Origin of the sequence: Streptomyces sp. NPDC007205, from assembly GCF_040634095.1 — a bacterium.
Taxonomy (GTDB): Bacteria; Actinomycetota; Actinomycetes; order Streptomycetales; family Streptomycetaceae; genus Streptomyces.
Window position 1 is genome coordinate 55,892 of record NZ_JBEYEW010000011.1, and the last position, 55,447, is coordinate 111,338.

A 55,447-nucleotide genomic window follows, 5' to 3' on the forward strand; every position below is an offset into this window, starting at 1 on the left:
CTTCGAGGTAGTCGGGGACCTTGGAGGCGAACATGGTCTGGCGGGCGTCCTTGTCGCCGCCGGAGCCGGTGAAGCCCTGCTCATCGCCGTAGTACACGACCGGGTTGCCGCGGCTGAGGAACATCAGCTCGTTGGCCAGCTCGTCCTTCTTGAGGATCTCGGCGTCGGTGGCCTTCGGGTTGTCCTGCTTCAGGAAGTACCCGATGCGGCCCATGTCGTGGTTGCCGAGGAAGGTGACCTGCTCGTACGCGTTGGCCTGGTCGGTCGTGTACTTGTAGTCGTCACCGAAGACGCCCGCGAGCTTGTGCGCGCTGCCGCCCTGGGAGGCGTAGGCGCGGGCGGCGTCCTGGAAGGGGAAGTCGAGGGTGGCGTCGAGGCGGCCCTGGGTGACGTAGGGGGACGTGATGTCCGTGTCGGCGGAGTAGACCTCGCCGAACATGAAGAAGTTCCTGTGCCCGTGGGCCGCCGCGTATGTGTCCAGCGCGGTGGCCCACTGGGTCCAGAACGGCAGGTCGACGTGCTTGACGGTGTCGATCCGGAAGCCGTCGACGGCGAAGTCCTTCACCCACCGCTCGTAGATCCTCTCCATGCCGTGCACGACCTCGGGACGCTCGGTCCACAGGTCGTCCAGGCCCGAGAAGTCACCGTAGGTCGTGGACTCGCCGGCGTACGTCGAGTCGCCCCGGTTGTGGTACATCGTCGGGTCGTTGAGCCAGGCCGGGACCTTGGTCCGGCTCGTGACCCTCGGGGTGTACGGGAAGGAGGCGCGGGAGACGGCCGGGAACTTCCGGGTGCCGTCCGCGTAGTCGGCGTCGTCGAAGGGCCGGCCGTCCCTGGTCAGGTAGGGGAAGGCGCCCTTGGAGAGGTAGTCGGAGGACTTCTCCTCGTAGTCCACGACGTCGGCGGTGTGGTTGGCGATGACGTCGAAGAAGACCTTCATGCCCTTGGCGTGCGCCTTGGAGATGAGGGTCTTGAGGTCCTTGTCGGTGCCGAAGTGCGGGTCTACCTGCGTGAAGTCGGTGATCCAGTAACCGTGGTAGCCGGCGGAGGCATTGCTGCCCGTGCCCTGCACCGGACGGTTCTTGAAGATGGGGGCCATCCAGATGGCGGTGGTGCCGAGGCCCTTGATGTAGTCCAGCCGCCTGGTCAGACCCTTGAGGTCGCCGCCCTGGTAGAAGCCCTTGTCGGTGGGGTCGTACCCGGTGGTGAGGCGCGAGCCGGTGAGTCCGCCCTCGTCGTTGGACCTGTCCCCGTTGGCGAAACGGTCCGGCATGACGAAGTAGAACTGCTCGTGAGTGTCGCCGTGCCGCGCGGGCTGGGCGGCGAGGGCCGCGTCCGAGGGGGGCGCGGGCGGGGTGGCCGCGCGGGCGGCCAGTGGCTGGATCAGTGCGGCGGCGAGGGCTACGGCGGCGACCGCCGCGGCCCGTCTCGCTCTCGGTATCACAGGCGGTAACTCCTAGCGAATGCGGCTCTCTTGGGTCCGACCCGGCGCGACCGTATCGCTGCCGAAAGCTTTACAGCAAGAGTCTTGAAACTCATAGCAAGAAGTTTCAACGTCAACCTTGACGTGCACCTCCGGGAACGTGACCTGGGAGTCCGGGACGAACCGCTCGTACACGACGGGCGGTTCGTCCGGCTATACGACGAGCGACACGTGGACGTAACCAACAGACGGACCGGGCTCAGCGGGTGGCGCCATCCAGCCACAGCACCCGTACTGGGACCCCGGTCCGTTCCGCACAGGCTACGACGTCCGCTGCGCCGCCGTATCCGCGCTCTCCCGGTACTGGGCGGCGGGCACGACGACCTCAAGCTGTCCGCCGTGTCGGAGAACGGCCTCTGCGAACCAGGAGTCAGGGCCGTCGGCCGCGACGCTGCGACCAGTCCGGCGGCGTCGTACGCACTCACCGTTTCCTCCAGCATGGCCCGCACACGTTCTTCTACCTGCGGGCTCAGCCCTCGGTGACCGGTGATGCCCAGCCTCATGCGCCGTTGTCCTCTCTCCTGTTACAGGTGCACGTCGTACAGCTGATCTGGATCTGTGTCGCATGCGGCTCGGCCTCGGGGTCAGTCATGACGGCGTTGAAGTACTGGGACGCTGACAGCTCGTAGCCGCTGTGGTGCGTCAGGCCCGCGTGCTTCAGGCACCACTCCTGCGCGTCGTCCGGGTCGGCTGTGTCTGCGGAACGTTCGCCGCACGTGAGGCACTTGCCGAAGTGGCGCACGGCCATGGTCGGCATGGCTGTCAGCGTCCATTCGGCGAACCGGTACCGACGCCGCGTGTTCCCGTTGCCCGCGCTCATCCGAACACCTCGGCCGGAACGTGTGGCCCGTCGTCATCAGCGCCGTCGTCCTGGTCTCGGTCGTCGGCGTCGACCAGTCGTGGCAGGCGGGCACCTCTGCTGTCGGCGATCCGCAAGACATCGCCAAGGCACTGCGTGGCGGCCCGCAGCGCGAGGCGCACCGCGTATTCCCCGGCCTTGTGGTCGTCCAAGACGGCTTGGGCGCCCTTGAGGACGTCGGCGCCGTCGCGCAACTGGTCTGCCTCGATCTCGTCCGCGATCCGGGCCAGCACGCCGGTAGTGCCGTTGGTGGACAGGAAGCACGGCTTGCCGGTCTCGGTCTCCCACGGCAGCAGTCGCAAGCCGGGGGACAGCGGAGAAACGCTGTTCCGGTCGTAGCTCATCAGGCCGTCACCTCCACACCGTGAATCCAGCGTGGGCCGATGTCGATTCCGTACGTTGCGAGCACCAGCGTCCGCCGCCGTGCTCGCTGCCGCCGAACCTCTTTGCACCGTCCGGGCAGAGCCTGGCGCCCCGGAGCGCGAAACAGTAACCGCAGCAGCGGTTCGAAGAAGCGGGCGATACCGTGGGCCATGTCATCAACCCTTCTCGGGGTCTGTGCGTCGTTCGTCCACCACACTTCCGCTCCTGGTGGTGCGTTCCTACTTCGTTCCATGACCGTTAGGCACGGAGTAGGTCTAGCGTGAAAAGCGTCCCGAACGTCCCAGGGGGTACTGGTGAACGAAGCACTACGTCGTGCCATGCTTCAAGCCCAGATGACAGATCGCCGGTTGGCCGAGAGATGCGGGGTCGACATCAAGACGGTCGGCCGATGGATCACCGAGGCCGGACGCATTCCCCGTGCCCGGCATCGGTGGGACGTCTGTGAGGCACTCGGAGAGGATGAGGCGGTGTTATGGCCAGCAGCCGCGAAGAAGGCAATCAAGGTGGGGCCGGACCGTGAGGTCGTTTCCGTATATCCGTACAGGTCCGGCTGCCCGGCCTCTCTGTGGCGGTCGTTGATCACCAAAGCCGAGCGAGAGCTGACGTTCGCCGGCTACACGAATTACTTCCTATGGCTCGAACAGGCCCGACTCGGTCCAGCGTTGCGGCGCAAGGCTGCTCAGGGATGCCGAGTGCGCTTCTTACTCGGCGACCCTGACAGCGATCTCACGCTGTCTCGAGAGCAGGACGAGGCCGTTGCGCTCACGCTGTCGACGCGTATCCGCGTGACACTCGCCGAGTTGGAGAAGATCAGGAGCCAGCCGGGTATCGCCGCAAGGTACAGCAACGGGCACGCGCACCTGTCCGTCTTCCGCTTCGATGACGACATGATCGTCACGCCCTTGCTGACACATAGCGTCGGCCACGATGCCCCTACGCTGCATTTACGTCGCCACCAGGACGACGGCATGTTCGATCGCTTCGCTTCGCACGTTGAGGAACTGTGGAAGCGAGGCACCCCGGTCTGGGAAGAGGAGGGTAATGGGTAGGCGCGACTACGAGGACGCCCCGGACGCCCCAGCCGCGAACAGCCTGGTTCCGGCTGCTTCCGCCGTCGTTGTCGACGACTCCGGACGCATCCTGCTTCAGCGTCGGCGTGACAACGGCATGTGGGCGCTCCCCGGTGGCGCCATGCATATCGGCGAGTCATTGCCGGACTGCGCGGTACGGGAGACCCGTGAAGAGACCGGGTTTGATGTCGAGATCATCGGCATCGTCGGGACCTACACCGACCCCCATCACGTCTTCGCCTACGACGATGGCGAGGTGCGGCAAGAGTTCTCCGTCTGCTTCCTGGCCCGCCCTGTGGCCGGGCAGTTGGCGGTGTCCGAGGAATCCACCGATGTCCGATGGTTCGAGCCCGCAGAGGTTGACGGGCTTCCCATGGTCGCGAGCATCCGGAAGCGCGTGAACGACTGGCGCGACGGCAACATGCCCGCCGCCCGGTGATCGGCATGCGCAGACACGTCGGCCCCCGCCGCTCCTGGGCGAGGGCCGTCGCTGTCTCCCACCGTTCGCGGGCCGCGGCGAGCGCCGATGACGCCACGGAATTCCCCGGCCACGGATCAGGACGCCACCGCAATCCCTGACTCATTCACGAGCAGGCGTCCGGGTCGGACCGCGAGCCAAGTGGTCTGGCTCAGCAGCTCGGCTTCCCCGAGTAGACGGCCAGCGCCGTGTTGGCGCCCAAGGTGGCGGTGAACTGGCCGCTGGAGTTCACCGTCACCGGCTTGCTGCTCTGTATGTCGCAGTACGTGCCGGCCGGCAGGGAGGTCTGGTAGGTGCGGGTCTGGGACGAGGACTCGTGGTTGATCGCCACATAGCCCTTGGCGCCACGGCCGAACGCGATCCAGTTGTTGCCGTTGTCCCACCAGTTGGTGACCGACTCGCCACGTGTCGCGTTGCGGAAGGCGACCATGGACTTGATCTCCGGCCAGGCGTGCTGGCACTTCCAGCCGTCCTGCCAGCAGGCGTTCACCTGGCCGTTGTTCGGCGGGCCCGCGTCCGCGTCGGACCACTCGTAGCCGGAGTTGATGTCGGGCGCTCCGTAGGGCCAGGCCAGCATGAAGACGTTGGCCAGGGTGTAGTCGGCGCCGGCCTTGTAGTTGAGGGTGCTGCCGTTGCGTTCCGTGTCGTGGTTGTCGACGAAGACGCCGGCGACCGAGCTCTTCAGGTAGCCCCAGCCCTCGCCGAAGTTGGTCAGGTAGGCCAGCTTCTCGTTGTTGAAGACCCGCTTGAGGTCGTAGGCGTAGCGGAACTCCTGGACGTCGCCGTTGCCGGTGTACTCGGAGGGCTGGACGGCCTCGTTCGCGCCGTAGATGACCTCCTGCTTCCAGTAGGCGGAAGGGTTGGTCAGGCGGGACTTGATGTTCGCCAGGTCCTCGGCGGGGATGTGTTTCGCCGCGTCTATGCGGAAGCCGTCGGCGCCCAGGGAGAGCAGGTCGTTCATGTACCCGGCGATGGTCTTGCGGACGTACTCCTCGCCGGTGTCCAGGTCGGCCAGGCCGACTAGTTCGCAGTGCTGGACGTTCCAGCGGTCCTGGTAGTTGGTGACCTGGGACATGCAGTCGTCGAAGTCGTAGACCGAGTACAGGCCGGGATAGTCGTACTTCGTGTACGTCGAGCCGCCCGTGCCGGTGCCGCTGCCCGCCGACATGTGGTTGACGACGGTGTCGACGACGACCTTCAGGCCGGCCGCGTGGCAGGTGTCGATCATGTTCTTGAAGGCCGTGCGGTCACCGAGGCGGCCCGCGATCCTGTACGACACCGGCTGGTACGAGGTCCACCACTGCGGGCCCTGTATGTGCTCGGCGGGCGGGGAGACCTGGACATAGCCGTAGCCGGCGGGGCCGAGGGTGGTGGTGCACTCGCGGGCCACCGAGGCGTAGTTCCACTCGAAGAGGACGGCGGTGACGTCCTTGGTTCCGGGCGGGGAGGCCTCGACGGTGGTCGGGTTCATGCCAACCGCAACGCCGGCCGCGAGGGCGAGCGTGGCGGCCAGGGACTTTCTGGCCATGCGTGCTCCTGCACTTCGTTGTGCGTGTGGGGGGAGTTTGAGTGATCAACGACCAACGGGTGGCGTGAACCTAACCGTTGCCTCAATGTTTCAGCAAGGTGCAGTAAGAATTCGCGAGCGGGTACGTACGGTGATCACGTTCTTACTGGCTGTCGTCGGCGTCGGCGCGGGTGCCGGCATCGGTACGGCCGGATCTCGACCAGGACCTGCAAGAAAGCGCGGGCCCCCGGGTGATCCGTTACTTCCCGGTGGAATGAGTGGCCGGGGTGGCGGTGTGCGCGTATCGCCGCAGCCCGCAGGACATGCCGGGGTAACGGGGGCGTCACGCTTCCAGGAACTTGCGGAAATTTCCTTGCAACATCTTTCGCAAGGACTTGCAGCCTTGCTACGTTCCTCCCGCGCCCGGCGGCCGTCGATTGGGACAGACGGCACCCGCGGTCTTCCCAAGGGATGATCCGGGCAACCCTCTTCTAGGAGTTCATATGCGACGTGGCATATCGATCGCCGCCGCGGTCACCGTGGTCGCCCTGTCCGCCACCGCCTGCGGCGGCTCGGACAACAAGGCCGACGGCAAGCCGAAGGACCCCAAGGACGTCTCGGGCACGATCACCTACTGGGACACCTCCGACGCGGCGACCGAAGCCCCGACGTACAAGGCCCTGATCAAGCAGTTCGAGGCCAAGTACCCGAAGATCAAGGTGAACTACCAGAGCATCCCGTTCACCGACGTCGAGCAGAAGTTCAAGTCGGCCGCGAAGAGCGGCAAGGGCGCCCCGGACGTGGTGCGCACCGACGTGGGTCTGATGGCCGAGTACGCCTCGCTGGGCTACATCGCCCCGCTCGACGGCACCCCCGCGCTGCAGAACACCTCGGACTTCAGCACGGGCGCACTGAACACGGCCAAGATCAACGGCAAGACCTACGGCGTCCCGTCGGTCACCGACACCCTCGCCCTGCTGTACAACAAGGACCTGTTCAAGAAGGCCGGTATCGCCAAGCCGCCGGCCACCTGGGACGAGTTCATCGCCGACTCCAAGACCCTCAAGAAGAAGACCGGCGCGTACGGCACCTACGTCAACCCGGACTCGTACTTCCTGCTCCCGCTGCTGTACGGCAACGGCGCCGACCTGGCCGACACCTCGGCGAAGAAGATCACCATCAGCGACGGCAAGGCCGTCGCCGCGCTGAACACCGCGAAGAAGGTCTACGACGAGGCCTCGATGAAGGTCGACTTCGCGAACGCCTACCAGAACATGCAGACCGCCTTCAAGAACGGCAAGGTGGCCATGCTGATCCAGGGCCCGTGGTCCGTCAGTGACGACCTGACCGGCTCGGCGTTCAAGGGCAAGGAGGCCAACCTCGGCTACGCGCCCGTCCCGGCCGGCGCCGGCGGCAAGGCCCAGGCCCCGACCGGCGGTCACGACCTCGCCGTGTACCAGGGCTCGGGCAACCTGGACGCCAGCTACCTGTTCACGCAGTTCATGACGTCCACCGAGAGCCAGATCACCATCGCGGAGAAGACCGGCACCCTGCCGACCCGCAAGTCGGCCTACACCTCCGCGGTCACCTCGGACGCCAAGATCGCCGGCTTCAAGCCGATCCTGGAGCAGACCGCCCGTCCGCGCGTCGCGCTCCCCCAGGTCGGCTCGCTGTTCACGCCGCTGCAGCAGAACTACGTGAAGATCCTGCAGGGCGACGCGTCGGTCAAGTCCGGTCTGGACGCCACCGCCAAGCAGTTCCAGCAGCTCCTGCCCGGCTACTCCATCGGCTGACCTGAACGGTCGGTAGCCGCACCGTAACCGAAGGACACGCAGCCCCGGGGAACGTTCTTTCCCCGCTGCCGCCCCGACCGGGGCTCCCCGGGGCTGCGGAACCACCCACCCTCCGCCGCGAACGAGCCGATAAAGAGTCGATGAGGATGAGCACCGCAGCGAGCACGGCACAGACCGACAAGACAGCGCGGGACGACAGGTCCCCGCGCCCCGCACGCGTTTCGCGCCTCAGGCGGTCCTGGGACAGGTACTGGTACGCCTGGGCGATGGTGACCCCGGTCGCCGTGGTGATCGCCGTGCTGGTCCTGTATCCGCTGGGATACGGCTTCTACCAGTCGCTGACCAACGCCAACGAGGCGAACGTCGCCACCACCATCGGCGCCTTCCACCGGCCCGCGACCTACGGCTTCGTCGGCCTCGACAACTACTGGCACGTCCTGTCGGGCGCGGACGGCGACTTCTACCCGCGTCTGGTGTGGACGGTCGTGTGGACGGTCTCCTGCGTCACGCTGCAGGTCGGCATCGGCATGGGCCTCGCCGTGCTGCTCAACCGCAAGATGCGGCTGCGCGGCTTCTACCGGGCGATGCTGATCCTGCCCTGGGCGGTCCCGTCGTTCATCGGCGTCTTCGCCTGGCGGCTGATGCTGAACTCCCAGTTCGGCGTGTTCAACGACATCATCACCGCGGTCGGCCTGCCCGCACAGAACTGGCTGGGCACCCCGCTCGCCCAGAAGGTCGCCGTGATCATGGTGAACGTCTGGATCGGTATCCCCTTCAACATGGTCGCCGTGCTCGGCGGCCTGCAGTCGATCCCCAGGGAGCTGTACGAGGCCGCCGAGATGGACGGCGCCTCGCCCTGGCAGCGGTTCGTCAACGTCACGCTGCCCGGTCTGCGCCCGGTGTCCAACACGGTGGTCCTGCTGGGCTGCATCTGGACGTTCAACATGTTCAACGTCATCTACCTGCTGCTGGGCAACAACACCACCGGCGACACCGACATCCTCGTCACCTTCGCCTTCCGCAAGGCCTTCACCGGCATCTCGGACTACTCGGGAGCGGCGACCTACGGGATCGTCATCCTCGCCCTCCTGCTGGCCTTCTCGACCTTCTACCGCCGCAGCACCCTGAAGTCCGAGCAGGCGTAAGGAGCAACCGCCATGACCGCAGCGACCCACGAGACCCCCGCGAGCGCTCCCGCCGCCACCCGTTCCCCGGCCGCCCCCTCCCGCAAGGTGCGCGGGCGTGAGGAGCGCGGCCTCGCAGCGTCGATCGCCCTGCACGCCACCCTGATCCTGGCCACGGTCATCGCGGCCTTCCCGGTGGTGTGGATCCTGTTCATCTCACTCGGCCCGAAGAACGCCTGGCAGCAGCCGAGCGAGGTGCTCAAGAACCTCAGCCTCCACAACTACAGTGACGTGACGGCCCACTCGGACCTGCCGAAGTGGTTCCTGAACACCGTCATCGTGGCCGGCGGCACCACCGCCCTCGGTGTCTTCCTCGCGGCGACCGCCGGTTACGCGGTGTCCCGGATGAGGTTCCCGGGCAGCCGACAGCTGATGTGGACCTTCCTGGTCACCCAGATGTTCCCCAGTATCGTGCTGATCGTGCCGCTGTATCTGCTTCTGTCCGAGTTGGACCTGCTCGACAACTACCTCGGTCTGATCCTGGCGTACGCGACCACGGCGGTGCCCTTCTGCGCGTGGATGATGAAGGGCTACTTCGACACCATCCCCAAGGAGATCGACGAGGCGGGCCGGGTGGACGGCCTCACCCCGTTCGGCACCTTCTGGCGGCTGATCGTGCCGCTGGCCAAGCCGGGCCTCGCGGTGACCGCGTTCTACAGCTTCCTCACCGCCTGGGGCGAGGTCGCGTACGCCACGCAGTTCATGCAGTCCGACCACTACACGCTCGCCGTCGGCATCCGCACCTTCGCACAGGACCAGCGGCCCGACTGGGCGTGGACCTCGGCCACCGCGATCATCATCACCATCCCGGCGGCCCTCGTGTTCATGCTCGTGCAGCGCAGCCTGGTCTCCGGGCTCACCGCCGGCGGCACCAAGTCCTGACCGCCCGGCCCGGCACCCCGCAAGCTTCTCTGTCGTTCCCCCCGCATCACGTAAGGGAATCCATGACCCAGCACGTCACCGACGCAGTCCCCACCGACGCCTCCTCCGCCGCCTCCGGGCGCCGGGAGTGGTGGCGCGACGCGGTCATCTACCAGGTCTACCCGCGCAGCTTCGCCGACGGCAACGGCGACGGGATGGGCGACCTGCCCGGCATCCGCTCCCGGCTGCCGTACCTGAAGCGGCTGGGCGTGGACGCCGTGTGGCTGTCGCCGTTCTACGCCTCCCCGCAGGCCGACGCGGGCTACGACGTCGCCGACTACCGGGCGGTCGACCCGATGTTCGGCACCCTGACCGACGCCGACGACCTGGTGCGCGACGCTCATGCGCTGGGTCTGAAGGTGATCGTCGATGTGGTGCCCAACCACTGCTCCGACCAGCACGAGTGGTTCAAGCAGGCGCTGCGCGAGGGTCCCGGCTCGCCGCTGAGGGAGCGGTTCCACTTCCGGCCGGGCAAGGGCGTCAACGGCGAACTGCCGCCGAACGACTGGGAGTCGATCTTCGGCGGTCCGGCCTGGACCCGGGTCACCGAGCCGGACGGTGCCCCCGGCGAGTGGTACCTGCACCTGTTCGCCCCGGAGCAGCCCGACTTCAACTGGGACCACCCGGCCGTGCACGACGAGTTCCGCTCCATCCTGCGGTTCTGGCTGGACCTCGGCATCGACGGCTTCCGCATCGACGTGGCGCACGGCCTGGTCAAGGCGGCCGGCCTGCCGGACATCGGCCATGACGAGCAGGTCAAGCTGCTCGGCACCGAGGCCGTGCCGTACTTCGACCAGGACGGCGTGCACGAGATCTACCGGGGCTGGCGGCGGATCCTCGACGAGTACGACGACGAGCGTGTCGCGGTCGCCGAGGCATGGACGCCGACCGTCGAGCGCAGCGCCCTGTACATCCGGCCCGACGAACTCCACCAGGCCTTCAACTTCTCCTATCTGACGACCGGCTGGAACGCGGCGGACCTGCGCGAGGTCGTCGACCGCTCGCTCAGCGCCATGAACGCGGTGCACGCGCCCGCGACCTGGGTGCTGTCCAACCACGACGTGGTACGGCACTCCACGCGCCTCGCGGAAGGGGACGAGGCGCGTGGTCTGCGCCGGGCCCGGGCAGCGACCCTGCTGATGCTGGCGCTGCCCGGCTCGGCGTACCTCTACCAGGGCGAGGAGCTGGGCCTGCCCGAGGTCGTCGACCTGCCCGACGAGGTCCGCCAGGACCCGGCGTTCTTCCGCAGCTCCGGGCAGGACGGCACGCGCGACGGCTGCCGGGTGCCGCTGCCGTGGTCGGGCGAGGCGCCGCCGTTCGGCTTCGGTCCCGTCGAGGGCGGCCCGAGCTGGCTGCCGCAGCCCGAGAACTGGAAGGACCTGACCGTCGCGGCGCAGGACGGCGACCCCACCTCGACCCTGGAGTTCTACCGCAGCGCGCTGGCCGTGCGCCGCGAGCACCCGGCCCTGGGCGCCGGCCGCCAGGTGACCTGGCTGGACGCCCCGGAGGGCGTGCTGGCCTTCCGCCGCGACACCGCCGACGGCTCGTTCGTCTGCATGGTCAACCTCACCGCCACTCCGGTTTCCGTGACCACTCCCGGCACGCTGCTGCTCGCCAGCGCCGATGTCGAGCCGGGCCCGGCCCGCACCGAGATCCCAGCGGATTGCGCCATCTGGTGGGCAGTCTGAGATGCGACCGGTACAGTCCAATCCTGTGACCACACGGCTTGCCGACATCGCTGCGCAGGCGGGGGTGAGCGAAGCGACCGTCAGCCGGGTCCTCAACGGGAAGCCGGGCGTCGCCGCCACCACCCGCCAGTCCGTGCTGGCCGCGCTGGACGTGCTGGGCTACGAACGCCCGGTGCGGCTGCGGCAGCGCAGCGAGGGGCTGGTCGGACTGATCACGCCGGAGCTGGAGAACCCGATATTCCCGGCCCTCGCCCAGGTCATCGGCCAGGCACTGACCCGCCAGGGCTACACCCCGGTGCTCGCCACCCAGACCCCGGGCGGGTCGACGGAGGACGAGCTGACCGAGATGCTCGTGGACCGCGGGGTCGCCGGGATCATCTATGTCTCCGGGCTGCACGCGGACACCACCGCCGACATGCAGCGCTATGACCGGCTGCGGGCGCAGGGCGTGCCGTTCGTGCTGGTGGACGGTTTCTCGCCGAAGGTGCAGGCACCGTTCATCTCCCCCGACGACCGGGCCGCGATGACGCTCGCGGTGACGCATCTGGTGTCGCTCGGGCACACCAGGATCGGGCTCGCCCTCGGACCGAAGCGGTTCGTGCCGGTGCAGCGCAAGATCGAGGGCTTCGTGCGGGCCGTGCAGGAGCAGTTGGGGCTCGCCGCCGGGACGGTCGAGACCGAGCTGATCCAGCACTCGCTGTACACCCTGGAGGGCGGTCAGGCCGCGGCCACGGCGCTGATCGAGCGGGACTGCACGGCCGTGGTGTGCGCCAGCGACATGATGGCACTCGGTGCCATACGGGCGGCCCGGCAGCGCGGTCTGGAGGTGCCCCGGGACGTGTCCGTGGTGGGCTTCGACGACTCCCCGCTGATCGCCTTCACCGATCCGCCGCTGACCACGGTCCGCAAGCCGGTTCCGGCGATGGGGCAGGCCGCGGTGCGCACGCTGCTGGAGGAGATCGGCGGCACACCGGCGCCGCACAGCGAGTTCGTGTTCATGCCGGAGTTGGTGGTGCGCGGTTCGACCGCATCGGCACCGCATGCCGTCCGCACGCCGTAGAAGGTGCGCCGCGGACCCGGCCTTGGGATGATCGGTCGAGGAAGCCCTTTCTGGCAGACTTGATGGCTATGAGTGACTCGACCGTGACGCAGCCGGAAGGTCGCGAGGAGGTGGCCGTTCCGCAGGCCGTCACGGGCGAGGGCGGACGGGTCGCCCGGGGTTTCGTGGACCGGCTGCGGCGTCCGCGGCGGCCCCGGCTCTGGTTCGAGATCCTTCTGATCGCGGTGAGTTACTGGACGTACTCACTGATCCGCAACGCCGTCCCGGAACAGAAGGGCAAGGCGCTGCGGAACGCCGACTGGATCTGGCGCGTCGAGCACGTACTGGGCATCGCCGTCGAGCAGTCCGTCAACCACGTCGTGAACTCGGCGACTTGGCTGATCATCGGCATGAACTACTACTACGCCACCCTGCACTTCATCGTCACGATCGGTGTGCTGGTGTGGCTGTACCGGTGGCATCCGGGGCGTTACGCGGCGGCGCGGCTGGCGCTGTTCGCGACCACCGGTGTGGCCCTCGTCGGTTACTATCTGTTTCCGCTTGCGCCGCCCCGGTTGATGCGCGGCGGGTACTTCGTGGACACGGTCATGGTCCACCACACCTGGGGCTCGATGGCCTCCGGCGACCTCAAGCACATGTCGAACCAGTACGCGGCGATGCCGTCGATGCACATCGGCTGGTCGCTGTGGTGCGGGCTGACGATCTGCGCGCTGGCGTCCGTGCCGTGGATGCGGGTGCTGGGCCTGCTGTATCCGGCGACGACCCTCCTGGTGATCGTTGCCACGGCCAACCATTTCTGGCTGGATGCGGTCGGCGGCGTCCTCTGCCTGGCCTTCGGCTTCACGGTGGCGCGGGCGTGGTACGGCGCCGTGCCGTACGCACTGCCGAGGGTGGCGCCGGCCCACGTGGCGGAACCGGCTCCGTCCGCTCAGTCCGCGTAGAACAGCTCCTCCACCACCGTGCGCGCCCGGCGGGTGGTACGGCGGTACGCGTCCAGCATGTCCCCGGCGTGCCCGGCGCCGTAGCCCAGGTAGCGGCCCACGGCGGCCAGCTCGCGGGGCTCGGTCGGAAAGGTGTCCCCGGCCCGGCCGCGCACCAGCATGACCGCGTTGCGCACCCGGGTGGCCAGCACCCAGGCCTCGTCCAGGGTCTCCGCGTCCTCGGCGGACAGCAGCCCCGCCGCGCGGGCGGCGGCCAGGGCCTCGCGGGTGCGGGTGGTGCGCAGACCCGGTTCGTGCCAGCCGCGGCGCAGCTGGAGCAGCTGGACGGTCCACTCGACGTCGGACAGGCCGCCGGGGCCGAGCTTGGTGTGCAGCTTCGGGTCGGCGCCGCGCGGGAGCCGCTCGGACTCCATACGGGCCTTCAGCCGGCGGATCTCGCGGACCGCCTCCTCGCCGAGTCCCTGCCGCGGGTAGCGCAAGGGGTCGATCAGCTCGGTGAAGCGGCGGCCCAGCTCCTCGTCGCCGGCGACCGGCTCGGCCCGCAGCAGCGCCTGGGACTCCCAGACCAGGGACCAGCGGCGGTAGTACGCCTCGTACGACTTCAGGGTGCGCACCAGCGGGCCCGACTTGCCCTCCGGGCGCAGGCCGGCGTCGATGAGCAGCGGCGGGTCGGCGCTGGGCAGCTGGAGCAGCCGGCGCATCTCGGCGACGACCTTGTTCGCCGCCGCGGCCGCCTCGTGCTCGTCGACGCCGTCCTGCGGCTCGTGCACGAAGACGACGTCCGCGTCGGAGCCGTAGCCCAGCTCGTGACCGCCGAAGCGGCCCATCCCTATGATCGCGAAGCGGGTGGGGAGCGTGTCGCCCCAGCCGTCGCGGACCACCGCGCGCAGGGTGCCGGCGAGGGTGGCGGCGGTGATGTCGGAGACCGCCGCGCCGACCCGGTCCACCAGGGCACCCTGGTCGGCCTCGGCGGGGCTGGTCTCGGTGCCGTAGGAGCCGACGATGTCGGCGGCGGCCGTACGGAACAGCTCGCGGCGGCGCACGCCGCGGGCCGCCGTGACGCCCTGCTCGGCGTTCTCCGCGCGGCCCACGGCGGCCAGGATCTCCTGCTCCAGGTGGGCGCGCCCGCGGGGTTCCAGGCCACCGCCGCCGTCGCCGTCGCCCAGCAGGGCCACCGCCTCGGGAGCGCGCATCAACAGGTCGGGGGCGAGGCGGCCCGCCGACAGGACCCGGGCCAGGTTCTCGGCCGCGGCGCCCTCGTCGCGCAGCAGGCGCAGGTACCAGGGGGTCTTGCCGAGCGCGTCGGAGACCTTGCGGAAGTTCAGCAGGCCCGCGTCCGGGTCCGCGGAGTCGGCGAACCAGCCGAGGAGGACGGGGAGCAGGGTGCGCTGGATGGCCGCCTTGCGGGTCACCCCGGAGGCGAGGGCCTCCAGGTGGCGCAGGGCGGCGGCGGGGTCGGCGTAGCCGAGGGCGACGAGGCGCTCGCGGGCCGCCTCCGGGCTCAGGCGGGCCTCGCCGGGGGCGAGTTGGGCGACCGCGTCGAGCAGCGGGCGGTAGAAGAGCTTCTCGTGCAGCCGTCGTACGACGCCGGTGTGCCGCTTCCACTCGCGGTTCAGGTCGGCCACCGGGTCGGTGCGCAGGCCGAGGGAGCGGCCCAGGCGGCGCTGGTCCGGTTCCGCCGTGGGCACGAGGTGGGTGCGGCGCAGGCGGTAGAGCTGGATGCGGTGCTCCATCGAGCGCAGGAAGCGGTACGCCTCGTCCAGGCGGGCGGCGTCCTCGCGGCCGACGTAGCCTCCGGCGGCCAGGGCCTGGAGGGCGTCCAGGGTGGTGCCGCTGCGGAGGGTCTGGTCGGTGCGGCCGTGCACCAACTGCAGGAGCTGGACGGCGAATTCGACGTCGCGCAGACCTCCCGGGCCGAGTTTCAGTTCCCTTTCGATCTCGGCCGCGGGGATGTTCGCGATGACGCGGCGGCGCATCTGCTGGACGTCCGGCACGAAGTTCTCGCGCTCGGCGGCCTTCCAGACCATGGGTTCGAGTGCGTCGACGTACGCCCGGCCCAGTTCCGCGTCGCCCGCCACCGGGCGGGCCTTGAGCAGGGCCTGGAACTCCCAGGTCTTCGCCCAGCGTTGGTAGTAGGCGAGATGGGAGGAGAGGGTGCGGACGAGGGGGCCGTTGCGGCCCTCGGGGCGGAGGTTGGCGTCCACCGGCCAGATGGAGCCCTCGACCGTGGTCTCGGAGCAGATCCGCATGAGGTGCGAGGCGAGACGGGTGGCGGATTTGAGGGCGTGGGCCTCCGTGACGCCGTCGGCTGCCTCCGCCACGAAGATCACGTCCACGTCCGAGACGTAGTTCAGTTCGTGGCCGCCGCACTTGCCCATCGCGATCACCGCGAGGCGGCAGGCGGCGGCGTCCTCGGGGGCGTTCGCCCCCGCCAGCGCCAGGGCCGCGCGGAGGGTGGCGGTGGCGAGGTCGGCGAGTTCGGCGGCCGTCTCGGCGACGTCCGTGGTGCCGCAGACGTCGCGGGCGGCGATGGACAGCAGACAGCGGCGGTAGGCGACGCGGAGGGAGACGGGGTCGCCGGCCTCGGCCAGGCCGCGCTCGAACTCCTCGACGCCGGGGTGCAGGTCCCGGGGCTCGTAGGTGACCAGGGCGTGCCAGTCGCCCGGGTGGCGGGCCAGGTGGTCGGCGAGGGCGGCGGAGGCGCCGAGGACGCCGAGGAGGCGGTCGCGCAGCGGCTTGGCCGCGATGAGGGTGTCCAGCAGTTCGCGGCGGGCGGTGGGGCCGTCCTGGGCCTCCAGGAGGCGGACCAGGCCGTGCAGGGCGAGGTCGGGGTCGGCGGTGGCCGCGAGGGCCTCCAGGAGGACGGGGTCGTTGCGGACGGGAGCGAGTTCCGTGCCGTCGAGGAGGCGTTCCGCGGCGGAGGGATCGGTGAAGCCGTGTCGGAGCAGGCGGGTGAAGGTGCTGCTTCTGCGGCCCGGCGTCATCTCCGTGGCCTCCCCTCGGATGCGGTTCTCCTGGCCAGAGCCTAGCCGGAGGGGCGGGGCGGGGCGGGGTGGCTTCGGTGGTGGCGCGCGGCCGACGGGTGCGGGGCGGGTGCCGGTGCGGTATGGGTGCGGGCGCGATGCCGGGCGAGGTGGCGGGTGCCGGTGCGGAGGTCGGCGCGGGGCGCAGGTCGGCGCGGGGCGCAGGTCGGCGCGGGGCCGGGTGCGGGGCGGTGCCGGGTGCGGGGCGGTGCCGGGTGCGGCGCGATGCCGGATGCGGCGCGATGCCGGATGCTGGGCGATGCCGGATGCTGGGCGGGTGCCGGATGCTGGGCGGGTGCCGGATGCTGGGCGGGTGCCGGGTGCGGTGATGCGTGCCGGTGCGGTGATGCGTGCCGGTGCGGTGATGGGCGCGGGGCGGGTGCCAGCGCGTCCTCGGTCCGGCGGGCTGTTTCTTCAGAGGTTCGACGAGTTCTCGCCGGCCGCTGCGGGCGGACAGCACCCGCCATGTCCACCTCCCGCCGTACGCGGCTGCGGCACCGGCACCGTCGCGGACAGGAGGTCCCGCATCGTCTGCGCCGCCTTCGCGGCCGCGTCGCCGCAGCAGTTGTTGAAGAGGATGTGGATCTCCTCGGTGGCGGGGGTCAGGGCTCGGATGCGTGGGAGCCATTCGGCCAGTTCCGCGGTGGTGTAGCCGTGGCGGAAACGGTCCTCCTTGGTGCCCGTGCCCCAGTGGCGGCTGCGGCCGTGGAAGCGGATCACCGAGAGGCGGGCCGTGGTGACGGGAGTGGTGGGCGGCATCGAGGCCGGTAAGCCCTGAGCCATGTCGACCGCTACGGCGGTGGCGTCGAGGTCGGTGAGGAAGGCGCCGGTGCGGCGGGCCTGGCCGGGGTGCCACCAGGCGGGGTTGCGGAACTCCACGGCGAACGGCCAGTCGCGGGCACGGTCCCGGGCGGTGCGGACGAAGGCCTCGGCGGCGGGGCCGGGGGTCAGAGAGGGCGGGTACTGGAAGAGGAGCGTGCCGAGGCGGCCGGAGGTGCGCAGGGGGGTGAGTGCCTGGGCGTAGCGGGTCCAGACCTCCTTGCGGAGCGTTTCGTCGCGGGGGTGTGCGCGCAGGTCCGCAGGGAGGGCGGAGGGACGGGTCGGGTGGCCGGTGAGCAGAGAGAAGGCCTTGACGTCGAACCGGAAGCCGGCCGGGGTGCGGTCCGTCCACAGACGGGTGGTGCGGGGGGTGGGGAGGGCGTAGTAGGGGGAGTCGGCCTCCACCACGGGGAAGCGGCTCGCGTAGTGCCGTAGGCGGCCTTCGGCGTCCCGGTGGCCGGGTGGGTACCAGCCGCTCGTCAGCAGTGCTCGGTCCGTCCAGCCGCAAGTGCCCACGAGAATCCGCGCCATGGGGGCGGGAGTACCCCTCGTTCACCCGGTCTTCACCCGCGAGGTTGGCTGACGTGGGGCGCGGGAATATTGGCGTGTGCATGCTCTGTCCGCACCGCCAGCCCCGTCCCCCAACCCGGAGGTTGATGTGTCCGGCAGTTCCGTGTACCGCCGTGCCCGTACCGTCGTGGCGTCCGCGGCGGCGTTCGCCGCGGCCGCGGTCGGGCTGTGGACCGGGCTCGGCGAGGAGTCCGCGCACGCCGCGGGCGCCGTGCCGAGTCCGGACCACGTGGTAGTCGTGGTCTTCGAGAACCACGCCTACAGCCAGGTCATCGGCTCCTCCAGCGCCCCGTACATCAACTCGCTGAAGTCGGCAGGTGCCAACCTGACGCAGTCGTACGCCGAGACCCACCCGAGCCAGCCCAACTACTTCGCGCTGTTCTCCGGTTCGACCCAGGGCGTCACGGACGACAGCTGCTACACGCCCGGCTTCTCGTCGGCGCCCAATCTCGCCTCCGAGATGATCGCCGCCGGCCGCAGCTGGGCCAGCTACAACGAGAGCCTGCCGAGCGCGGGTTCGACCACGTGCAGCAGCGGGGACTACGCGCGCAAGCACAACCCGTGGTTCGGGTTCAGCAATGTGCCGACGTCGAGCGCGAAGACGTTCACCCAGTTCCCGACGGACTACTCGACGCTGCCCCAGCTGTCCTTCGTGACCCCGAACCTGTGCAGCGACATGCACGACTGCTCGGTGTCCACCGGTGACTCCTGGCTGAAGAACAACCTGGGCGGCTACGCGAGTTGGGCCAAGAGCCACAACAGCCTGCTCGTCATCACCTTCGACGAGGACAACCGGCTGAGCGGCAACCGGATCCCGACCGTGCTGTACGGGCAGCCGGTGACGGCCGGGTCGTCCAGCTCCACGACCTACAACCACTACGACCTGTTGCGCACCCTGGAGGACACCCAGGGGCTGACCTCGCACGCGGGCAACGCCGCCGCCGCGCAGGACATCTCCGGCATCTGGGCGTCCTGACGTGTACGTAGCGGACAGCCGCGCGAGTGCGCCGGCGTCCGCGGACGGTGCCGTCCGGCCGCCGGCCGGGCGGCGCCGTGCCGCGATCGCCCCGACCGTGCTCGCGCTCGGCACGGTCAGCCTGGTGACCGATGTGTCGTCCGAGATGGTCACCGCTGTTCTGCCGTTGTATCTGGTCACCGGGCTCGGTCTGTCCCCGCTCGGCTTCGGGCTGCTGGATGGTGTGTACAACGGGTTCTCGGCGGTCGTACGGCTTGTGGGCGGCCATCTCGCGGACCGGGGCGGCGGGCGGCACAAGTGGGTCGCCGGGTTCGGGTACGGCCTCTCCGCCGTGTGCAAACCGTTGCTGCTGGTGGCACACTCGCTCACGCCGATCGGGCTCGTGCTGGCCGCCGACCGCACCGGGAAGGGGCTGCGGACCGCGCCTCGCGACGCCCTGATCTCGCTGTCCGCCACGGCCGAGTCGCGGGGGCGTGCCTTCGGGGTGCACCGGGCGATGGACACGGCCGGGGCACTGCTCGGGCCGCTGGTGGCGTTCCTGATCCTGCGGGCCACGGTCGACGGGTACGACGCGGTGTTCACCGTCAGCTTCTGTGTGGCGGTGGCCGGTGTCCTGGTGCTGGTGCTCTTCGTGCCGGGCGGCCGCGGCGGTGCCGTCGCGGACGGGCGGCCCACCCTGCGGGGTGCCGTGGGGCTGCTGCGGCGGCGCGGGCTGCGGCGGGTCGCCCTGTGCGCGCTGCTGCTGGGTCTGGCCACGGTGAGCGACTCGTTCGTGTATCTGCTGCTCCAGCGGCGGCTCGGCGTACCGGACCGGTGGTTCGCGCTGCTGCCGCTCGGTACGGCCGCCTCGTTCCTGCTGCTGGCGGTGCCGCTCGGGCGGCTCGCGGACCGGGTGGGCCGGTGGGCGGTCTTCGTCGCCGGGCACGGCGCTCTGCTGGTCGGGTACGCGTTGCTGCTCACGGCGTGGCACGGCCCGGCCCTGCCGTACGTCGTCCTGGCCCTGCACGGCGCCTTCTACGCGGCCACCGACGGGGTGCTGATGGCGGCGGCCTCGGACGGGGTGCCTCAGGCGCTGCGCTCGTCCGGGCTGGCACTCGTACAGACCGGGCAGGCGCTGGCCCGGTTCGCCTGCAGTCTGTTGTTCGGCGCGGCCTGGACGGTGTGGGGCGACCGGGCGGCGCTGGCGGGCGCGGCGGTGGCGCTCGCCGCGTGTGCCGTGTCCTCCCTGCTCCTGCGCCCGAAGGGGACGGTGCCCGCATGACCGTACGCAGCCGCGTCCTGATCCTGGTCGCCGCCGTCGCCGTGCTCGCGGCGGTGGGGCTGGCGTCCGTGCTGCACGCCTCGGCCCGGGCCGACCGCCGTGACCAGGAACAGGCGGGCGGTCCGCGGGTCACGGCGGGGGCGGTGACGCTGAGCGGGCACGGGCGGATGGTGTTCCGGAACCTGGCGTGGGGCCCGCACCGGGACGAGATCGTCAGTGTCCCGGCCGGCGATCCGTCGGGGGCGCGGACCGCGTCCGGGGTCAAGTGCCTGCGTTTCCACGCCGCTTCGGGCACGGGTGTGTGTCTGCAGGCGGTGCACGGGCCGGTCTCGGACACGTATCGCGCGCTCGTTCTGGACGCCCGGTTGCGGACGGTGCACCGGTACGACGTTCCGGGTATTCCGTCCCGGGCCCGGGTCTCGCCCACGGGTCACTTCGCGGCCTGGACGGCCTTCGTGGGCGGTGACTCGTACGCCGGGACGGACTTCTCCACGCGTGCGGCGATCGTGGACACGCGGAGCGGGGAACTGATCCCGTCCCTGGAGGACTTCCGGATCGTCAGGGACGGGCATCCGTACCGGGCGCCGGACGTCAACTTCTGGGGGGTGACCTTCGCGGCGGACGACCGCACGTTCTACGCGACGCTGGCGACGAAGGGGCACACGTATCTGGTCCGTGGCGATCTGCGGACCCGTACCGTAACCACCCTGCACGCGAACGTCGAGTGTCCGTCCCTTTCGCCCGACGGCACCCGGATCGCCTACAAGAAGCGGGTCAACGGCCTGCCCAAGGACGCCCCTTGGCATCTCTACGTGCTCGACCTGCGCACGATGCGCGAGACTCCGCTGGCCGAGCGGAGGAGCGTGGACGACCAGGCGGTCTGGCGGGACGCCCGCACCCTCGTGTACGCCCTGCCGGGTGACTACGGCGCCGATCTGTACCAGGTTCCGGCGGACGGGTCGGGCCAGGCGCGGCGGATCGGTACGGCCGCGGTGTCGCCGGCGTATGTGCCCTGAGAGCGAGGACCACGGGATCGAGTGCCCGAAGACGCCGTAGACCCTCGCATGCGGGCCTGCAAGTTCGGGAGATCATGAAATCGGCGTGTCGATGTCCATCTTGGGTGATTTTAACCCTAATCTCCGTTGCTGTAGGTGGAAGATCCGTGACAGATCGCATCCACAACTCACTCTATGGAGATCACATGAACAAGCTTCACAAGGCTGCCGTCATGGTCGCGGCTCTCGGGAGCGTCGGGCTCCTGACCGCCGGCACCGCTCACGCCGGAGGCGAAGGCGGCAACAGCGTCATGCAGAGCTCGAACTGCCGGTCGCACGACCTGAACCTCGACGTCCTCGGCGAGGTCGGGATCCTCAACGGCGCACTGGGCAACGCGCTCAACGGCGAAGGCGACCCGGGCGCGCAGGCGACGCACATCGGCTCGACCATGGGCTGCGACAACAAGGCCTGGTAAGAGGCCGGTTCAGCACCCTGAACGGTGGGAAGTGGCTGGGCGGTGGCACCGAGAGCGCTGTGGCGCACTCCGGTACCACCGCCCGCAACCGTTGAGGGCCGACTGCCGGCCCGCGCCTACAGCACCGGCAGGTTCTTCCGCAGCTCGAAGGCCGTGACCTCGCTGCGGTACTCCTCCCACTCCGACTTCTTGTTGCGCAGGAAGAAGTCGAAGACGTGCTCGCCGAGGGTCTCGGCGACCAGGTCGCTGCCCTCCATGAGAGCCAGGGCCTCGCCGAGGTTCTGCGGAAGCGGCTCGATGCCCATCGCGCGGCGCTCGGCGTTGGACAGGGCCCAGACGTCGTCCTCGGCGCCCGGCGGCAGCTCGTAGCCCTCCTCGATGCCCTTCAGGCCGGCGGCCAGCAGGACGGCGTAGGCCAGGTAGGGATTGGCGCCGGAGTCCAGGGAACGGACCTCCACGCGCGCGGAGCCGGTCTTGCCCGGCTTGTACATCGGGACGCGGACCAGGGCGCTGCGGTTGTTGTGGCCCCAGCAGATGTAGGAGGGGGCCTCGCCGCCGGCGCCCGCCGTGCGCTCGGAACCGCCCCAGATGCGCTTGTAGGAGTTCACCCACTGGTTGGTGACCGCGGAGATCTCCGCCGCGTGCCGCAGCAGGCCCGCGATGAAGGAGCGGCCGACCTTGGAGAGCTGGTACTCGGCGCCGGACTCGTAGAACGCGTTGCGGTCGCCCTCGAAGAGGGACAGGTGCGTGTGCATACCGGAGCCGGGGTGCTCGGAGAAAGGCTTCGGCATGAAGGTCGCCTGCACCCCCTGCTCCAGCGCCACCTGCTTCATGACCAGGCGGAACGTCATGATGTTGTCGGCCGTGGAGAGCGCGTCGGCGTAGCGCAGGTCGATCTCCTGCTGGCCCGGGGCGCCCTCGTGGTGGGAGAACTCCACCGAGATGCCCATCGACTCCAGCATGGTGATCGCCTGGCGGCGGAAGTCCATGCCGACGTTGGTGGGCGTGTGGTCGAAGTAGCCCGAGTTGTCGGCCGGGGTGGGCCGGGAGCCGTCGAGCGGGCGGTCCTTCAGCAGGAAGAACTCGATCTCGGGGTGGGTGTAGAAGGTGAAGCCCAGGTCGGAGGTACGGGCCAGGGCGCGCTTCAGCACGTAGCGCGGGTCCGCGAAGGACGGGGAGCCGTCCGGCATGAGGATGTCGCAGAACATGCGGGCGGTGCCGGGGGTCTCCGCGCGCCACGGCAGGACCTGGAAGGTGGACGGGTCCGGCTTGGCGATCATGTCGGACTCGTAGACCCGCGCGAAGCCCTCGATGGCGGAGCCGTCGAAGCCGATGCCCTCGTCGAAGGCCTGCTCCAGCTCGGCGGGGGCCACGGCGACGGACTTGAGGAAGCCCAGCACGTCCGTGAACCACAGGCGTACGAACCGGATGTCGCGCTCCTCCAGTGTCCGGAGCACGAACTCCTGCTGCTTGTCCATCTTCCGCTACCCCATCCTTGCTGGTCAGGCCGCCTGTCCCCCATCCCGCGGGAGGCGGTCGGGCACCTGAGCATCCCACCACAACACCATTTCGTGCGCGTTGCGGACCTTGGTCGCCCGAGCGTCCTCGGTCCGAACGCCTCTCGTACGGCAGGTGTACTGCTCTCTCTCGCCCATCTTGCCTGCTCGGACCGACATCCGTAATGGCCGGTCCGCTTCGCGACGTGAGGGACACCACGCGCGCTTAATTTGCATCTCAGATGCAAGTTTTCATAGCGTTTCGATCAGTCGAGTCGTGAGGAGTCCCGATGCTGTCCGAGCAGTCCGCAGCCACCGTCCGCGCCACCCTCCCCGCCGTAGGCGCGGCCATCGGCGAGATCACCGAGCGCTTCTACGCCCGCCTCTTCGCCGCCCACCCCGGACTGCTGCGGGACCTGTTCAACCGCGGAAACCAGGCCTCCGGCGCCCAGAAGCAGGCCCTCGCCGGCTCCATCGCCACCTTCGCCACGCACCTGCTGCAGCACCCGGACACCCGGCCCGACGCGATGCTCGGCCGCATCGCCCACAAGCACGCCTCGCTGGGTGTCACGCCCGAGCAGTACGACGTCGTGCACGAGCACCTCTTCGCCGCCATCGCCGAGGTGCTCGGCGAGGCCGTGACGCCCGAGGTCGCCGCCGCCTGGACCGAGGTCTACTGGCTGATGGCGAACGCGCTCACCGCCATCGAGAAGCGGCTGTACGAGGAGAGCGGCAGCCAGGTCCGGCGGCCGTGGGAGGTCGTGGAGCGCGTCGAGGAGACGGCGGACGTCGTCACCTTCCGGCTGCGCCCGGCCGACGGCGGCCCGGTGCGCGACTTCCGCGCCGGTCAGTACGTCTCCGTCCAGGCCGAGCTGCCCGACGGCGCCCGCCAGATACGGCAGTACAGCCTGTCCGGGGCGCCGGGCGAGAGCGTGCGCCAGTTCAGCGTCAAGCGCGTGAGCGGCGACGGCGCCACCCCCGACGGCGAGGTGTCGAACCACCTCCACGCACACGTGCGGGCCGGCGACGTCCTGGACCTGTCCGAGCCGTACGGCGACCTCGTCCTGGACAGCGACGCCGAAACCCCCCTGCTGCTCGCCTCCGCCGGCATCGGTGTGACCCCCATGGTCGCCATGCTGGCCGACCTCGCGGCCACCGGCCACCAGGGACCGGTCACCGTCGTCCACGGCGACCGCTCCCCCGCCGACCACGCCCTGCGCGCCGACCACGAGACCTACGCCGGGAAACTCCCGGAGGCGTCCGTGCACTTCTTCTACGAGCGCGACGCGGAGCCGGGCACCCGCACCGGCCTGGCCGACCTCACCGGCATCGCCGTACGGCCCGGCACGCGCGCGTACCTGTGCGGGCCGCTGCCCTTCATGCGCGCGGTCCGCGCGCAGCTGATCGAGCAGGGCGTGGCCCCGGCCGACATCCACTACGAGGTGTTCGGCCCGGACCTGTGGCTGGCCCGGGGCTGAGCCCCTCGGTCGTCAGGCTCGTCCGGCGCCGAAGCCGCGGGCGCCCTCCCGGCCGGTCTCCTGGTTCTCCGCCATGTACGGGCACAGTTCCTGCTCGTAGGCGGCGAAGGCCTCGGTGTGGTCGCCGCCGGACTCGGCGAGGTGCCGGGTCAGGGGGCGGGCGCCGGCCAGGGCCTGGGAGGTGCCGATGGGCGACGCCGGCTACTGCGCCGCCCACGTCGGGGCCGAGCCTTCACCAGCCCCCGGTGATCAACGCCGGTTTCCGGCCAGGGGATGTCAACCGCGCTGCAGCGCGACCAGCCACGACGAACCCGCGGACGACCGACGTCCGACGACCGACGTCCGACGCCTCAGTCGCGTTCCGGCCCCCGGGAGATCCCGAGCAGCAAAGGCCCGGTCGGCCCGGAGACGATGTCCGCCACCGTGACGGAGTCCAGTGCGGCGAAGAAGGCCTCCTGCGCCCGGCGCAGCGCGCCGCGCAGGCGGCAGCCGGAGTTCAGGGGGCAGGGAGCCGTACCCGTCGCGCCCTCGCAGTCGACCACGTCGCCGTCGCCCTCGAAGGTGCGCACCAGCGCGCCGACCGAGGCCGTACGGCCCTTCCCGGTGAGCGTGAGACCGCCGCCCCGGCCGCGCCGGGCGTCGACGAGGCCCAGGTGCTGGAGTTCGGCGACGACCTTCGCGGTGTGCGTGTAGGGCACGTCCATGTCCGCCGCGACCTGGCGGGTGGTGGGCGTGGCGTCGGCGGCGACGGCCAGTCGCATCAGGACGCGCAGGGCCAGGTCGGTGGAGCGCAGGAGCCGCATACCACGAGCGTAGGTAATACGCATCCACGGTTCAAATTATCCCTCGGCCCCCTCTTCTTTGCCTCGCCCGGCCTACGGCAGCCCGCCCCCTCCCCATTACGATCAGCGGGCCCCACCCTTCCCGTTGCCGGCCCTTACCCCCAGAAGGACACTCATGGGTTCCGCCAAGAACAGCAGCGCGGCGCGCAAGGCGCGCATAGAAGAGATACGCCGTGCCGAGCGTGCGCGCGAGCGCCGCAACCGCGTGCTCACCGTCGCCGCGAGCGTGGTGGTCGTCGGCGGGCTGGTGGTCGGCGGTGTGGTCCTCGTGAACTCCCAGTCGGACAACAGGAAGAACAGCGCGAGCGACTCCAAGAGCTCCACGAGCTCCGGGGACTCCGGGCACTGGACCACCGGCAAGAACGGCGTGCAGGCCTGGTCCGGCAAGCTGGCGCGGACGCACGTCCAGACCAAGGTGTCGTACCCGATGCACCCCCCGGTCGGCGGCAACCACAACCCGGTCTGGGCGACCTGTGACGGCACCGTCTACACCAAGCCGCTGCAGGACGAGAACGCCGTGCACTCGCTGGAGCACGGCGCGGTCTGGGTGACATACACCAGCAAGGCGAAGAAGGCCGACGTCGACGCGCTGGCGGCGAAGGTGAAGAAGACGTCGTACTCGCTGATGAGCCCGTACGAGAACCAGGCCGCCCCGCTGATCCTGTCCGCCTGGGGCCACCAGGTGAGCGTCAAGAGCGCGGACGACCCCGAGGTGAGCAAGTTCTTCGCCGCCTACGTCCAGGGCCCGCAGACCCCCGAGCCCGGCGCCCCCTGCACCAGCGGGGCGATGTAGTGAAGCGGCGGCACGTCGGACGGCTCGCCGGGGCCGCGGCGGCGGTGCTCGTCGCGGCGGGCGCGATCACCTACGCGGTCACCGAGGACACCGGCGACTCGGACCCGAAGACGCCGGGCCCGGAGTCGGCGGACGCCGGGTTCGCGCGGGACATGGCGGTCCACCACCAGCAGGCCGTCGAGATGTCGTACATCGTCCGGGACCGCACGGAGAACAAGGAAGTGCGCAGGCTCGCCTACGACATCGCGCAGACGCAGGCCAACCAGCGCGGCATGCTGCTCGGCTGGCTGGACCTGTGGGAGCTGCCGAAGGTGTCGGCCGAGCCGCCGATGACCTGGATGGGCATGGGCGACATGGCCTCCGGCAAGGACGGCGCGCTGATGCCGGGCATGGCGACGAACACGGAGCTGAGGAAGCTCCAGTCACTGAGCGGCAAGCAGGCCGAGATCCTCTATCTGCAGCTGATGACGGACCACCACAAGGGCGGGATCCACATGGCCGAGGGGTGCGTGGCCAAGTGCACCGTCGGCGTGGAGAAGCGGCTCGCGCAGGGCATGGTCGACGCGCAGCAGTCGGAGCTCCAGGTGATGGCCGGGATGCTGAAGGAGCGGGGAGCGGCGCCGCGTTCGTGAAGAGCGGTGTGTGAAGAGCGGTATGTGAACAGTCGCCGGGCCGTTCCGTTACCCAACCGTGAGGAACGAAAGGCGCAATTCGCCCCAGCTGACGGGCACTTGAGCTTCTCTTGACCTTTACGTTCCCCTGGCATGAACGGTTCATCGACAGAGTGACCCGCATCATGTGATCCATTGACCGGCCGAACCGCCGCGGGCCGGCGCGCGGACGCGTGACGTACCGACCACTACATGCATGCGAACCGCATCGCAGGGGGTTCTATGAGATCCAACCGCGCCAAGCTGCGCGCCGTGAGCATGGCAGCGACACTGCCCATGATCGCCGGCGCTCTGGCGCTGGGCATACCCGCGGCACACGCCGCGGGCAGCCCCGCTCGTGACGCTCTGAAGGGCACCAAGCCGCTGTGGGCCACGCCCAAGGCGGACAAGGGCGCGACTCCGGACAGCGCCCCGGTGAACGCCCGGGTCTACTTCGCCGGCAAGGACGCGGCGGGCCTCGCCGCCTACGCCAAGGCCGTGTCCGACCCCAGCTCGCCGCTGTACGGCAAGTACCTGAACGCCAAGAAGGCGCAGGCCCGCTTCGGGGCCACCAAGGCCCAGGTGGCCGCCGTCAAGTCCTGGCTGACGTCGGCCGGTCTGAAGGTCACCGAGGTCACCCAGCACTATGTCGCCGTCTCCGGTGACGTGGCCGCCGCCGAGAAGGCGTTCGGCACCCAGCTGCACAACTACGCCAAGGGCTCGGCGACCTACCGCGCCCCCGCGCAGACGGCCTCCGTGCCGGACAGCCTGAAGGGCGCCGTCCTGACCGTCACCGGTCTGGACAACGCCCCGCACAAGTCCAACCACGACGACCAGCTGCCGCCGCCGGACGCCGTGTTCAAGAACTCGGGCCCGTTCTCCTCGTACTACGGCTCGAACACCGCGACCACGCTGCCCGACGCGTACGGCCAGAAGATCCCGTACGCCATCAAGGGCTACACCGGCAAGCAGCTGCGCTCCGCCTACGGCGCGGGCAGCTACACCGGCAAGAACGTCCGCATCGCCATCACGGACGCCTACGCCTCGCCGACCATCGCCTACGACGCCGGCAAGTACGCGCTGAAGAACGGTGACGCGGCCTGGAAGACCGGCCAGCTGCACCAGGTGCTGCCGAAGAACTACACCAAGACCAAGGAGTGCGGCGCCGCCGGCTGGTACGGCGAGGAGACCCTCGACGTCGAGGCCGTGCACGCGGTCGCCCCGTCCGCCGACGTCACCTACGTCGGCGCGGCCTCCTGCTACGACGCCGACCTGCTCGACTCGCTCAGCAAGGTCGTCGACAACCACCTGGCCGACATCGTCTCCAACTCCTGGGGCGACATCGAGGCCAACCAGACCCCGGACCTCGCCGCCGCCTACGACCAGGTCTTCCAGCTGGGCGCGGTGCAGGGCATCGGCTTCTACTTCTCCTCCGGTGACGACGGCGACCAGGTCGCCAAGTCCGGTACGAAGCAGGTCGACACCCCGGCCAACTCGGCGTGGGTGACCGCGGTCGGCGGTACCTCCCTGGCCGTCGGCAAGGGTGACACGTACGAGTGGGAGACCGGCTGGGGCACCGAGAAGTCGACCCTGTCGACCGACGGCAAGAGCTGGACCAGCTTCCCCGGCACCTTCACCTCGGGCGCGGGCGGCGGCACCAGCAAGACGGTCGCCCAGCCGTACTACCAGAAGGGCGTCGTCCCGGACTCGCTCGCCAAGGCCAACAGCGCCGACGGCAACCGCGTCGTCCCGGACATCGCGGCCATCGCCGACCCGAACACCGGCTTCCTGGTCGGCCAGACCCAGACCTTCCCGGACGGCTCGCAGCAGTACAGCGAGTACCGCATCGGCGGCACCTCGCTCGCCGCTCCGGTGATCGCGGCGGTCCAGGCCCTGGCCCAGGAGGCGCGCGGCGGCAAGGCGATCGGGTTCGCCAACCCGACGATCTACGCCAAGTACGGCAAGAATGGCGTCTACCACGACGTCACGGACAACCCGACGGGCTCCGGCCTGGCGGTCGCCCGCGTGGACTTCGTCAACGGCCTGGACGCCAAGGGCGGCCTGCTCTACTCGGCCCGCAGCCTCGGCAAGGACAGCTCCCTGTCCGCGGTGAAGGGCTACGACGACGTGACGGGCGTCGGCTCGCCGGCGGACGGGTACGTCGCGTCGTACGCGAAGAGCGCGAAGCAGCACTGACGCTCCGCTGAACGGAAGGGGGCCCGGGGTCGTGGAGACCCCGGGCCCTCTGCGCTCCGGGAAGGCAGCCGGAGGACACATGTGCCTCACCAGAGCCACGGCCGGCGGGTCAGTGGTGCAGGGCGCCCGACTCCTCCGGCAGGTGCGAGGTGATCACTCGGCCACCCGACGGAGTCGGGTGACAACCTCGCTGTTCCACCGGGTTACGAGGACGTGTCCAGCTTCACACGGGCGGCCACCGGAAGGTGATCGCTGCCGGTGCGCGGCAGCGTCCAGGAGCTCTCCGGCTCCACGCCCCTGACCATGATCTGGTCGATCCGCGCCATCGGGAACGACGCCGGCCAGCTGAACCCGAAGCCGCTGCCGGCCGCGCCCTGCGTGGAGCGCATCTGGGAGGTGACGGCGTTGAGCGAGCGGTCGTTCATCGTGCCGTTCAGGTCGCCGAGCAGGACGACCCGCTTCAGGGGCTCGTCGGCGATGGCCTCGCCGAGCGCGTCGGCGCTCTTGTCGCGCTGGCGGGCGGTGAACCCGGCCTCCACCTTCACCCGCACCGAGGGCATGTGGGCGACGTACACCGCGACGGGGCCGTGCGGGGTGGTGACCGTGGCCCGCATCGCACGCTTCCAGCCGAGCTTGATGTCCACCGCCTGCACATCGCTCATCGGGTACTTGCTCCACAGGCCGACCGTGCCGACCACCGCGTGGTACCGGTACGTCGGTGCGAGCGCCTGCTCGTAGACGGCCACGGCCGTACCGGGGACCTCCTCCAGGGCCAGCACGTCGGCGCCGGAGGAGGCGACGTCACGGGCGGTCAGGGCGGGGTCGGGGTTGTCGGCGTTGACGTTGTGGGTCGCCACCATCAGGTCACCGCCCGAGCCCGACTTGTCCGTGAGCAGCCCGCCGAAGAGGTTCAGCCACACGATCGCCGGGAGCAGTACGGCGATGAGCGCGGTCGCCGACTTCCGGATCAGGCCGAGCAGCAGCAGGACCGGGATGGCGAGGCCCAGCCAGGGCAGAAACGTCTCGGTCAGACTGCCGAGGTTGCCCAGCCGGTTGGGGATGCGCGAGTGCACCAGCATCACCAGGGCGAGGAGCAGGGCGAGAACCGCGAGGATGATGCCGCGGCGCCAGATCCGTGGATCCCCTCGCCACCCGCCGAGCAGGCGCTGCGTCAGGCGCCGAAGCCGGGATCCCGGTCGCTCGGGCCCCGAGCCGCCGTCCGCCGTCTCCGTCATGTACGCCTGCTGCGCCATACCATCTGCCTCACTGCCTGCTGTGCACACCGTCGTCCCCCGTGTTCTTCCGACCCTAGGGGATGATCGGCTCCGATCCCGCCGTCCCATGACGGCCGTACGGAAGACGAGGACGAAAGAGGCGGGGCGGGGAGTTCCGTTCCGCCCGAGACAGCCAGGGTCTGTGACGAAACGCGCACATGAGTGCTACGAGGCTGTCGAGCTGACGGGCCGTAGGCCTTCCAGGACGGTGTCGACGATCTGCTCCGCCAGGCCGTCGGGCAGGTCGGCGTCCGGGCGCAGCACGGCCCGGGTGAGCATGGGGCCGACGAGCATGTCGTTGGCCAGTTCCACGTCCACATCGGTGCGGAGTTCGCCGTTGCGCTGTCCGCGGCGCAGCACTTCCAGGCCGAGGGCGCGCCGTGGCGCCACGGCGTTGGCGTGGTACGCGGCCCAGATCCTGGGGCTGCTCTTCATCTGGGCGTGGGCGTTGTGCAGGAGCGCCGACGTCCGGCTGGCGAGGCCGCGCTGACGCAGGTTCTCCAGCAGGACGACGAGGTCGTCGCGCATGGAGACGCCGGGGAGTTCGGGGTCGGCGGGCTCAGCGGCACGCACGACGTCGATGAACAGTTCCTCCTTGCCGTTCCAGCGGCGGTAGATGGTGGCCTTGCCGACCCCGGCGGTGCGGGCGATGCGCTCGATGGAGAGTTCGGCGAGGGGTACGCCGTCCTCCAGGAGCTTCATCACGCCCTCGATGATGGCGCGTTCCACGGCCTCACTACGGGGCCTGCCCCGTACGGGGCCGTGCGGTCGCGGCCGGCTTTCGGCAAGGCTCACGTCGATCCGTCCTCTCGGTGTGCTGCGGGAATTGTCCCGCAGCCGCCTCCTTCCCCCGTTGAGCTGCGGGTCCGCGTCAGTCGGCGGCCGTGACCAACTCCGTTTCCTTCTCGCCCTCCTCGGCGGCGGGCGGCCTGCCCGGCAGGAACAGGGCGGTGACGACGGCGCCGATCAGTGCGACGCCCACCCCGCACAGCGCGGTGACGTGCATGGCGTGCAGGAACGCGTCGTCGGCGGGCGTGACCAGGGCCTTGCCCCGTGGGCCGAGCTTGCCGGCGATGCCGAGGGTGGCCTCGACGGACTCGGCGGCCTTGTCGCGCAGGGCGGGCGGCAGCGTGCCGAGCTTGTCCTCGATGCCGTTGCGGTACGAGGTGGCGAGCACCGAGCCGAGGACGGCGATGCCGAGCGCGCCGCCGACCTGGCGGAAGGTGTTGCTGAGCGCGGAGGCGGAGCCGGCCTTCTCGCGCGGCAGCGCCTGCATGATGACGACCGAGGTGGGCGTCATGATGTGCGCCATGCCGGTGCCCATGAGGAAGAAGACGACCTCCAGCAGCCAGATCGGTGTGTCGGCCTCGAACGTGGCGAACATCGCCAGCGTCGCCGCGATCAGCACCAGGCCGGCGGTGGTGGTGGCCTTGTTGCCGAACCGGTCGACCAGCAGCCGGGCACGCGGTGCGAAGATCAGCTGGGCGGCGGCGAGCGGCAGCATCAGCGCACCGGACTCCAGCGGGGAGTAGCCGCGCACGCTCTGGGTGTAGAAGACGCCGAAGAACGTGACGCCCATCAGCGCGAAGAAGACCAGCGCGATGGCGCCCATGGCGGCCGAGAAGACCTTGTTCTGGAAGTAGGTGACATCGAGCGACGGGTGGTCGCTACGCTTCTCGAAGATGACGAACGCGGCCAGCACGACAAGACCGGCACCGATCGTCGCCAGCACCTTGGTGTCGGTGAAGTCGGCCAGCTCGCCGCCCTTGATGATGCCGTAGACCAGCAGGACGAGGCCGACGACGGACAGGACGACGCCGACGGGGTCGAGGCGGCCGGGCTTGGGGTCACGGGAGTCGGGCACCAGCCAGACCATCAGGACCAGCGCGAGGACCACGATCGGCACGTTGACGAAGAAGACCGAGCCCCACCAGAAGTGGTCGAGGAGCGCGCCGCCGGTGATCGGCCCGATGGCGATGGCGAGGCCGACGCCGCCGGCCCAGATACCGATGGCCTTGGGCTGCTCCGCACGCTCGAAGACGTTCATCAGGACGGCGAGGGTGGCGGGCATGACGAAGGCGGCACCGAGGGCCATCAGGGCGCGGTAGGCGATCAGCTGGCCGGGCGAGCCGGACTCGGCGGCCAGCATCGAGCCGATGCCGAACACGGCGATGCCGCCGAGCAGCACCTTCTTGCGGCCGAGGCGGTCGCCGATGAGACCGGCGGTGAACAGCAGACCGGCGAAGACGAGGGTGTAGGCGTTGATCGCCCACTCGATCTCGCTCTGGGTGGCGCCGAGGCCGGTCGGCGCGGGGCTGGAGATGGTCTTGATGGCGACGTTGAGGATCGAGTTGTCGAGCACCACGATCAGCAGGCTCAGCATGAGCACGCCGAGAATCGCCCAGCGGCGCCGGTGCACCGCTTCCGGTATCCGAGAGGCAGGGACGGAACTTGTCATATGTTCAACACTACGGCCATTTCGATACGGAACCGTCTCGTATCTTAACTATTTACCAGGGCCTTACACGCGGGCCCCTGCGGGCCCCTGCCGGGCCCGGGCGGGGATCAGGGGCCCCCTCTGGTCCTGGCTGGCACGAGGTGCCACCATGGAGTCGATCCGGGGACGCCGTCAGGGCGCCTCGAGATGACTGAAGGAGCCGTTGCCATGACGCAGCTTTCGGCTGCCCAGAACAAGCCCTCCGACGGCAGCAAGGCGCTGTACGGGGGGAAGGGCACCCGCCGCATCACCGTCCGCGACATCACGCTCGCCAAGGAGCGGGGCGAGAAGTGGCCCATGCTCACCGCCTACGACGCGATGACCGCGTCCGTCTTCGACGAGGCCGGGATCCCGGTGATCCTGGTCGGCGACTCGGCGGGCAACTGTCACCTCGGGTACGAGACGACCGTGCCCGTCACCCTCGACGAGATGACGATGCTGTCGGCGGCCGTGGTCCGCGGCACGCAGCGCGCCCTGATCGTCGGCGACCTCCCCTTCGGCACCTACCAGGAGGGCCCGGTGCAGGCGCTGCGCTCGGCGACCCGGCTGGTGAAGGAGGCCGGGGTCGGCGCGGTCAAGCTGGAGGGCGGCGAGCGCTCACACGAACAGATCCGGCTGCTGGTGGAGTCCGGCATCCCGGTCATGGCCCACATCGGGCTGACCCCGCAGTCCGTCAACGCGATGGGCTACCGCGTGCAGGGGCGCGGCGAGGAGGCGGCGCAGCAGCTGCTGCGGGACGCGAAGGCCGTGCAGGACGCGGGCGCCTTCGCGGTCGTCCTGGAGCTGGTGCCGGCGGAGCTGGCGGCCGAGGTGACGCGGGTACTGCACATTCCGACGGTGGGCATCGGCGCCGGGCCGGAGACGGACGCGCAGGTGCTGGTCTGGACGGACATGCTCGGGCTGACCTCCGGCCGGGTCCCGAAGTTCGTCAAGAAGTACGCGAACCTCCGTGAGGTCATGGGCAACGCGGCGAAGTCGTTCGCGGACGACGTCGTCGGCGGGACCTTCCCGCTGGAGGAGCACTCCGTCCACTGAGCCATTGCGGCAACACGGGCAGCCCGCCGATCTTCCCCCGTCGGCGGGCTGACCCCTTTCTGCGCCTGAGCCGGCGCCGCTCTCGCGGAGGTGGTTGCTCGCCGTCGTGGTTCCTCAACGGATGGTTGCGGTGGTCGTCGGGAACTCGTCGGTGGCTGTCGGTGGCTTGTCGGTGGTTTGTCGGTGGGCCCTGGCACTGTCTGACGCATGACGCGAATCGATGACAACCCCGCCGGCGGGGGCCACGCGGTGACGGTACGGGGACTGGTCAAGCACTACGGCGAGACCAGGGCGCTGGACGGTGTGGACCTGGACGTACGCGAGGGCACCGTGATGGGTGTGCTCGGCCCGAACGGCGCCGGCAAGACCACCCTCGTACGGATCCTGTCCACCCTGATCACCCCGGACGCCGGCCAGGCCACCGTGGCCGGCTACGACGTCGTACGGCAGCCCCGCCAGCTGCGCCGGGTGATAGGCCTCACCGGACAGTACGCATCCGTCGACGAGAAGCTGCCCGGCTGGGAGAACCTGTACATGATCGGCCGGCTGCTGGACCTGCCCCGCAAGGCAGCCCGCGCCCGCGCCGACGAGCTGCTGGAGCGCTTCTCCCTGACGGAGGCGGCCAGGCGGCCGGCGCGCACCTACTCCGGTGGTATGCGGCGGCGGCTGGATCTCGCCGCCTCGATGATCGGCCGGCCGGCCGTGCTGTACCTCGACGAGCCGACCACCGGGCTCGACCCCCGTACCCGCAACGAGGTGTGGGACGAGGTCAAGGCGATGGTCGGCGACGGTGTCACCGTGCTGCTGACCACCCAGTACATGGAGGAGGCCGAGCAGCTCGCCTCCGAGCTGACCGTGGTCGACCGCGGGAAGGTCATCGCGCAGGGCGGCATCGAGGAGCTGAAGGCCAGGGTCGGCGGGCGCACGCTGCGCGTGCGCCCGGTGGATCCGCTGCAGCTGCGGCCGCTCGCCGCCATGCTGGACGAGCTGGGCATCACCGGGCTCGCCTCCACCACCGTGGACACCGAGACCGGCTCCCTGCTGGTGCCGGTCCTCAGCGACGAGCAGCTGACCGCCGTGGTCGGCGCGGTCACCGCGCGCGGCGTCACGATCTCCTCCATCACCACCGAACTCCCCAGCCTGGACGAGGTGTTCCTGTCCCTCACCGGCCACCGCGCCAGTGCCCCGCAGGACACCACGCCCGCCGACTCCCGCGAAGAGGTCGCCGTATGAGCGCCACCACGACCATGTCGTCCGCCGATGCCCGGATCCCGTTGCGCGGCCATCTGCGGCACACCGGCGCCCTGCTGCGCCGCAACCTGCTCTGGATCCGCCAGGACCCGGAGTCGATGTTCGACGCACTGCTGATGCCGATCGTCTTCACCCTGCTGTTCGTGTACGTCTTCGGCGGCTCGATCGGGCAGGCACTGGGCGGCGGTCAGCACCGGTACGTCCAGTACGTCGTCCCCGGCCTCATGGCCATGACCAGCCTGTCCATGGCCCAGGGCGTCGGCACCGGCTTCAACCAGGACTTCAACAGCGGTGTGATGGACCGGTTCCGGTCCCTGCCGATCGGCCGCGGTTCCGTGCTCTTCGCGAAGATCGCGGTGGAGCTGGCCCGGATGCTGATCGCGACGGCCGTCCTGCTGGTGGTCGGTGTCCTGGTGGGCTTCGACATCACCAACTGGCCGGGGCTCTTCGCCGCCGTGGGCCTGGCCACGCTCTTCGCCTCGTCGATCATGTGGGTGTTCATCACCCTCGGTGTGATCATGAAGAACGCGCAGTCCGTGCAGGCGATGGGCTTCCTGGCACTGTTCCCGCTGCAGTTCGGCTCGTCCATCTTCGCGCCGACCAAGTCGATGCCGGGCTGGCTGCAGCACTTCACCGACTACAACCCGATGTCCGGCCTCGCCGACGCGGCGCGCGGTCTGATGGTGGGCGGCCCGGTCGCGCACGGCCTGTGGGTGACGCTGGCCTGGTCGGTGGGCATCACCGCGGTGATGGCACCGGTCGCGATCCACAAGTTCCGCACCAAGAGCTGAGCCGTGGCTCAGAGCAGGGCGGTGGCCTCCGCGAGGGAGAGGCCACCGCCCTCGGCGTACGCGGCCCGGTAGGGCGGTTCGTCCAGAACCTGACGGATCCGGGCCTCGGTCAGGTCGTGGCACCGCAGCTCGACGCCGGAGAGGACGTGGCCGGCCGGCAGCAGGGCGTCGGCGGCGCCCAGGCAGCGGGCGGCGTCGGCGGCGCGGCTGCCGCCGTCCTGACCGGCGAGGGCCATCGCGGCGGTGGTGAGGCACACCGAGTGCAGGTGCGGGGCGATGGTCTGGGCGAGCGGGTCACCGGCGAGGACCGCCGCCCGCCGGCACCGGTCCAGGGCGGCCTCGGCCTGCCCGTCGAGGGCGTCCAGCCAGGCCTCCTGGCAGAGGATCATGGAGTTGAAGACGACGAAGTGCGCGATCTTGAACTCCTCGCGCAGCAGCCGCAGTTGCTCCCTGGCCTCGGGGATGCGACCGGTCAGGCCCAGCCAGCAGGCGAGGAAGAGCCGGGCGGCGGGCATCGCCTCGTTGAGGGAGCCTTCCTGGCTGGCGATGACGTCCCGGAGCAGTTGCTCGCCACCCTCCAGGTCGCCCGTCTCCATGAGCGCGCTGCCGAGGCGGGCGCGGAGGACGGTCACCTGGCCGCGGGCGCCCAGACGTTCGGCGTGTTCGATGGCCGCCCGGTAGTCGGCGGCGGCCTCGCGGTAGGCACCCTGGCGTTCATGGGCCTCGCCGCGGGCGGACAACGCCTCGGCGGTGCCCCAGGTGTCCCCGAGGCGGCGGAAGATCTCCAGCGACTCCTCGGCGTCGCGGGTGGCGTTGCCGGCCCATTCGGCACGGTTGGCGAGGAGGTTGGCGCGCAACTGCAGGTTCATGGCCAGTTCCCACTCGAAACCGGGAGTGTCGCGGCAGGTCTGGACGCTGGCGTCGATAACGGTCCACATCCGCTCGGCGCCGCCGGTCAGCATGACGGCGAAGAACCAGAGCAGGCCGGGCGCCCGGCAGGTCTGCGGCAGCCCGGGCTCGTAGGTCTCCACGATGGCGCGCAGCTTGGCCTGCGCCTCGGGCGTCTGCCACGACTCCAGGTCGTGGTCCATGCAGGAGAGATGGGCGAGGTGGACGCCGCGCCGGGCCTCGGCGAGGAGCTCGCCGGTGTACGGCGGCGGGGCGTCGGTGCAACGCTGCCACAGCGGCGCAGCGGGCCGTACGGGCGCGGTGAAGGGGTCGGGGCCCAGCGCCATGGCCTCCTCGCACCAGGTGCGGGTCTCGATGCGCTGATCCCGCATCTGCCAGAAGGCCACCAGGGACAGCACCAGGCACAGCGCCTCCTGCTCGTCCCGGGCGGCGACGGCGTGCCGCAGCGCGGTGCGCAGGTTCTCGTACTCCAGCTGGAACCGGTCGACGGCGGTGCGCTGCTCCCGGCCGCGCAGCAACACGTCGGTGGTGCGGGCGAGTTCGCGGTAGTACGTCAGGTGGGCGCGCTCGGCGTCGGCGCGGCGGCCGGTCTCGTCCAGCCGTTCGCCGGCGTACTCGGCGACGGTCTCCAGCAGCCGGTAGCGCATCCCGCCGCCGGCTCCCCCGCCCGGCAAGGGCGCGGCCACCACCAGGGACTTGTCGACCAGGGAGCCGAGCGCCTCCAGGGCGACGGGGCCGCACACGGCCTCGGCAGCGGCCAGGTCGCAGCCGCCCGCGAAGACGGACAGCCGGGCGAGGACGTCCCGTTCGTCGGTGTCGAGCAGTTCCCAGGACCAGTCCACGACCGCCCGCAGGGTCTGCTGGCGGGGCAGCACGGTGCGGCTGCCGGAGGTGAGCAGCCGGAAGCGGTCGTCCAGCCGCCCGGCTATCTGACGTGGCGTCAGCATCCGCAGCCGGGCCGCCGCGAGCTCGATCGCGAGCGGCAGTCCGTCCAGCCGCCGGCAGATCTCGGCGCACGCCTCGGGGTCGTCCTCGACACGGAATCCGGGCCGGGCCGCCGCGCCCCGGTCGGTGAGCAGCCGCAGCGCGACCGGCTCCGGCAGCGGCTCCACCGGACGCACCAGCTCCCCCGGCACACCGAGGGGTTCCCGGCTGGTGGCGAGGACGGTCAGCCCGGGGCAGCGGGCCAGCAGCCGCTCGGAGAGACGGGCGGCGGCCTCGACGACGTGCTCGCAGTTGTCGAGCACGATGAGCATCCGGCGCCGCGCGCAGTGCTCCACGAGCCGTTCGAGGGGGTCGTCGTACCGGTCGGCGACCGCGCGCATGCTCTCGGCGCCGGCGCCGTGCAGCACGGTCTCGCGGGCGCCGATCGCGGTGAGCACGGCCTGGGGTACGGCGTCGGGGTCGTCCACGGGTGCGAGCTCGGCCAGCCACACTCCGTCCCGGACGGTGTGCCGTACCGCATCGGCGGCCTCCTGGGACAGCCGGGTCTTTCCGGCGCCGCCGGGCCCGAGCAGGGTGACCAGGCGGGCGGCGGCGAGATCGGCGCCGATGGCCTCGATGTCGGCTTCCCGGCCGACGAAGGAGGTGAGCCGGGCGGGCAGGTTGCCGAGGACCCGGCGCTCGGGCGCCGGCGGAGCCTCCGCGACCAGCAACTCCGCGTGCAGGGCGCGCAGTTCGGGGCCGGGGTCGGAGCCGAGCCGGTCCGCGAGCAGCCGTCGTACGTCCTCGTAGCCGGCGAGGGCCTGGGCCGGGCGGCCGGTGTCGCGCAGGGCGCGCAGCCTGAGCGCCTGCAGCGGCTCGTCCAGCGGGTGGTCGCCGCACAGGGCGGTCAGCTCGGGCAGGGACTGCTCGGCGTGCCCGAGGGCGAGGGCGGCGGTGTGCCGGGCGCGGAGGGCGTCGAGGCGGCGGGTCTCCCAGCGGGCCGCCTCGGCGGTGTGGTCGGGCAGGTCGGCGAGGGCGGGACCGCGCCACAGGGCGAGCGCGTCGTCGAGGACGGCGGCGGCCTTGGCCGGGTCGCCGTCGGCGAGTGCGGCGAGGCCGTCGCCGGTCAGCCGCTCGAAGCGGGTGAGATCGACGTCGTCGGGGGCGGCGGTGAGCCGGTAGCCGCCCTCGGCCGAGGCGACGGCGTCCGCGCCGAGGGCGCGGCGCAGCCGGCCGACGAGCGCCTGCAGCGCACCGGCGGCGTCGGCGGGCGGCTCGGCGCCCCACACCTCGTCGACGAGCACGCCCACGGGCACGGTCCGCCCGGCCCGGAGCGCGAGCACGCCCAGCAGGGCACGCAGTCGCGCCCCGCCGACCGGGACGGCCGTACCGTCGGGGCGGGATACCTGGGTGGTGCCGAGCAGGCGATAGCGCACGGGGTCCATTCTCTCCGGAACGGTCAGCGTCGGTCACGGCGTTGCGTCGGTGCGCCCTCGGGGACCTCCAGGGTGACGAGGACACCGACCGCGCGGCGGACCCGGTACGGGACCCGCCGCGGTGGCTGCTCCTCCTCCTCGAAGCCGTGGAACCACCTGGGGCAGTTGCCGACGGGCTCCAGGGTGTGTGCGCCGGGCACCGCTCGCAGCGCGCGCCCGGTCCCCCGGAGGACCACCGTGCCGGGCGCCGGGTCGGCGGGTTCGGCGGCGCGCGGGTCGTGGTGGGCCGTACCGGCGGCCGTCCCGGGCCTCCTCCTCGTCGACGGCGACCAGCCGCCGGCCGGCTTCCTGGCCCCTGCCGAACGGCCTGCCGCAGCACTCCCTCTGCCAGTCCTCGTAGAACACCGTCATGTGTGGCATCCCCCAGGTTCCAGGAACCGGACGGCGGGCGCGAGACGTTTCCCCCTCGGGTGCGCGGCCGGTACGGTCGCACTCCCGACCGTCCCCGTCCGCACAGGAGTCTGCCGATGACCACCGCCACCACCCGCCGCGGCGAACGCCGAGTCAGTCCGGTGTTCGTCGGGATCCTGGCCGTGACGGCGGTGACGGGCTGGGCCACCTGGAGCGGGTACGCCGCGCAGCCGGGCGTCGCGGTGTTCCTGTTCGTGACGGCGGCCTGGATCGTCTCCCTGTGCCTGCACGAGTACGCGCACGCGCGTACGGCCCTGCACAGCGGGGACATCACGGTCGGCGCCAAGGGGTACCTCACGCTGAACCCGCTGAAGTACACGCACGCGCTGCTGAGCATCGTGCTCCCGGTGCTCTTCGTGATCATGGGCGGGATCGGCCTGCCGGGCGGCGCGGTGTTCATCGAGCGCGGCCGGATCCGGGGCCGCTGGCGGCACAGCCTGATCTCGGCGGCGGGCCCGCTGACGAACGTGCTGTTCGCGGCCGTGTGTACGGCACCGTTCTGGCTGCACGCCCTGGACGGCGTGCCCGCGGACTTCCAGTCCGCGCTGGCGTTCCTGGCCCTGCTCCAGGTGACGGCGGCGATCCTGAACTTCCTGCCGGTGCCGGGCCTGGACGGCTACGGCGTCATCGAGCCCTGGTTGTCGTACAAGGTGAAGCGTCAGGTGGAGCCGTTCGCGCCGTTCGGCCTGCTGTTCGTGTTCGCGCTGCTGTGGGTGCCGTCGGTGAACACCGCGTTCTTCGACGTCATAGACACGCTTCTGCAGCACCTGGGCGTGGGCGACTTCCCGCGCTACTGCGGCCAGGAGCTCTACCGCTTCTGGCAGGGCACCCCCGAGATCTGCCAGGTCACCCCGTGACGGACGTGTCCTGCGCGGCGGTGGCCCGGTCGCGCTTGACGTAGTACCAGGTCATGTTGGACGTCAGGCCCGCCAGCAGCACCCAGACGATCCCCAGCCAGCTGCCCTGGAGGAAGGAGACGACGGCGGCGGCCACGGAGAGGACGCAGACGACGAGGGCGTAGAGGGCGATGCGGGACATGGGGTCGGCTCCTTGCGGGGGACACTGCTACGACGAACAGTGTCCCCCATCCGCTCACACGTCGGTGATGCGGAGCCCGGCGTGTGCCTTGTAGCGGCGGTTGACGGAGATCAGGTTCGCGACCAGCGACTCGACCTGGTGGGCGCCTCGCAGCCGCCCCGCGAAGATGCCGCGCATCCCGGGGATGCGCCCGGCGAGGGCCTGCACGATCTCGACGTCGGCCCGCTCCTCACCCAGCACCATGACATCGGTGTCGATCTGCTCGATCTCCGGGTCCTGGAGCAGGACGGCCGACAGGTGGTGGAAGGCGGCGGTGACCCGGGAGTCCGGCAGCAGGGCGGCGGCCTGCTCGGCGGCGCTGCCCTCCTCGGGCTTGAGGGCATAGGCGCCCTTCTTGTCGAAGCCGAGCGGGTTGACACAGTCCACGACGAGCTTGCCGGCCAGCTCCTCGCGCAGGGACTTCAGCGTGTCGCCGTGTCCGTCCCACGGTACGGCGACGATCACGATGTCGCTGCGGCGCGCGGTCTCGGCATTGTCGGCGCCCTCGACACCGTGACCGAGTTCCTCGGCGGCGGCCTGGGCGCGCTCGGCGGCCCGGGAGCCGATGATCACCTTCTGGCCGGACCGGGCGAGCCGGTAGGCGAGGCCCTTGCCCTGCGGTCCGGTGCCGCCGAGCACGCCGACGACGTACCCGGAGACGTCGGGCAGGTCCCAGGGGTCCTTGGCGGGGGCCTTGGCAGGGGTCTGTGCGCTGTCGGTAGAGGTCATGGGGCGAGCCTACGTCCGTGTCCCGGTCGACCCGGACCAGGCCGGAGCAGACGGCGGGCAGCCCGTCGGTGGCGGTGAGCCCGTCGGGGGCGGTGAGCCCGGCCTGCACGGTCGCCGGGTGCCGGTGAGTCATGGCGCGTGTCGAAGAGGACGCGGCCGTCGGGGAGTCCAGGAGTCCCCGACGCGGCCGTCGGGGAGTCCAGGGGACGGCGGCGTCGGGCATCGGGCGGCTCCCGGCGATGCTCAGGGGAAGGGTGAGGCGGTGTACGTCCCCTGGGCGGGCGAATTCCGCGTGAACTCCACGTCACAAGTGGCCGGTTGCGGCAGGATGCGGGCGCATGGACGCCGTACGGGTCGCGCTGCTGCGGGAAGTGCTCGCCGGAACCGAGTGGCTGGGGGCCACCCGGCGATTCGCGGGGGTGCTGCGCGGATCGGTGGTGGCCCACGGGGGCGGGCTGCTGCTGGTGGGCACGCCGGAGTACGAGCCGTGGCATCTGGCCGCGCACCTGGTGGACGAGGCCGCGTGGTCCGGGACACCCGAGCTGGCCCCGACCCTCGTACGCCATCACGCGCGCCCCTGCGACCCGCCGCACCTGGCCGTCGGACCGGGCCGGATCGAGGCGGCGCGGCGCGGTGAGACCCTGCTGGTGGTGGCACCCGAGGAGCCCGCGACGCTGCTGGAACGCGTCCACGACGCCCGCCGGGCCGGGGTCACCGTGCTGGCTCTCGGTGCGGGCGGGGGCGAACTCGCCGCGATGGCGCATGACACGCTGGCCGTGCCGGAGGGGGCGGAGCTGGACCTGGACACGGTGCAGCACCTGCTCAGCGCGGCGGCGGGCGAGAACGGCGGCTCTCCGAGGGTCCGGCGGGGGTTCCGGGACCGTCTCTCGAGGCTGGCGGAAGTCCTGACGGCACCTCCTCCCGCCCCCTGGTGACGTTCCACCCGGAGCTGCCGCTGCGCGGCAAGGGAAAAGCGGTTGCCCCGCCCTGTCCAGCAGCCGAACATGCCTCAGTGATCCGCACCCTCCTCCCCGACCTCGCCCCCTGGAAGACCTCCATGGACTTCCGCAGGCTCTGGAAGTCAGGCCTGATCAGCAACTTCGGCAGCTTCCTCACCTTCGTCGCGCTTCCCGTCCAGCTGAAGGAACTGACGGAGTCCACCGCAGCGGTGGGCGCGATCGGCGCCGTGGAGCTGCTGCCGCTCATCGTCTGCGGCCTGTACGGCGGCGCCCTCGCCGACGCGCTCGACAAGCGGAAGCTCATCGTGTGGACGGAGGCCGGGCAGGGTGTGCTGAGTGCCGTCCTGCTGCTCAACGCCCTGGCCGCGCACCCCATGGTCTGGCCGCTGTACGCCGTCGCCGCCCTCTCCTCCGCCCTGGTCTCCGTCCAGCGCCCGGCCCTCGACTCCCTGTGGCCCCGGATCGTCGCCCACGACGACATGCCCGCCGCGGCCTCGCTGAACTCGCTGCGCTGGAACGTCGGCGGAGTCGCCGGCCCGGCGGTCGCGGGCGTGGTCGTCGCCTACGCGGGCCTGGGCTGGGCGTACGCCGCCGACCTGCTGACCTTCCTCGTCTCGCTGGCGTACATCGTGCGGATCGCCCCCTCCCCCGCCTCCCACGAGGCGTCGAAGCCCTCGCTGAGCGCCGTCCTGGAAGGCGCCCGGTACGCCTGGAGCCGCAAGGAACTCCTCGGCACCTACGTCGTCGACCTCGCCGCGATGTTCCTGGCCATGCCGCTCGCGGTGCTGCCGTTCCTCGCCGACGAGCTGCACGCCGAGTGGGCGCTCGGCCTGATGTACGCCGCCGTGCCCGCCGGGGCGATGCTGGTCAGCCTGACCAGCGGCTGGGCATCGGGGATCCACCGGCACGGGCTGATGGTGGTGCTGTCGGCGGCCGGCTGGGGCCTGGCGGTCGCGGCGGCCGGCGTCTGCGGGAACGTGTGGCTGGTCCTGCTCTTCCTGACCGTCGGCGGCGGCTTCGACATGGTCAGCGGGCTCTTCCGGGCCGCGATGTGGAACCAGACGATCCCGGACGAGCTGCGCGGCCGGCTCGCCGGGATCGAGCTGCTGTCCTACTCGGTCGGCCCGCAGCTGGCCCAGGTCCGGGCGGGTGGCCTGGCCGCCTGGGCGGGCGTACGGACCTCCGTCGTCTCCGGCGGGCTGGCGTGCGCGGGTGCGATGGGGCTGCTGGCGCTGTGCCTGCCGGGGCTCATGGCGTACGACGCCCGGACCGACGAACACGCGCTGCGGATGCGCGAGCGCCGCGCCGTCGTACGGACGTGACCCCTCGCCCTCACTCGCCGTCGGTGTCGCCCCGCGCGGACGCGTCATGCCAGCGCGGGTCGTTCTCCCACTGGAGGTTGCGCTCGGCGGCGGTCTCCATCGCGCGCTGGGCCTCCTGCGGGGAGGCGTACGGCCCGAAGCGGTCCTTGCCCGGACACTCCGGGCCCTCCTCGACCTTCCGGTGTTCCAGGCAGTAGTACCACTCACCCGGCTTGCCGACGGTGCGCTTCTTGAACAGGGCCATGAACAGCTCCTCTCGCCACCGACATGTTCCCCCATGTCCGCTCGATAGACTCACTGGCATGTCTGGCCAGTCGCTGCTCGTACCAGGGGAGCTGTCTCCCATCCGTCCGGTTCCCGGAAACATCCGCCGCCCCGAGTACGTCGGCAAGCCCGCGCCGGCGCCGTACACCGGGCCGGAGGTGCAGACCGCCGAGACCATCGAGGCGATGCGGATCGCCGGCCGTATCGCCGCGCAGGCGATGGAGGAGGCCGCGAAGATCATCGCGCCGGGCGTGACCACGGACCAGCTGGACAAGGTCGCGCACGAGTACATGTGCGACCACGGCGCCTACCCGTCCACGCTCGGCTACCGCGGCTTCCCGAAGTCGCTGTGCACCTCGGTCAACGAGGTCATCTGCCACGGCATCCCGGACTCGACGGTCCTCGGGGACGGCGACATCGTCAACCTGGACGTGACGGCGTACATCGGCGGGGTGCACGGCGACAACAACGCCACCTACCTGGTCGGGGACGTGGACGAGGAGTCCCGGCTGCTGGTGGAGCGGACCCGGGAGTCGCTCAACCGCGCGATCAAGGCGGTCAGGCCGGGCCGGCAGATCAATGTCATCGGCCGGGTCATCGAGTCGTACGCCAAGCGGTTCGGGTACGGGGTGGTGCGGGACTTCACCGGGCACGGGATCAACTCGTCGTTCCACTCCGGGCTGATCATCCCGCACTACGACAGCCCGCACGCGACGACGGTCATGCAGCCGGGCATGACGTTCACGATCGAGCCGATGCTGACGCTGGGCACCCACGAGTACGACATGTGGGACGACGGCTGGACGGTCGTGACCAGGGACCGCAGGCGGACCGCGCAGTTCGAGCACACGCTGGTGGTGACGGAGACCGGCGCGGAGATCCTGACCCTTCCGTAACGCCGCACCGCTTCGCTTCGGCCCGCCCTCTTCGGAGGGCGGGCCCTTTTTCATGCCCGGATCCAGGTTGCGGACCGATCCCTGCTGTTTTTCCGACATGCTGTCGGTAAACTTACCGACAAGTCGTCGGCAAACCGGGGAGTGTCCATGGAGTCGTTCTCGTCCCTCATCCGCATCGCCTCCCACGAGCAGCACATGGAGGCGGAGACCTCGACGTTCATGGGCGATCTGCTCGGCGGCAGGCTCGGCGTGGACGCGTACGCGCGCTACACCGAGCAGCTCTGGTTCGTGTACGAGGCGCTGGAGAGCGCGGCCGGGCGGCTGGCCCCGGATCCGGTGGCGGGGCCGTTCATCCGGCCCGAGCTGTTCCGGCTGGCCGCGCTGGAGCGGGACCTGGCGCATCTGCGGGGACCGGGGTGGCGGGCGGGACTGAGCGCCCTGCCGGCGACCCGGGCGTACGCGGACCGGGTCCGGGAGTGCGCCGAGCGCTGGCCCGGCGGTTACGTCGCCCACCACTACACCCGCTATCTGGGCGATCTGTCCGGCGGCCAGATCATCCGGGACAAGGCGGAGCGGACCTGGGGCTTCGCGAAGAAGGGCGACGGCGTCCGCTTCTACGTCTTCGAGGGCATCCCCAACCCCGCCGCGTTCAAGCGGGGTTACCGGGAGCTGCTGGACGGGATACGGGTGGACGACCTGGAGAAGCAGCGGGTCGTGGCGGAATGCAAGCGGGCGTTCGCCCTGAACACCGCGGTCTTCCGGGCGCTGGGCGAGGAGTTCCCGCTGAGCGCCTAGCATTCGGGGGCGGCTGGGCAGTTTCGGCCCGGAGCAACGGCGCTTTTTGGTGTGGCCACTTGCCACCCTCTGCGCCGTGCACGCAAAGAAAACACGGCCCAGTACTATTACCGTAAAAACGCCGCAGCTTGATATATGCGCCCGTATTTTCTTCGGTTATTCAAGCCAGGAACGGGAAAACCGAGATTAGTGCAGAACGAAAGGAATAAATTGCACTCCCGGTCAACCGGAAATCATCCAGGGCTTGATGCGAAAAGAGAAAGGGCATTCTCGTGGTCTATTACGACCCCACAAATGACGTGGTGGCCTCCGCCTGTCTGGAGACCCCGGTCGTGTTCCAGCACCGCATGAGCGGCAGCTACCTTCTGCAGGCCGATGACCTGCAGCTCCGGCAGGACCCGCTGACCGGGGACGCGCAACGTGACGCGGCGGCCCTGTGGAGGCTTGAGGCATACATGATCACCGACGACGGTGTCGTGGCCTACCGCGTCCACAACGTCGGGACCAAGAAGGTCATGGCGATCCCCTTCGACCCGAGCAACCCCCAGAACGCCCCGGTCAACCAGGGAATCGTCTTCCCCGACCCGACCCCCGACAAGGACAGCAACAGCATCGCGGCGCTCTCGCAGCTCTGGGTCTTCCAGCCGGTGGCCGACAGGTCGCACATCATCAGCCCGGCGCGCTTCACCGAGCTGTCCCTCGGCCCCTACACCAACAGCCCGTCCACCACCAGCGGCTGCGACCGCATCCCTCCGCCGATCCTCCCGCACGGTGCGGACAACGACTGCTGGCTCCACCACCATCGCATCCGCCAGTACCCGAAGCCGGCCAAGGACCCCGCCTGCCACGCCAACTGCAAGAACTGCTGAACACGCCGCACGAGCAGCGATCGCCGCCATTCTGAGCCGCCCGCGGAAAGCCGCCAGGCGGCTCAGTCATTCACTGCGGGCCTGCAACAGGTATTCCCCCGTCTCCGCAAAGAAACGGCCTAGCGCTCCAGGAACACCCGGCCGCCGATCTCCACCCAGCCGTGCGGCTGAGGTGCGGTCAGGATCTGGGAGCCCCTGCCCTGGGTGATGTTCAGGGCTCTGCCCAGCCGGTCGGTGAGGAGCAGCGCGGCGGCGCCGGTGGCCTCGTCCTCGTCGATGCCGTCGCCACGGCCGGGGAAGGCGCGGGCACGGATCCGGCCGGCCGCCTCGTCCTCCCAGGCCCAGGCGTAGACCCACTCCCCTAGCGGGGGTACGTCGAGGGCGTCCACCTCGGCGGCGGTGGCGTACTGACGCAGGGTGCGCGGCGGGGCCCACTCCGCCCGCGCCTCGATCCAGCTGAACTCGCCGTCCAGGCGGGCGCCGACCACTCCGGCGGGGGTGACCAGTTCGGGCACGTCGAGCAGCCAGGCGGTGCCGACGCAGGGGTGACCGGCGAAGGGCAGCCGCAGGGTGGGCGTGTAGATGTCGATCACACCGCGCTCGGGGTCGTCCACGAACACGGTCTCGCTGAAGCCGAGTTTGCCGGCCAGCGCCTGCCGGTCGCTCCGCTCGGGCAGCACCGAGCCGTCGCGGACGACACCGAGTTCGTTGCCGTAGCCGCCGTTCGGTCCGCAGAAGACGCGGAGTACGTCGTAGTCAGTCACGGGGGAATTGAAACACCGCGTCGGCGGCGGGCGCGTCCAGACGGGGGCGCCGCCGGGGTGCGCGTGGGTGCCGGTCGGCACGGCGCCGTACGGCAGCAAGCCGTATCCGTGACCGGTCCGTGAGAGCTGAGTCACAAACCGGGTGGGTGGAGGTGAGGTAAGCCTCAGGTAAGTTAGGCAAGCCTCACCACATCAGTTTCCGCTTGGAGCCCGCATGCGAGCCGTCCGACTTACCGTCACCGCCGCCGTCGCCACGGCAGCCCTGACCGCCCTCACGGCCTGCACCGCGAAGAGCGACGCCAAGGACGGCGACGCGATCCGGGTCACCGCGGCCGACTCGAAGTGCGACACCTCCGCCAAGTCGGTCCCGGCGGGCCACGTCACGCTGGAGATCGAGAACAAGGGCTCCAAGGCCACCGAGGTCGAGATCCTCTTCCCGGACGACCGGATCGTCTCCGAGAAGGAGAACATCGGGCCGGGCACCGAGTACACGCTGACCGCCGAGGTCAAGGCGGGCTCGTACGAGATCGCCTGCCGCCCCGGCATGAAGGGCCGCGGCGTCCGGCAGAAGCTCGACGTGACCGGCGGCGGTACGGACGCGAAGCGGAACCCGCAGCTGGACAAGGCGGTCGCCGACTACCGCCAGTACGCGCAGGACCAGGCCGACGCCACCGTGCCGCTCGCCGAGGCCTTCGCCAAGGCGGTCAAGGCCGGCGATCTCGACGCCGCCAAGAAGGCCTACGCGCCCTCCCGCCTGGGCTGGGAGCGCACCGAGCCGGTCGCCGAGTCCTTCGGTGACATCGACCCCAAGACCGACACCCGCGCCGACGGCCTGGAGAAGGGCCAGAAGTGGACGGGCTGGCACCGGCTGGAGAAGGCCCTCTGGGCGGACAAGGAGATCGGCGCCGACGAGAAGACCCTCGCCGACCAGCTGGTGAGCGACCTGAAGGACTGGCAGAAGCGGGTCGGCACGGCCCAGATCACCCCGACCTCCATGGCCAACGGCGCCAAGGAGCTGCTCGACGAGGTCGCCACCGGCAAGGTCACCGGTGAGGAGGACCGCTACTCGCACACCGACCTGGCCGACTTCAAGGGCAACGTCGAGGGCGCGCAGAAGGCGTACGAGCTGCTCAAGCCGGTCGCCGCGAAGAACGACCCGGCGCTGGCCAAGGAGCTGGACAAGCAGTTCACCGCGCTGAACGGCGTGCTCGACAAGTACCGCTCCGACAAGAACTCCTACGACTTCGTCTCCTACGACAAGGTCACCAAGGAGCAGCGCAAGGAGCTGTCGGACGCGGTGAACGCGCTCGCCGAGCCCCTGTCCAAGCTCGCCGCCGCGGTCGCGAAGTAAGGCAGGGGGCAGGGCGATGACCGAGACCCAGGGGAGCAATCCGTCGCGCCGGGCGCTGATCGGCTGGGGCGGTGCCGGGCTCGCGCTCGGTGCCGCGGCGGCCGGCGGCGCGGTGGCGATGGCCAAGGCGGGCGACGACGTGGACCCGGTGGCCGCCGACGCGGGCGGCGCGGTGGAGTTCCACGGCACCCACCAGGCGGGCATCGCGACGCCCGTCCAGGACCGGCTGCACTTCGCCGCGTTCGACGTGAGGACCGGGGACCGCGACGAGTTCGTCCAGCTGCTCAAGGACTGGACGGCGGCGGCCCGGCGGATGACCGCCGGCAAACCCGTCGGTGAGGGCGCCTACGGCGGACTCGCCGAGGCGCCGCCGGACGACACCGGCGAGGCGCTGGGCCTCAAGCCCTCGCGGCTGACGCTCACCATCGGCTTCGGGCCCTCGTTCTTCGAGCACTTCGGGCTGCGGGAGCGGCGGCCGGCGGCCCTCGCCGACCTGCCGCAGTTCCCCGGCGACAACCTGGACAGGTCCCGCACCGGCGGCGACCTGTGCGTCCAGGCCTGCGCGGACGACCCGCAGGTGGCCGTGCACGCGATCCGCAACCTCGCCCGCATCGGCTTCGGCAAGGTCGCCATCCGCTGGTCGCAGCTCGGCTTCGGGAAGACCTCGTCCACCACGCCGGACGCGCAGACGCCGCGCAACCTGATGGGCTTCAAGGACGGCACCCGCAACATCGCGGGCACCGAGACCGACCGGCTGAAGAAGTTCGTGTGGGTGGGCGAGGGCGACGGGGGCGCCCAGGACGCCTGGATGACCGGAGGGTCGTATCTCGTCGCCCGGCGCATCCGCATGAACATCGAGACCTGGGACCGCACCTCGCTGCAGGAGCAGGAGGACGTGTTCGGGCGGGACAAGCGCGAGGGCGCGCCGGTCGGCAAGGCCAAGGAGCACGACGAGCCGTTCCTGAAGGCGATGAAGCCCGACGCGCATGTGCGCCTCGCGCACCCGGACTCGAACAACGGGATCACGATCCTGCGCCGGGGTTACTCCTTCACCGACGGCACCGACGGCCTCGGCCGCCTGGACGCCGGCCTGTTCTTCCTGGCCTACCAGCGGGACGTGCGCAGGGGGTTCATCCCGCTGCAGCGCAGGCTGTCCGCGCACGACGCGCTCAACGAGTACATCCAGCACGTGGGTTCGGCGGTCTTCGCGATCCCGCCCGGCGTCCGGGACTCCGGCGACTGGTGGGGCCGCACGCTGTTCTCGAAGGAGGCGTAGCCCGTGTTCTCCAACTACCTGATCGGCCTGCGCGAGGGCCTGGAGGCGTCGCTCGTCGTCTGCATCCTGATCGCGTATCTGGTCAAGACCGGCCGCCGGGACGCGCTGAAGCCGGTCTGGACCGGCGTCGGCATCGCGGTCGCCATCGCGATGGGCTTCGGCTGTGTCCTGCAGTACGGCTCCCAGGAGCTGACGTTCCAGGCGCAGGAGGCGCTCGGCGGCTCACTGTCGGTCGTCGCCGTCGGCCTGGTGACCTGGATGGTGTTCTGGATGCGGCGCACCGCCCGGCACCTGAGGTCGGAGCTGCACGGCAGGCTGGACGCGGCCCTCGCCATGGGCACGGGCGCGCTGGTCGCCACCGCGTTCCTGGCCGTCGGCCGGGAGGGCCTGGAGACCGCGCTGTTCGTGTGGGCGTCGGTGCACGCGGCGAGCGACGGCACCCCGCGCCCGCTGATCGGCGTGGCCCTCGGCCTCGCCACCGCGGTCCTGCTCGGCTGGCTGTTCTACCGGGGCGCCCTGAGGATCAACCTGGCGAAGTTCTTCACCTGGACCGGCGGCATGCTGGTGGTGGTAGCGGCGGGCGTACTCGCCTACGGCTTCCACGACCTCCAGGAGGCCGACTGGCTCCCGGGCCTGACGCACCTGGCCTTCGACATCAGCGACACCGTCCCGCCGGACAGCTGGTACGGCACCCTGCTCAAGGGCGTCCTCAACTTCCAGCCCGACCCGACGGTCCTCCAGGTCACGGTGTGGCTGCTGTACCTGGTCCCGACGCTCGCGATCTTCCTCGCCCCGGTAGGGTTCGCCTCCGGAAAGGGGAAGGTGAAGGGATCCGATGAGCAGGGATCACAGCCCGCGCAGGCTCCGCAGGCGTGACCGGAACGCACTCATAGCGGTTTCGCTGACCGCTTTGTCGCTGACGGCGAGCGGATGCGTGGTGGTGCACGGGGAGCGCGAGGTGCTCCCCGCCGCCACCCGCGCCGAGGCCGCCAAGGCGCTCACCGCGTTCACGACCGCGTACAACAGGGCCGACCAGGCCTACGACAACTCCCTGGACGCGCCCTGTCTCACCGGCCCGTTCGGCGACATCACCGCCGCCCGGCTGAAGGCGGGGCACGCCAACAGCCCGTCCGGCAACCCGCAGCACGTGCCGCTGAAGCTGTCGGACGTGAAGATCACGATCCCGAAGAAGGCCGGCTGGCCGCGCTGGTTCGTCGCCGATGCCCAGGGCAACAAGACGGGCAAGGCGCGCTGGCTGATGGTGTTCACCCGGGGTGACCTCGGTCAGCGCTGGCGGGCGGCGTACGTGACCCTCCTGGCGCCCGGCACCGTACCGGAGTTCAGGACGGACAAGGACGGCTGGGCCGAGGCGGTACCGGCCGACTCCGCGCAGCTCGCCGTCGCGCCCGGGAAGCTGAGCGCGGACTACGCGACCTACCTGAAGAAGGGCGGCCAGACCTTCGCCGACGGCACCTACACCAGCGTGGAGCGCGCCAACCGCGCCAAGCGGGGCCACAAGCCGGGCCTGGTCACGCAGTTCATCGACCGGCCGCTCACGAGCGGCGACTACGCCCCGCTGGCGCTGCGCACGGCGGACGGGGGCGCGCTGGTGTTCTTCACCACACACCACTACGAGAAACAGACCGCCTTCACCGGCACCACGGTCCCGGCCCAGCCCAAGGACGTACAGGCCCTGACCAAGGGCGAGGTGAAGCAGTCCCTGACCCTGGAGCTCATGTCGGCGGAGGCCGCCCTGGACCCGGCGGGAAGCGGCAAGGTGTCGGTGCTGGGAAGAGTGCCGGGTCTTGTATCGGCGCAGGGTGAGTAGAGCCCCCCGTAAAGCGCTCAGTGCCGCAACGGCCAGGCCGCGCTCTGGGCGCCCGTGTACCGGGCGCACGCGTCGGTGAGCGCCTCCAGCAGGCTCAGGGGGTCCGGCAACGCATGCTCCGGCCCGCGCAGCCACCGCACCTGCTGGTCGTCACCGGGCAGCCGCGCCGGCGGCACGAGGACATACGAGCCCCGGCAATGCCAGCGCAGCCCCGGGTGCTCGTCCATGGTCTCGGGGTGGCAGTCCAGCTCGCACGGCCACCACTCGTCCTCGTCCTCGGGCGTGCCACGGGTGAGGGTGAAGAACAGCATGCGGCCGTCGTCGCTCTCGGCGACGGGGCCGACCTCGACACCGGAGGAGAGCAGCCGCTCAAGGGCCTCCCGGCCGGCTTCCAGGGGGACGTCGAGGACGTCGTGGACCATGCCGGTCGCGGTGATGAAGTTGGCCTGCGGCTGGTGCCGGGCCCAGCGCTCGATCTGGGCGCGGTCGGTGGTGGACTGGGTCTGCCAGGCGAACGACACCGGGTGCCGGGCCGGGGTGGGACAGCCGACGCGGTCGCAGGAGCAGCGGTAGCCGGGGGCGGGGTGCGCGGCGGGGGCGAGCGGCAGGCTCGCCGCCGCGGCGGCGAGCAGCAGGGCCTCACGGCCGCCGTCGTCGGCGGCTTCTTTCGGGCGGCGTCCGAGCAGCCACCGGGAGAGTTTGCCCTGCCGGCCCGACCGGCCGCCGAACGTCGCGCTCATCTATCCCCTCGGTCTGGTGGTCGCCTCGCTGGTGTGCGGACAGTGTGCCTTATCGTCCCCTCTTCATGTGCTTCGGGGTGGCTGGGGTGCGATTCCGTGCAGTGCGTACTCGACAAGGGTGTCCGTGTAGTCGTACGAGATCGGTCCCGTGTGCTGCAGCCAGCGCTGCGCGAGCGGTGAGACGAACAGTTCCAGGGCGATACGGGGATCGATGCCGGCCCGTACCTGCCCGGTGTCCTGTGCGGCGCGCAGCCGGTCGACGTACAGCTGGAGCTGGGGTTCGAGGAGTTCGGTGACGAACTGGCGGCCGAGCGGTTCGTTGACCACGCCCTCGGCGGCCAGTGCCCGGGAAGGCGCCTCGAAGCGCGGGTCGCGCAGCTGGTCCACCGTGATCCGCAGCACCGCCTTGAGGTCGGCGGCGAGGTTCCCGGTGTCCGGGATGGCGTACGGCTCCTGGCCTGCTTCCTGTGCCGCCTGCCGGGAAAGGTCGAGGAACGCCTCCAGCAGGACGGCCGCCTTGGACGGCCACCAGCGGTAGATCGTCTGCTTGCCGACCCCGGCCCGGGCGGCGATCCCCTCGACGGTGGTCTTGGGATAGCCGACCTCGCCGACCAGGGCGAGGGCGGCGTCGTAGATCGCCCGGCGGGACTTCTCGCTGCGGCGGGTGGCGTCGGGGGCCGGCTTGTTGACCATGGGGCGACGTTAACAAGCCACGGCGGCTACGCGGACGGATCCTCCGGGGAGTCCTCCGGCGGCCAGGAGTCGCCCCACTCGGCGTCCCGGGCCGCCTTGTACAGGGAGCCGTGGCGTTTGGTGACCGTCGTGCGGCGCAGCTGCTCGTCGGCCTCGCACAGGTCCAGCAGCACCTGGCCCTTGCGGATCTGCGGGCGCCGGACGACCCGGGCGGGGGCCGGCTCGGCGGGCAGGCGGGTGGCGGCGACGTAGGAGAACTTCTCGTCCTCGTACGGCAGCGTGCCGCCCTTGACCTGGCGGTGCAGGGAGGAGCGGCTCACCCGGGCGGAGAAGTGGCACCAGTCCCGGCCGGGCTCGATGGGGCAGGCGGCGCTGTGCGGACAGGGGGCGACGATGTGGAGTCCGGCGTGGACCAGGCGGTCCCGGGCCTCCAGGACCCGGGCGTAGCCGGCCGGGGTGCCGGCCTCCACGATCACCACGGTCTGTGCGGCGGCTGCGGCGGCGTCGAGGAGGGCGGCGCGGTCGGGCTCGGCCAGCTCGTTGAGCACGTACGACACCGTGACGAGGTCGGTGTCCTGCAGGGTGAGGGCGGTGCCGATCCGGGCGCGCTGCCAGCGGGCCCCGCGCAGGGCGGGGTTGGCGGCGGCGATCTCCCGGCCGAGGGCGAGCGCGGGCTCGGCCCAGTCCAGCACGGTGACGCCGCGCTCGCCGGGCCAGGTCGCGGTGACGGCCCAGGTGGCGGCGCCGGTGCCGCCGCCGACGTCGGTGTGGCTGCCGGGCGTCCAGTCGGGCACGGCCCGTGCGAACGCCGCCAGGGCCGAGCGGACCGCTTCGAAGGTGGCGGGCATGCGGTAGGCGGCGTAGGCGGCCACGTCGGCGCGGTCGCGGAGGATCGGGGCGTGGGTGGGGGTTTCCCCGCGGTAGTTGGCGATCAGCCGTTCCACGGCTCCGGCGGCCTGGGTGGGCGGGAGCCCGGCGAGGACGTCGTCCAGGGCGGCGCGCAGGGTCTGGGCCGGGGTCACGGGGTCGTTCACCCGGTGATTCTACGGCGGACTCAGATCACCGCCCTCGCCAGACGGGTGGCCAGTGCTGCCCGGGGTCCGCTGTCCGGTGCCCTGCGCCTCGGATGCACGGTGTTGGCCAGCAGCACCAGGAACGTGTCCGTCCTCGGGTCGAGGACGAGCGACGTGCCGGTGAAGCCGGTGTGGCCCGCCGCGCCGTTGCCCGCCAGTTCGCCCATGAACCACGGCTGGTCGACGGCGAAGCCCAGCCCCGGCGGGGTCAGCAGCAGTTCGACGAAGTCGGGGCCGAGGATGCGGGCGGGGCCGTAGGAGCCGCCGGCGAGCAGGGTGCGGCAGAAGACCGCGAGGTCGCGGGCGGTGGAGAAGAGGCCCGCGTGGCCGGCGACGCCGCCGAGCGCCCAGGCGTTCTCGTCGTGGACCAGGCCCCGCAGCATCCCGCGGTCCGCCTTGGCCCACGGCCGCCGCTGGTCCTCGGTGGCGGCGGCGCCGGGGCAGGGTCCGAAGCCGGTGGCCGTCATGCCGAGCGGGCGGGTGATGCCGTCCCGGACGAGGACGTCGAGGGCGCGGCCGGTGATGCGTTCCAGGACGAACTGGAGCAGGAGCATGTTGAGGTCGGAGTAGCGGTACCGGCCCGGCTGGGCCGTGGGGGTCTCGGCGCGCAGCAGGGCCAGCCGGGCGGCGTCGTCCGGGCAGTCGTACAGGGGCAGCTCGGGGCGCAGCCCTGAGGTGTGGGTGAGCAGCTGCCGCACCGTGATGCCGTGGGCGGCCGCGGCGTGGAAGTCGGGCAGGTAGTCGCCGACCCGGGCGTCCATGCCGAGGGTGCCGCGCTCGATCTGCTGCACCGCGGCGACGGCGGTGAACAGCTTGGTGAGGGAGGCCAGGTCGAAGGGCGTGTCGACGGTGGCCGGGACCCGGGCGGCGGGCGGCAGTTCGACGCCGGTGTCGGTCTCGGGGTCGTACGAGGCGTAGCGGACCGCCCAGCCCGCCGCCTCGGCCACGGCGATGACGGGACCGCGGCCGGCCAGCACGACGGCGCCGGCCGCCCAGGGGCGGTCGCCGGCGGTGAGGGCGTGCGCCTCGCCGGTCAGGTGTCCGAGCTCCACGGGGTCGAGCCCGGCCCGTTCCGGCGTGTCCGCGCGCAGTCTCGGTGCGCTCAGTTCCTGTCTCCCTCCAACGGCGCACGTGCGTTCCCACGTGCGCTCCAGGGACGGCACATTCCCACGAAGCAGGCCGCGGCGACCAGTGCTCCCGCCAGCTGGACCAGCGCCATGGGGACGGCGGTGTGCTCTCCGGCGACGCCGACGAGCGGTGAGGCGACCGCGCCGACGAGG

51 protein-coding genes and 2 pseudogenes (2 of these 53 cut by a window edge) are annotated in these 55,447 nt (G+C 70.7%); 29 read left to right on the forward strand and 24 right to left on the reverse strand.

The window, feature by feature from the left end; all coding sequences use genetic code 11:
• From pulA to ABZ624_RS19925, 4 genes and pseudogenes are all read right to left on the reverse strand, one after another.
• Window positions 1–1,444: the start of a pullulanase-type alpha-1,6-glucosidase gene (pulA, locus tag ABZ624_RS19910; RefSeq protein WP_360090216.1), read on the reverse strand. The gene continues 3,923 nt to the left of window position 1, outside the view; 1,444 of the gene's 5,367 nt are visible here — the first part of the coding sequence; it begins with the start codon at window positions 1,442–1,444; its stop codon lies off the left edge, out of view.
• A gap of 238 nt (window positions 1,445–1,682) precedes the next feature.
• A pseudogene (locus ABZ624_RS19915) lies at window positions 1,683–1,986 on the reverse strand (hypothetical protein).
• Window positions 1,983–2,303 (reverse strand): hypothetical protein, encoded by a 321-nt coding sequence (locus ABZ624_RS19920; RefSeq protein WP_360090219.1) that lies wholly within the window; start codon window positions 2,301–2,303, stop codon window positions 1,983–1,985. The pseudogene ABZ624_RS19915 and the gene ABZ624_RS19920 overlap by 4 nt, the downstream one beginning before the upstream one ends.
• Window positions 2,300–2,686, reverse strand: a complete 387-nt coding sequence (locus ABZ624_RS19925) for a hypothetical protein (protein WP_360090221.1) — start codon at window positions 2,684–2,686, stop codon at window positions 2,300–2,302. Before ABZ624_RS19925 ends, ABZ624_RS19920 begins: the two co-directional genes overlap by 4 nt.
• Before the next feature lie 333 nt (window positions 2,687–3,019).
• Here ABZ624_RS19925 and ABZ624_RS19930 point away from each other — a divergent pair, with 333 nt between their 5' ends.
• Window positions 3,020–3,775 carry an XRE family transcriptional regulator gene (locus ABZ624_RS19930; protein WP_360090224.1) on the forward strand — a complete coding sequence of 252 codons (756 nt, stop codon included), beginning with the start codon at window positions 3,020–3,022 and terminating at the stop codon, window positions 3,773–3,775.
• Window positions 3,768–4,235: an NUDIX domain-containing protein gene (locus ABZ624_RS19935; RefSeq protein ID WP_360090227.1), complete on the forward strand. Its 468-nt coding sequence runs from the start codon at window positions 3,768–3,770 to the stop codon at window positions 4,233–4,235. The genes ABZ624_RS19930 and ABZ624_RS19935 overlap by 8 nt, the downstream gene beginning before the upstream one ends.
• A 190-nt stretch (window positions 4,236–4,425) precedes the next feature.
• Here ABZ624_RS19935 and ABZ624_RS19940 read toward each other — a convergent pair whose 3' ends face one another.
• On the reverse strand, window positions 4,426–5,802 hold the full coding sequence (locus ABZ624_RS19940; protein ID WP_360090230.1) for an alpha-amylase family protein: 1,377 nt from the start codon (window positions 5,800–5,802) through the stop codon (window positions 4,426–4,428).
• A gap of 482 nt (window positions 5,803–6,284) precedes the next feature.
• On the opposite strand from ABZ624_RS19940, the gene ABZ624_RS19945 reads away from it, so the two are divergent.
• The 6 genes from ABZ624_RS19945 (at window position 6,285) to ABZ624_RS19970 (ending at window position 13,368) form a co-directional block, all read left to right on the forward strand.
• Window positions 6,285–7,574 (forward strand): extracellular solute-binding protein, encoded by a 1,290-nt coding sequence (locus ABZ624_RS19945; RefSeq protein ID WP_360090233.1) that lies wholly within the window; start codon window positions 6,285–6,287, stop codon window positions 7,572–7,574.
• A 146-nt stretch (window positions 7,575–7,720) separates the two neighbouring features.
• A complete protein-coding gene (locus tag ABZ624_RS19950) occupies window positions 7,721–8,719 on the forward strand; it encodes a sugar ABC transporter permease (protein ID WP_360090236.1) in 999 nt (332 codons plus the stop codon).
• Window positions 8,720–8,731: 12 nt separating this feature from the next.
• Window positions 8,732–9,640 carry an ABC transporter permease subunit gene (locus tag ABZ624_RS19955; protein ID WP_360090239.1) on the forward strand — a complete coding sequence of 303 codons (909 nt, stop codon included), beginning with the start codon at window positions 8,732–8,734 and terminating at the stop codon, window positions 9,638–9,640.
• Window positions 9,641–9,702: 62 nt separating this feature from the next.
• A complete protein-coding gene (locus ABZ624_RS19960) occupies window positions 9,703–11,367 on the forward strand; it encodes a glycoside hydrolase family 13 protein (RefSeq protein WP_360090242.1) in 1,665 nt (554 codons plus the stop codon).
• 25 nt (window positions 11,368–11,392) lie between these two features.
• Window positions 11,393–12,427 carry a LacI family DNA-binding transcriptional regulator gene (locus tag ABZ624_RS19965; protein WP_360090245.1) on the forward strand — a complete coding sequence of 345 codons (1,035 nt, stop codon included), beginning with the start codon at window positions 11,393–11,395 and terminating at the stop codon, window positions 12,425–12,427.
• 68 nt (window positions 12,428–12,495) lie between these two features.
• Entirely contained in the window at window positions 12,496–13,368 is an 873-nt protein-coding gene (locus ABZ624_RS19970; protein WP_360090248.1) for a phosphatase PAP2 family protein, read from the forward strand.
• Here ABZ624_RS19970 and ABZ624_RS19975 read toward each other — a convergent pair.
• Together ABZ624_RS19975 and ABZ624_RS19980 are read right to left on the reverse strand one after the other, a co-directional pair.
• Entirely contained in the window at window positions 13,356–16,352 is a 2,997-nt protein-coding gene (locus ABZ624_RS19975) for a bifunctional [glutamine synthetase] adenylyltransferase/[glutamine synthetase]-adenylyl-L-tyrosine phosphorylase (protein WP_360090251.1), read from the reverse strand. The genes ABZ624_RS19970 and ABZ624_RS19975 overlap by 13 nt on opposite strands.
• A gap of 453 nt (window positions 16,353–16,805) precedes the next feature.
• Window positions 16,806–17,741 carry a DUF72 domain-containing protein gene (locus ABZ624_RS19980; RefSeq protein ID WP_360090254.1) on the reverse strand — a complete coding sequence of 312 codons (936 nt, stop codon included), beginning with the start codon at window positions 17,739–17,741 and terminating at the stop codon, window positions 16,806–16,808.
• A gap of 127 nt (window positions 17,742–17,868) precedes the next feature.
• On the opposite strand from ABZ624_RS19980, the gene ABZ624_RS19985 reads away from it, so the two are divergent.
• The 4 genes from ABZ624_RS19985 to ABZ624_RS20000 all read left to right on the forward strand — a co-directional run bounded on the left by ABZ624_RS19985 (window position 17,869) and on the right by ABZ624_RS20000 (window position 21,488).
• On the forward strand, window positions 17,869–18,756 hold the full coding sequence (locus ABZ624_RS19985) for an alkaline phosphatase family protein (protein WP_360090257.1): 888 nt from the start codon (window positions 17,869–17,871) through the stop codon (window positions 18,754–18,756).
• A 1-nt stretch (window position 18,757) separates the two neighbouring features.
• Window positions 18,758–20,017: an MFS transporter gene (locus ABZ624_RS19990; protein ID WP_360090260.1), complete on the forward strand. Its 1,260-nt coding sequence runs from the start codon at window positions 18,758–18,760 to the stop codon at window positions 20,015–20,017.
• On the forward strand, window positions 20,014–21,033 hold the full coding sequence (locus tag ABZ624_RS19995; RefSeq protein ID WP_360090263.1) for a TolB-like translocation protein: 1,020 nt from the start codon (window positions 20,014–20,016) through the stop codon (window positions 21,031–21,033). The genes ABZ624_RS19990 and ABZ624_RS19995 overlap by 4 nt, the downstream gene beginning before the upstream one ends.
• Window positions 21,034–21,218: 185 nt before the next feature.
• Complete coding sequence (locus ABZ624_RS20000) at window positions 21,219–21,488, forward strand: hypothetical protein (protein WP_360090266.1); 270 nt, start codon at window positions 21,219–21,221, stop codon at window positions 21,486–21,488.
• Window positions 21,489–21,604: 116 nt separating this feature from the next.
• On the opposite strand, the gene glnA is transcribed toward ABZ624_RS20000, so the two are convergent.
• The gene (gene glnA, locus ABZ624_RS20005) at window positions 21,605–22,966 is read right to left on the reverse strand and encodes a type I glutamate--ammonia ligase (RefSeq protein WP_360090269.1); all 1,362 of its coding nucleotides are present in this window, start codon (window positions 22,964–22,966) and stop codon (window positions 21,605–21,607) included.
• Between the two features lie 308 nt (window positions 22,967–23,274).
• On the opposite strand from glnA, the gene ABZ624_RS20010 reads away from it, so the two are divergent.
• A complete protein-coding gene (locus ABZ624_RS20010) occupies window positions 23,275–24,462 on the forward strand; it encodes a globin domain-containing protein (protein ID WP_360090272.1) in 1,188 nt (395 codons plus the stop codon).
• 350 nt (window positions 24,463–24,812) lie between these two features.
• Here ABZ624_RS20010 and ABZ624_RS20015 read toward each other — a convergent pair whose 3' ends face one another.
• Entirely contained in the window at window positions 24,813–25,265 is a 453-nt protein-coding gene (locus ABZ624_RS20015) for an Rrf2 family transcriptional regulator (protein ID WP_360090275.1), read from the reverse strand.
• Between the two features lie 154 nt (window positions 25,266–25,419).
• Between ABZ624_RS20015 and ABZ624_RS20020 the strand changes: the two genes are divergently transcribed.
• The 3 genes from ABZ624_RS20020 (at window position 25,420) to ABZ624_RS20030 (ending at window position 28,943) form a co-directional block, all read left to right on the forward strand.
• Window positions 25,420–26,097 (forward strand): DUF3105 domain-containing protein, encoded by a 678-nt coding sequence (locus ABZ624_RS20020; protein WP_360090278.1) that lies wholly within the window; start codon window positions 25,420–25,422, stop codon window positions 26,095–26,097.
• The gene (locus ABZ624_RS20025; RefSeq protein WP_360090281.1) at window positions 26,097–26,729 is read left to right on the forward strand and encodes a DUF305 domain-containing protein; all 633 of its coding nucleotides are present in this window, start codon (window positions 26,097–26,099) and stop codon (window positions 26,727–26,729) included. The genes ABZ624_RS20020 and ABZ624_RS20025 overlap by 1 nt, the downstream gene beginning before the upstream one ends.
• Window positions 26,730–26,990: 261 nt before the next feature.
• Window positions 26,991–28,943 carry a S53 family peptidase gene (locus ABZ624_RS20030; RefSeq protein WP_360090284.1) on the forward strand — a complete coding sequence of 651 codons (1,953 nt, stop codon included), beginning with the start codon at window positions 26,991–26,993 and terminating at the stop codon, window positions 28,941–28,943.
• Between the two features lie 203 nt (window positions 28,944–29,146).
• Here the strand turns inward: ABZ624_RS20030 and ABZ624_RS20035 are convergent, their stop codons facing one another.
• From ABZ624_RS20035 to ABZ624_RS20045, 3 genes are all read right to left on the reverse strand, one after another.
• Window positions 29,147–30,196, reverse strand: coding sequence for an endonuclease/exonuclease/phosphatase family protein (locus ABZ624_RS20035; protein ID WP_360090287.1), 1,050 nt, complete (start codon window positions 30,194–30,196; stop codon window positions 29,147–29,149).
• A gap of 186 nt (window positions 30,197–30,382) precedes the next feature.
• A complete protein-coding gene (locus ABZ624_RS20040) occupies window positions 30,383–31,012 on the reverse strand; it encodes a TetR/AcrR family transcriptional regulator (protein ID WP_360090290.1) in 630 nt (209 codons plus the stop codon).
• A gap of 76 nt (window positions 31,013–31,088) precedes the next feature.
• Complete coding sequence (locus ABZ624_RS20045) at window positions 31,089–32,675, reverse strand: MFS transporter (RefSeq protein ID WP_360090293.1); 1,587 nt, start codon at window positions 32,673–32,675, stop codon at window positions 31,089–31,091.
• Between the two features lie 207 nt (window positions 32,676–32,882).
• Between ABZ624_RS20045 and panB the strand changes: the two genes are divergently transcribed.
• The 3 genes from panB to ABZ624_RS20060 all read left to right on the forward strand — a co-directional run bounded on the left by panB (window position 32,883) and on the right by ABZ624_RS20060 (window position 35,791).
• The gene (panB, locus tag ABZ624_RS20050) at window positions 32,883–33,749 is read left to right on the forward strand and encodes a 3-methyl-2-oxobutanoate hydroxymethyltransferase (protein ID WP_360090296.1); all 867 of its coding nucleotides are present in this window, start codon (window positions 32,883–32,885) and stop codon (window positions 33,747–33,749) included.
• A 207-nt stretch (window positions 33,750–33,956) separates the two neighbouring features.
• On the forward strand, window positions 33,957–34,982 hold the full coding sequence (locus ABZ624_RS20055; protein ID WP_360090299.1) for an ATP-binding cassette domain-containing protein: 1,026 nt from the start codon (window positions 33,957–33,959) through the stop codon (window positions 34,980–34,982).
• Window positions 34,979–35,791 carry an ABC transporter permease gene (locus ABZ624_RS20060; RefSeq protein ID WP_360090302.1) on the forward strand — a complete coding sequence of 271 codons (813 nt, stop codon included), beginning with the start codon at window positions 34,979–34,981 and terminating at the stop codon, window positions 35,789–35,791. Before ABZ624_RS20055 ends, ABZ624_RS20060 begins: the two co-directional genes overlap by 4 nt.
• Before the next feature lie 8 nt (window positions 35,792–35,799).
• On the opposite strand, the gene ABZ624_RS20065 is transcribed toward ABZ624_RS20060, so the two are convergent.
• The 3 genes and pseudogenes from ABZ624_RS20065 to ABZ624_RS20075 all read right to left on the reverse strand — a co-directional run.
• Window positions 35,800–39,069, reverse strand: coding sequence for a BTAD domain-containing putative transcriptional regulator (locus tag ABZ624_RS20065; protein ID WP_360090305.1), 3,270 nt, complete (start codon window positions 39,067–39,069; stop codon window positions 35,800–35,802).
• 14 nt (window positions 39,070–39,083) lie between these two features.
• A complete protein-coding gene (locus ABZ624_RS20070) occupies window positions 39,084–39,260 on the reverse strand; it encodes a hypothetical protein (protein ID WP_360090746.1) in 177 nt (58 codons plus the stop codon).
• Window positions 39,261–39,396: 136 nt separating this feature from the next.
• A pseudogene (locus ABZ624_RS20075) lies at window positions 39,397–39,480 on the reverse strand (DUF6578 domain-containing protein); the annotation flags it as partial.
• 107 nt (window positions 39,481–39,587) lie between these two features.
• Here ABZ624_RS20075 and ABZ624_RS20080 point away from each other — a divergent pair.
• Window positions 39,588–40,388: a site-2 protease family protein gene (locus tag ABZ624_RS20080; RefSeq protein WP_360090308.1), complete on the forward strand. Its 801-nt coding sequence runs from the start codon at window positions 39,588–39,590 to the stop codon at window positions 40,386–40,388.
• Here ABZ624_RS20080 and ABZ624_RS20085 read toward each other — a convergent pair.
• Together ABZ624_RS20085 and npdG are read right to left on the reverse strand one after the other, a co-directional pair.
• A complete protein-coding gene (locus ABZ624_RS20085) occupies window positions 40,378–40,569 on the reverse strand; it encodes a hypothetical protein (RefSeq protein ID WP_360090311.1) in 192 nt (63 codons plus the stop codon). The two genes, ABZ624_RS20080 and ABZ624_RS20085, sit on opposite strands and share 11 nt — an antisense overlap.
• Before the next feature lie 54 nt (window positions 40,570–40,623).
• On the reverse strand, window positions 40,624–41,337 hold the full coding sequence (npdG, locus tag ABZ624_RS20090; RefSeq protein WP_360090314.1) for an NADPH-dependent F420 reductase: 714 nt from the start codon (window positions 41,335–41,337) through the stop codon (window positions 40,624–40,626).
• Between the two features lie 338 nt (window positions 41,338–41,675).
• Between npdG and ABZ624_RS20095 the strand changes: the two genes are divergently transcribed.
• Both ABZ624_RS20095 and ABZ624_RS20100 read left to right on the forward strand, forming a co-directional pair.
• The gene (locus ABZ624_RS20095; RefSeq protein ID WP_360090317.1) at window positions 41,676–42,272 is read left to right on the forward strand and encodes a hypothetical protein; all 597 of its coding nucleotides are present in this window, start codon (window positions 41,676–41,678) and stop codon (window positions 42,270–42,272) included.
• An 80-nt stretch (window positions 42,273–42,352) separates the two neighbouring features.
• Window positions 42,353–43,618 carry an MFS transporter gene (locus ABZ624_RS20100; protein WP_360090728.1) on the forward strand — a complete coding sequence of 422 codons (1,266 nt, stop codon included), beginning with the start codon at window positions 42,353–42,355 and terminating at the stop codon, window positions 43,616–43,618.
• A 10-nt stretch (window positions 43,619–43,628) separates the two neighbouring features.
• Here the strand turns inward: ABZ624_RS20100 and ABZ624_RS20105 are convergent, their stop codons facing one another.
• The gene (locus tag ABZ624_RS20105; RefSeq protein ID WP_360090320.1) at window positions 43,629–43,862 is read right to left on the reverse strand and encodes a hypothetical protein; all 234 of its coding nucleotides are present in this window, start codon (window positions 43,860–43,862) and stop codon (window positions 43,629–43,631) included.
• 58 nt (window positions 43,863–43,920) lie between these two features.
• Between ABZ624_RS20105 and map the strand changes: the two genes are divergently transcribed.
• From map to ABZ624_RS20120, 3 genes are all read left to right on the forward strand, one after another.
• Window positions 43,921–44,778 (forward strand): type I methionyl aminopeptidase, encoded by an 858-nt coding sequence (gene map, locus ABZ624_RS20110; RefSeq protein ID WP_360090323.1) that lies wholly within the window; start codon window positions 43,921–43,923, stop codon window positions 44,776–44,778.
• A gap of 147 nt (window positions 44,779–44,925) precedes the next feature.
• A complete protein-coding gene (locus ABZ624_RS20115; protein ID WP_360090326.1) occupies window positions 44,926–45,573 on the forward strand; it encodes a biliverdin-producing heme oxygenase in 648 nt (215 codons plus the stop codon).
• Window positions 45,574–45,845: 272 nt separating this feature from the next.
• The gene (locus ABZ624_RS20120; RefSeq protein WP_360090329.1) at window positions 45,846–46,442 is read left to right on the forward strand and encodes a hypothetical protein; all 597 of its coding nucleotides are present in this window, start codon (window positions 45,846–45,848) and stop codon (window positions 46,440–46,442) included.
• A 119-nt stretch (window positions 46,443–46,561) separates the two neighbouring features.
• On the opposite strand, the gene ABZ624_RS20125 is transcribed toward ABZ624_RS20120, so the two are convergent.
• Window positions 46,562–47,206, reverse strand: coding sequence for a PhzF family phenazine biosynthesis protein (locus tag ABZ624_RS20125; RefSeq protein ID WP_360090332.1), 645 nt, complete (start codon window positions 47,204–47,206; stop codon window positions 46,562–46,564).
• 214 nt (window positions 47,207–47,420) lie between these two features.
• Here ABZ624_RS20125 and efeO point away from each other — a divergent pair, with 214 nt between their 5' ends.
• The 4 genes from efeO to ABZ624_RS20145 are packed head-to-tail and all read left to right on the forward strand — an operon-like array spanning window position 47,421 to window position 51,661.
• Window positions 47,421–48,557 (forward strand): iron uptake system protein EfeO, encoded by a 1,137-nt coding sequence (efeO, locus tag ABZ624_RS20130; RefSeq protein WP_360090335.1) that lies wholly within the window; start codon window positions 47,421–47,423, stop codon window positions 48,555–48,557.
• Window positions 48,558–48,573: 16 nt separating this feature from the next.
• Entirely contained in the window at window positions 48,574–49,833 is a 1,260-nt protein-coding gene (gene efeB, locus ABZ624_RS20135) for an iron uptake transporter deferrochelatase/peroxidase subunit (RefSeq protein ID WP_360090338.1), read from the forward strand.
• A 3-nt stretch (window positions 49,834–49,836) separates the two neighbouring features.
• Window positions 49,837–50,709 carry an iron uptake transporter permease EfeU gene (gene efeU / locus ABZ624_RS20140; protein ID WP_360090341.1) on the forward strand — a complete coding sequence of 291 codons (873 nt, stop codon included), beginning with the start codon at window positions 49,837–49,839 and terminating at the stop codon, window positions 50,707–50,709.
• Complete coding sequence (locus ABZ624_RS20145; protein ID WP_360090344.1) at window positions 50,669–51,661, forward strand: hypothetical protein; 993 nt, start codon at window positions 50,669–50,671, stop codon at window positions 51,659–51,661. The genes efeU and ABZ624_RS20145 overlap by 41 nt, the downstream gene beginning before the upstream one ends.
• Window positions 51,662–51,678: 17 nt before the next feature.
• On the opposite strand, the gene ABZ624_RS20150 is transcribed toward ABZ624_RS20145, so the two are convergent.
• The 5 genes from ABZ624_RS20150 to ABZ624_RS20170 all read right to left on the reverse strand — a co-directional run.
• A complete protein-coding gene (locus tag ABZ624_RS20150; protein WP_360090347.1) occupies window positions 51,679–52,401 on the reverse strand; it encodes a bifunctional DNA primase/polymerase in 723 nt (240 codons plus the stop codon).
• A gap of 63 nt (window positions 52,402–52,464) precedes the next feature.
• Entirely contained in the window at window positions 52,465–53,094 is a 630-nt protein-coding gene (locus ABZ624_RS20155) for a TetR/AcrR family transcriptional regulator (RefSeq protein WP_360090350.1), read from the reverse strand.
• Window positions 53,095–53,120: 26 nt separating this feature from the next.
• Window positions 53,121–54,128, reverse strand: a complete 1,008-nt coding sequence (locus ABZ624_RS20160; RefSeq protein WP_360090353.1) for a small ribosomal subunit Rsm22 family protein — start codon at window positions 54,126–54,128, stop codon at window positions 53,121–53,123.
• A 20-nt stretch (window positions 54,129–54,148) separates the two neighbouring features.
• A complete protein-coding gene (locus ABZ624_RS20165; protein WP_360090356.1) occupies window positions 54,149–55,330 on the reverse strand; it encodes a serine hydrolase domain-containing protein in 1,182 nt (393 codons plus the stop codon).
• A protein-coding gene (locus ABZ624_RS20170) for a multidrug effflux MFS transporter (protein WP_360090359.1) crosses the window boundary here: on the reverse strand, window positions 55,270–55,447 show its final stretch. Its footprint extends 1,133 nt past the window's final position; 178 of the gene's 1,311 nt are visible here — the last part of the coding sequence; its start codon lies off the right edge, out of view; the stop codon is at window positions 55,270–55,272. The genes ABZ624_RS20165 and ABZ624_RS20170 overlap by 61 nt, the downstream gene beginning before the upstream one ends.

What these genes read in the sequence shown, in the direction of transcription:
- ABZ624_RS19920 (WP_360090219.1), bottom strand. Translation starts at nt 2,303, where the DNA reads ATGAGCGCGGGCAACGGGAACACGCGGCGTCGGTACCGGTTCGCCGAA.
- ABZ624_RS19925 (WP_360090221.1), bottom strand. Translation starts at nt 2,686, where the DNA reads ATGAGCTACGACCGGAACAGCGTTTCTCCGCTGTCCCCCGGCTTGCGA.
- ABZ624_RS19935 (WP_360090227.1), top strand. Translation starts at nt 3,768, where the DNA reads ATGGGTAGGCGCGACTACGAGGACGCCCCGGACGCCCCAGCCGCGAAC.
- ABZ624_RS19940 (WP_360090230.1), bottom strand. Translation starts at nt 5,802, where the DNA reads ATGGCCAGAAAGTCCCTGGCCGCCACGCTCGCCCTCGCGGCCGGCGTT.
- ABZ624_RS19945 (WP_360090233.1), top strand. Translation starts at nt 6,285, where the DNA reads ATGCGACGTGGCATATCGATCGCCGCCGCGGTCACCGTGGTCGCCCTG.
- ABZ624_RS19950 (WP_360090236.1), top strand. Translation starts at nt 7,721, where the DNA reads ATGAGCACCGCAGCGAGCACGGCACAGACCGACAAGACAGCGCGGGAC.
- ABZ624_RS19955 (WP_360090239.1), top strand. Translation starts at nt 8,732, where the DNA reads ATGACCGCAGCGACCCACGAGACCCCCGCGAGCGCTCCCGCCGCCACC.
- ABZ624_RS19960 (WP_360090242.1), top strand. Translation starts at nt 9,703, where the DNA reads ATGACCCAGCACGTCACCGACGCAGTCCCCACCGACGCCTCCTCCGCC.
- ABZ624_RS19970 (WP_360090248.1), top strand. Translation starts at nt 12,496, where the DNA reads ATGAGTGACTCGACCGTGACGCAGCCGGAAGGTCGCGAGGAGGTGGCC.
- ABZ624_RS19975 (WP_360090251.1), bottom strand. Translation starts at nt 16,352, where the DNA reads ATGACGCCGGGCCGCAGAAGCAGCACCTTCACCCGCCTGCTCCGACAC.
- ABZ624_RS19980 (WP_360090254.1), bottom strand. Translation starts at nt 17,741, where the DNA reads ATGGCGCGGATTCTCGTGGGCACTTGCGGCTGGACGGACCGAGCACTG.
- ABZ624_RS19995 (WP_360090263.1), top strand. Translation starts at nt 20,014, where the DNA reads ATGACCGTACGCAGCCGCGTCCTGATCCTGGTCGCCGCCGTCGCCGTG.
- ABZ624_RS20000 (WP_360090266.1), top strand. Translation starts at nt 21,219, where the DNA reads ATGAACAAGCTTCACAAGGCTGCCGTCATGGTCGCGGCTCTCGGGAGC.
- glnA (WP_360090269.1), bottom strand. Translation starts at nt 22,966, where the DNA reads ATGGACAAGCAGCAGGAGTTCGTGCTCCGGACACTGGAGGAGCGCGAC.
- ABZ624_RS20010 (WP_360090272.1), top strand. Translation starts at nt 23,275, where the DNA reads ATGCTGTCCGAGCAGTCCGCAGCCACCGTCCGCGCCACCCTCCCCGCC.
- ABZ624_RS20015 (WP_360090275.1), bottom strand. Translation starts at nt 25,265, where the DNA reads ATGCGGCTCCTGCGCTCCACCGACCTGGCCCTGCGCGTCCTGATGCGA.
- ABZ624_RS20020 (WP_360090278.1), top strand. Translation starts at nt 25,420, where the DNA reads ATGGGTTCCGCCAAGAACAGCAGCGCGGCGCGCAAGGCGCGCATAGAA.
- ABZ624_RS20030 (WP_360090284.1), top strand. Translation starts at nt 26,991, where the DNA reads ATGAGATCCAACCGCGCCAAGCTGCGCGCCGTGAGCATGGCAGCGACA.
- ABZ624_RS20035 (WP_360090287.1), bottom strand. Translation starts at nt 30,196, where the DNA reads ATGGCGCAGCAGGCGTACATGACGGAGACGGCGGACGGCGGCTCGGGG.
- ABZ624_RS20045 (WP_360090293.1), bottom strand. Translation starts at nt 32,675, where the DNA reads ATGACAAGTTCCGTCCCTGCCTCTCGGATACCGGAAGCGGTGCACCGG.
- panB (WP_360090296.1), top strand. Translation starts at nt 32,883, where the DNA reads ATGACGCAGCTTTCGGCTGCCCAGAACAAGCCCTCCGACGGCAGCAAG.
- ABZ624_RS20055 (WP_360090299.1), top strand. Translation starts at nt 33,957, where the DNA reads ATGACGCGAATCGATGACAACCCCGCCGGCGGGGGCCACGCGGTGACG.
- ABZ624_RS20060 (WP_360090302.1), top strand. Translation starts at nt 34,979, where the DNA reads ATGAGCGCCACCACGACCATGTCGTCCGCCGATGCCCGGATCCCGTTG.
- ABZ624_RS20065 (WP_360090305.1), bottom strand. Translation starts at nt 39,069, where the DNA reads ATGGACCCCGTGCGCTATCGCCTGCTCGGCACCACCCAGGTATCCCGC.
- ABZ624_RS20080 (WP_360090308.1), top strand. Translation starts at nt 39,588, where the DNA reads ATGACCACCGCCACCACCCGCCGCGGCGAACGCCGAGTCAGTCCGGTG.
- ABZ624_RS20085 (WP_360090311.1), bottom strand. Translation starts at nt 40,569, where the DNA reads ATGTCCCGCATCGCCCTCTACGCCCTCGTCGTCTGCGTCCTCTCCGTG.
- npdG (WP_360090314.1), bottom strand. Translation starts at nt 41,337, where the DNA reads ATGACCTCTACCGACAGCGCACAGACCCCTGCCAAGGCCCCCGCCAAG.
- ABZ624_RS20095 (WP_360090317.1), top strand. Translation starts at nt 41,676, where the DNA reads ATGGACGCCGTACGGGTCGCGCTGCTGCGGGAAGTGCTCGCCGGAACC.
- ABZ624_RS20105 (WP_360090320.1), bottom strand. Translation starts at nt 43,862, where the DNA reads ATGGCCCTGTTCAAGAAGCGCACCGTCGGCAAGCCGGGTGAGTGGTAC.
- map (WP_360090323.1), top strand. Translation starts at nt 43,921, where the DNA reads ATGTCTGGCCAGTCGCTGCTCGTACCAGGGGAGCTGTCTCCCATCCGT.
- ABZ624_RS20115 (WP_360090326.1), top strand. Translation starts at nt 44,926, where the DNA reads ATGGAGTCGTTCTCGTCCCTCATCCGCATCGCCTCCCACGAGCAGCAC.
- efeO (WP_360090335.1), top strand. Translation starts at nt 47,421, where the DNA reads ATGCGAGCCGTCCGACTTACCGTCACCGCCGCCGTCGCCACGGCAGCC.
- efeB (WP_360090338.1), top strand. Translation starts at nt 48,574, where the DNA reads ATGACCGAGACCCAGGGGAGCAATCCGTCGCGCCGGGCGCTGATCGGC.
- ABZ624_RS20145 (WP_360090344.1), top strand. Translation starts at nt 50,669, where the DNA reads ATGAGCAGGGATCACAGCCCGCGCAGGCTCCGCAGGCGTGACCGGAAC.
- ABZ624_RS20150 (WP_360090347.1), bottom strand. Translation starts at nt 52,401, where the DNA reads ATGAGCGCGACGTTCGGCGGCCGGTCGGGCCGGCAGGGCAAACTCTCC.
- ABZ624_RS20155 (WP_360090350.1), bottom strand. Translation starts at nt 53,094, where the DNA reads ATGGTCAACAAGCCGGCCCCCGACGCCACCCGCCGCAGCGAGAAGTCC.